General features: G+C 44.4%; 57 protein-coding genes (1 of these 57 cut by a window edge). 44 read left to right on the top strand and 13 right to left on the bottom strand.

The window, feature by feature from the left end; genetic code table 11:
- A protein-coding gene (locus HMPREF1139_RS09795) for a hypothetical protein (RefSeq protein ID WP_009651432.1) crosses the window boundary here: on the bottom strand, positions 1-587 show its 5' end (the start). The gene continues 685 nt to the left of window position 1, outside the view; only the first 587 of its 1,272 coding nucleotides appear in the window; the start codon lies at positions 585-587; its stop codon lies off the left edge, out of view.
- Entirely contained in the window at positions 584-1,255 is a 672-nt protein-coding gene (locus tag HMPREF1139_RS09790; RefSeq protein ID WP_009651381.1) for a uracil-DNA glycosylase, read from the bottom strand. Before HMPREF1139_RS09790 ends, HMPREF1139_RS09795 begins: the two co-directional genes overlap by 4 nt.
- A 122-nt stretch (positions 1,256-1,377) precedes the next feature.
- Here HMPREF1139_RS09790 and rpmH point away from each other — a divergent pair, with 122 nt between their 5' ends.
- From rpmH to HMPREF1139_RS09715, 15 genes are all read left to right on the top strand, one after another.
- Complete coding sequence (gene rpmH / locus HMPREF1139_RS09785; protein ID WP_002940373.1) at positions 1,378-1,512, top strand: 50S ribosomal protein L34; 135 nt, start codon at positions 1,378-1,380, stop codon at positions 1,510-1,512.
- Positions 1,500-1,835, top strand: coding sequence for a ribonuclease P protein component (rnpA, locus tag HMPREF1139_RS09780; RefSeq protein WP_083845037.1), 336 nt, complete (start codon positions 1,500-1,502; stop codon positions 1,833-1,835). The genes rpmH and rnpA overlap by 13 nt, the downstream gene beginning before the upstream one ends.
- Positions 1,832-2,173, top strand: a complete 342-nt coding sequence (yidD, locus tag HMPREF1139_RS09775) for a membrane protein insertion efficiency factor YidD (RefSeq protein ID WP_009651334.1) — start codon at positions 1,832-1,834, stop codon at positions 2,171-2,173. Before rnpA ends, yidD begins: the two co-directional genes overlap by 4 nt.
- Before the next feature lie 2 nt (positions 2,174-2,175).
- The gene (yidC, locus tag HMPREF1139_RS09770; protein WP_009651251.1) at positions 2,176-3,732 is read left to right on the top strand and encodes a membrane protein insertase YidC; all 1,557 of its coding nucleotides are present in this window, start codon (positions 2,176-2,178) and stop codon (positions 3,730-3,732) included.
- A complete protein-coding gene (locus HMPREF1139_RS09765) occupies positions 3,732-4,856 on the top strand; it encodes a Jag N-terminal domain-containing protein (RefSeq protein ID WP_009651466.1) in 1,125 nt (374 codons plus the stop codon). Before yidC ends, HMPREF1139_RS09765 begins: the two co-directional genes overlap by 1 nt.
- Positions 4,837-6,171 carry a tRNA uridine-5-carboxymethylaminomethyl(34) synthesis GTPase MnmE gene (mnmE, locus tag HMPREF1139_RS09760; RefSeq protein ID WP_009651172.1) on the top strand — a complete coding sequence of 445 codons (1,335 nt, stop codon included), beginning with the start codon at positions 4,837-4,839 and terminating at the stop codon, positions 6,169-6,171. Before HMPREF1139_RS09765 ends, mnmE begins: the two co-directional genes overlap by 20 nt.
- Complete coding sequence (locus tag HMPREF1139_RS09755) at positions 6,137-6,889, top strand: hypothetical protein (protein WP_009651311.1); 753 nt, start codon at positions 6,137-6,139, stop codon at positions 6,887-6,889. Before mnmE ends, HMPREF1139_RS09755 begins: the two co-directional genes overlap by 35 nt.
- A 227-nt stretch (positions 6,890-7,116) precedes the next feature.
- Positions 7,117-9,306: a phosphoribosylformylglycinamidine synthase subunit PurL gene (gene purL / locus HMPREF1139_RS09750; protein WP_009651135.1), complete on the top strand. Its 2,190-nt coding sequence runs from the start codon at positions 7,117-7,119 to the stop codon at positions 9,304-9,306.
- 17 nt (positions 9,307-9,323) lie between these two features.
- The gene (locus tag HMPREF1139_RS09745; RefSeq protein ID WP_009651230.1) at positions 9,324-10,388 is read left to right on the top strand and encodes an SDH family Clp fold serine proteinase; all 1,065 of its coding nucleotides are present in this window, start codon (positions 9,324-9,326) and stop codon (positions 10,386-10,388) included.
- Positions 10,382-11,176: a DnaJ domain-containing protein gene (locus HMPREF1139_RS09740; protein ID WP_009651476.1), complete on the top strand. Its 795-nt coding sequence runs from the start codon at positions 10,382-10,384 to the stop codon at positions 11,174-11,176. The genes HMPREF1139_RS09745 and HMPREF1139_RS09740 overlap by 7 nt, the downstream gene beginning before the upstream one ends.
- Before the next feature lie 80 nt (positions 11,177-11,256).
- Positions 11,257-12,789, top strand: a complete 1,533-nt coding sequence (gene purH, locus HMPREF1139_RS09735; RefSeq protein ID WP_009651242.1) for a bifunctional phosphoribosylaminoimidazolecarboxamide formyltransferase/IMP cyclohydrolase — start codon at positions 11,257-11,259, stop codon at positions 12,787-12,789.
- A 144-nt stretch (positions 12,790-12,933) separates the two neighbouring features.
- On the top strand, positions 12,934-13,980 hold the full coding sequence (gene msrB, locus HMPREF1139_RS09730; protein ID WP_009651149.1) for a peptide-methionine (R)-S-oxide reductase MsrB: 1,047 nt from the start codon (positions 12,934-12,936) through the stop codon (positions 13,978-13,980).
- Between the two features lie 84 nt (positions 13,981-14,064).
- The gene (locus HMPREF1139_RS09725) at positions 14,065-14,403 is read left to right on the top strand and encodes a hypothetical protein (protein WP_009651473.1); all 339 of its coding nucleotides are present in this window, start codon (positions 14,065-14,067) and stop codon (positions 14,401-14,403) included.
- An 8-nt stretch (positions 14,404-14,411) separates the two neighbouring features.
- On the top strand, positions 14,412-15,593 hold the full coding sequence (locus HMPREF1139_RS09720) for a hypothetical protein (protein WP_009651387.1): 1,182 nt from the start codon (positions 14,412-14,414) through the stop codon (positions 15,591-15,593).
- A complete protein-coding gene (locus tag HMPREF1139_RS09715; protein ID WP_009651116.1) occupies positions 15,583-15,873 on the top strand; it encodes a metal-sulfur cluster assembly factor in 291 nt (96 codons plus the stop codon). The genes HMPREF1139_RS09720 and HMPREF1139_RS09715 overlap by 11 nt, the downstream gene beginning before the upstream one ends.
- 416 nt (positions 15,874-16,289) lie before the next feature.
- Here HMPREF1139_RS09715 and ftsZ read toward each other — a convergent pair whose 3' ends face one another.
- The 4 genes from ftsZ to HMPREF1139_RS09695 all read right to left on the bottom strand — a co-directional run bounded on the left by ftsZ (position 16,290) and on the right by HMPREF1139_RS09695 (position 21,060).
- Complete coding sequence (gene ftsZ, locus HMPREF1139_RS09710; RefSeq protein WP_009651442.1) at positions 16,290-17,429, bottom strand: cell division protein FtsZ; 1,140 nt, start codon at positions 17,427-17,429, stop codon at positions 16,290-16,292.
- 14 nt (positions 17,430-17,443) lie between these two features.
- Positions 17,444-18,874: a cell division protein FtsA gene (gene ftsA, locus HMPREF1139_RS09705; protein WP_009651489.1), complete on the bottom strand. Its 1,431-nt coding sequence runs from the start codon at positions 18,872-18,874 to the stop codon at positions 17,444-17,446.
- Between the two features lie 5 nt (positions 18,875-18,879).
- Entirely contained in the window at positions 18,880-20,337 is a 1,458-nt protein-coding gene (locus HMPREF1139_RS09700; RefSeq protein WP_009651184.1) for a peptidylprolyl isomerase, read from the bottom strand.
- Between the two features lie 135 nt (positions 20,338-20,472).
- Positions 20,473-21,060: a class II aldolase and adducin N-terminal domain-containing protein gene (locus HMPREF1139_RS09695; protein ID WP_009651374.1), complete on the bottom strand. Its 588-nt coding sequence runs from the start codon at positions 21,058-21,060 to the stop codon at positions 20,473-20,475.
- Between the two features lie 122 nt (positions 21,061-21,182).
- Here HMPREF1139_RS09695 and rsmH point away from each other — a divergent pair, with 122 nt between their 5' ends.
- From rsmH to HMPREF1139_RS09680, 3 genes are read left to right on the top strand one after another with little or no spacing between them, the layout of a single operon-like run.
- Entirely contained in the window at positions 21,183-22,109 is a 927-nt protein-coding gene (rsmH, locus tag HMPREF1139_RS09690; RefSeq protein WP_009651498.1) for a 16S rRNA (cytosine(1402)-N(4))-methyltransferase RsmH, read from the top strand.
- Complete coding sequence (locus HMPREF1139_RS09685; protein WP_009651400.1) at positions 22,109-22,402, top strand: hypothetical protein; 294 nt, start codon at positions 22,109-22,111, stop codon at positions 22,400-22,402. Before rsmH ends, HMPREF1139_RS09685 begins: the two co-directional genes overlap by 1 nt.
- The gene (locus tag HMPREF1139_RS09680) at positions 22,393-24,351 is read left to right on the top strand and encodes an FUSC family protein (protein ID WP_009651428.1); all 1,959 of its coding nucleotides are present in this window, start codon (positions 22,393-22,395) and stop codon (positions 24,349-24,351) included. Before HMPREF1139_RS09685 ends, HMPREF1139_RS09680 begins: the two co-directional genes overlap by 10 nt.
- Here HMPREF1139_RS09680 and HMPREF1139_RS09675 read toward each other — a convergent pair.
- On the bottom strand, positions 24,330-24,836 hold the full coding sequence (locus tag HMPREF1139_RS09675; protein WP_009651270.1) for a hypothetical protein: 507 nt from the start codon (positions 24,834-24,836) through the stop codon (positions 24,330-24,332). The genes HMPREF1139_RS09680 and HMPREF1139_RS09675 overlap by 22 nt on opposite strands.
- Positions 24,837-24,936: 100 nt before the next feature.
- On the opposite strand from HMPREF1139_RS09675, the gene HMPREF1139_RS09670 reads away from it, so the two are divergent.
- The 6 genes from HMPREF1139_RS09670 to HMPREF1139_RS09645 are packed head-to-tail and all read left to right on the top strand — an operon-like array spanning position 24,937 to position 30,587.
- The gene (locus tag HMPREF1139_RS09670; RefSeq protein ID WP_009651216.1) at positions 24,937-25,803 is read left to right on the top strand and encodes a D-amino-acid transaminase; all 867 of its coding nucleotides are present in this window, start codon (positions 24,937-24,939) and stop codon (positions 25,801-25,803) included.
- Positions 25,800-26,264 (top strand): DUF523 domain-containing protein, encoded by a 465-nt coding sequence (locus HMPREF1139_RS09665; RefSeq protein ID WP_009651137.1) that lies wholly within the window; start codon positions 25,800-25,802, stop codon positions 26,262-26,264. Before HMPREF1139_RS09670 ends, HMPREF1139_RS09665 begins: the two co-directional genes overlap by 4 nt.
- Positions 26,257-26,760: a hypothetical protein gene (locus tag HMPREF1139_RS09660; protein ID WP_009651320.1), complete on the top strand. Its 504-nt coding sequence runs from the start codon at positions 26,257-26,259 to the stop codon at positions 26,758-26,760. The genes HMPREF1139_RS09665 and HMPREF1139_RS09660 overlap by 8 nt, the downstream gene beginning before the upstream one ends.
- Entirely contained in the window at positions 26,757-28,730 is a 1,974-nt protein-coding gene (locus HMPREF1139_RS09655) for a bifunctional C40 family peptidase/M15 family metallopeptidase (protein WP_009651212.1), read from the top strand. Before HMPREF1139_RS09660 ends, HMPREF1139_RS09655 begins: the two co-directional genes overlap by 4 nt.
- A gap of 3 nt (positions 28,731-28,733) precedes the next feature.
- Positions 28,734-30,050 (top strand): ATP-dependent DNA helicase, encoded by a 1,317-nt coding sequence (locus tag HMPREF1139_RS09650; RefSeq protein WP_009651268.1) that lies wholly within the window; start codon positions 28,734-28,736, stop codon positions 30,048-30,050.
- Positions 30,051-30,587: a flagellar basal body-associated FliL family protein gene (locus HMPREF1139_RS09645; RefSeq protein WP_009651145.1), complete on the top strand. Its 537-nt coding sequence runs from the start codon at positions 30,051-30,053 to the stop codon at positions 30,585-30,587.
- A 16-nt stretch (positions 30,588-30,603) separates the two neighbouring features.
- Here the strand turns inward: HMPREF1139_RS09645 and lolA are convergent, their stop codons facing one another.
- A complete protein-coding gene (lolA, locus tag HMPREF1139_RS09640) occupies positions 30,604-31,116 on the bottom strand; it encodes a LolA-like outer membrane lipoprotein chaperone (RefSeq protein WP_009651231.1) in 513 nt (170 codons plus the stop codon).
- Between the two features lie 96 nt (positions 31,117-31,212).
- On the opposite strand from lolA, the gene secA reads away from it, so the two are divergent.
- Positions 31,213-33,822 (top strand): preprotein translocase subunit SecA, encoded by a 2,610-nt coding sequence (gene secA / locus HMPREF1139_RS09635; protein ID WP_009651109.1) that lies wholly within the window; start codon positions 31,213-31,215, stop codon positions 33,820-33,822.
- A gap of 131 nt (positions 33,823-33,953) precedes the next feature.
- Positions 33,954-35,153: an ABC transporter permease gene (locus tag HMPREF1139_RS09630; RefSeq protein ID WP_009651144.1), complete on the top strand. Its 1,200-nt coding sequence runs from the start codon at positions 33,954-33,956 to the stop codon at positions 35,151-35,153.
- Between the two features lie 125 nt (positions 35,154-35,278).
- Here the strand turns inward: HMPREF1139_RS09630 and HMPREF1139_RS09625 are convergent, their stop codons facing one another.
- The 3 genes from HMPREF1139_RS09625 to HMPREF1139_RS09615 are packed head-to-tail and all read right to left on the bottom strand — an operon-like array spanning position 35,279 to position 38,178.
- The gene (locus tag HMPREF1139_RS09625) at positions 35,279-36,901 is read right to left on the bottom strand and encodes a cation:proton antiporter (RefSeq protein ID WP_009651468.1); all 1,623 of its coding nucleotides are present in this window, start codon (positions 36,899-36,901) and stop codon (positions 35,279-35,281) included.
- Between the two features lie 4 nt (positions 36,902-36,905).
- Positions 36,906-37,283 (bottom strand): heat shock protein transcriptional repressor HspR, encoded by a 378-nt coding sequence (locus HMPREF1139_RS09620; RefSeq protein ID WP_009651322.1) that lies wholly within the window; start codon positions 37,281-37,283, stop codon positions 36,906-36,908.
- 4 nt (positions 37,284-37,287) lie between these two features.
- Entirely contained in the window at positions 37,288-38,178 is an 891-nt protein-coding gene (locus tag HMPREF1139_RS09615) for a DnaJ family protein (protein ID WP_009651269.1), read from the bottom strand.
- A gap of 160 nt (positions 38,179-38,338) precedes the next feature.
- Here HMPREF1139_RS09615 and HMPREF1139_RS09610 point away from each other — a divergent pair, with 160 nt between their 5' ends.
- The 5 genes from HMPREF1139_RS09610 (at position 38,339) to HMPREF1139_RS09590 (ending at position 44,077) form a co-directional block, all read left to right on the top strand.
- A complete protein-coding gene (locus tag HMPREF1139_RS09610; protein ID WP_009651481.1) occupies positions 38,339-39,745 on the top strand; it encodes a Do family serine endopeptidase in 1,407 nt (468 codons plus the stop codon).
- A gap of 243 nt (positions 39,746-39,988) precedes the next feature.
- Positions 39,989-40,669 (top strand): response regulator transcription factor, encoded by a 681-nt coding sequence (locus HMPREF1139_RS09605; RefSeq protein ID WP_009651419.1) that lies wholly within the window; start codon positions 39,989-39,991, stop codon positions 40,667-40,669.
- Positions 40,669-41,946: an ArsS family sensor histidine kinase gene (locus HMPREF1139_RS09600; RefSeq protein ID WP_009651315.1), complete on the top strand. Its 1,278-nt coding sequence runs from the start codon at positions 40,669-40,671 to the stop codon at positions 41,944-41,946. Before HMPREF1139_RS09605 ends, HMPREF1139_RS09600 begins: the two co-directional genes overlap by 1 nt.
- Positions 41,936-42,373 (top strand): pyridoxal-5'-phosphate-dependent protein, encoded by a 438-nt coding sequence (locus HMPREF1139_RS09595; RefSeq protein WP_009651416.1) that lies wholly within the window; start codon positions 41,936-41,938, stop codon positions 42,371-42,373. Before HMPREF1139_RS09600 ends, HMPREF1139_RS09595 begins: the two co-directional genes overlap by 11 nt.
- Positions 42,374-42,631: 258 nt before the next feature.
- Positions 42,632-44,077, top strand: coding sequence for a potassium/proton antiporter (locus HMPREF1139_RS09590; RefSeq protein WP_009651143.1), 1,446 nt, complete (start codon positions 42,632-42,634; stop codon positions 44,075-44,077).
- 40 nt (positions 44,078-44,117) lie between these two features.
- Here the strand turns inward: HMPREF1139_RS09590 and HMPREF1139_RS09585 are convergent, their stop codons facing one another.
- Positions 44,118-45,392 carry an O-acetylhomoserine aminocarboxypropyltransferase/cysteine synthase family protein gene (locus tag HMPREF1139_RS09585; RefSeq protein WP_009651259.1) on the bottom strand — a complete coding sequence of 425 codons (1,275 nt, stop codon included), beginning with the start codon at positions 45,390-45,392 and terminating at the stop codon, positions 44,118-44,120.
- Positions 45,393-45,477: 85 nt separating this feature from the next.
- Between HMPREF1139_RS09585 and HMPREF1139_RS09580 the strand changes: the two genes are divergently transcribed.
- From HMPREF1139_RS09580 to HMPREF1139_RS11755, 11 genes are all read left to right on the top strand, one after another.
- Positions 45,478-45,810 (top strand): hypothetical protein, encoded by a 333-nt coding sequence (locus HMPREF1139_RS09580; protein ID WP_009651424.1) that lies wholly within the window; start codon positions 45,478-45,480, stop codon positions 45,808-45,810.
- On the top strand, positions 45,807-46,430 hold the full coding sequence (locus tag HMPREF1139_RS09575; protein WP_009651119.1) for an HAD family hydrolase: 624 nt from the start codon (positions 45,807-45,809) through the stop codon (positions 46,428-46,430). The genes HMPREF1139_RS09580 and HMPREF1139_RS09575 overlap by 4 nt, the downstream gene beginning before the upstream one ends.
- Before the next feature lie 68 nt (positions 46,431-46,498).
- Positions 46,499-46,753: a DUF2018 family protein gene (locus HMPREF1139_RS09570; protein ID WP_009651113.1), complete on the top strand. Its 255-nt coding sequence runs from the start codon at positions 46,499-46,501 to the stop codon at positions 46,751-46,753.
- Complete coding sequence (locus HMPREF1139_RS09565; protein ID WP_009651443.1) at positions 46,746-47,171, top strand: hypothetical protein; 426 nt, start codon at positions 46,746-46,748, stop codon at positions 47,169-47,171. The genes HMPREF1139_RS09570 and HMPREF1139_RS09565 overlap by 8 nt, the downstream gene beginning before the upstream one ends.
- 12 nt (positions 47,172-47,183) lie before the next feature.
- Positions 47,184-48,077, top strand: coding sequence for a polyprenyl synthetase family protein (locus HMPREF1139_RS09560; RefSeq protein ID WP_009651453.1), 894 nt, complete (start codon positions 47,184-47,186; stop codon positions 48,075-48,077).
- Positions 48,077-49,363 carry a glutamyl-tRNA reductase gene (hemA, locus tag HMPREF1139_RS09555; RefSeq protein WP_009651284.1) on the top strand — a complete coding sequence of 429 codons (1,287 nt, stop codon included), beginning with the start codon at positions 48,077-48,079 and terminating at the stop codon, positions 49,361-49,363. Before HMPREF1139_RS09560 ends, hemA begins: the two co-directional genes overlap by 1 nt.
- Positions 49,353-51,056: a proline--tRNA ligase gene (locus HMPREF1139_RS09550; RefSeq protein ID WP_009651386.1), complete on the top strand. Its 1,704-nt coding sequence runs from the start codon at positions 49,353-49,355 to the stop codon at positions 51,054-51,056. Before hemA ends, HMPREF1139_RS09550 begins: the two co-directional genes overlap by 11 nt.
- Complete coding sequence (locus HMPREF1139_RS09545) at positions 51,050-51,484, top strand: FxsA family protein (protein WP_009651459.1); 435 nt, start codon at positions 51,050-51,052, stop codon at positions 51,482-51,484. The genes HMPREF1139_RS09550 and HMPREF1139_RS09545 overlap by 7 nt, the downstream gene beginning before the upstream one ends.
- Positions 51,481-52,416 carry a hydroxymethylbilane synthase gene (gene hemC / locus HMPREF1139_RS09540; protein ID WP_009651199.1) on the top strand — a complete coding sequence of 312 codons (936 nt, stop codon included), beginning with the start codon at positions 51,481-51,483 and terminating at the stop codon, positions 52,414-52,416. The genes HMPREF1139_RS09545 and hemC overlap by 4 nt, the downstream gene beginning before the upstream one ends.
- On the top strand, positions 52,413-52,544 hold the full coding sequence (locus HMPREF1139_RS12000) for a hypothetical protein (RefSeq protein ID WP_009651208.1): 132 nt from the start codon (positions 52,413-52,415) through the stop codon (positions 52,542-52,544). The genes hemC and HMPREF1139_RS12000 overlap by 4 nt, the downstream gene beginning before the upstream one ends.
- 144 nt (positions 52,545-52,688) lie before the next feature.
- Positions 52,689-53,120 (top strand): hypothetical protein, encoded by a 432-nt coding sequence (locus tag HMPREF1139_RS11755; protein ID WP_009651493.1) that lies wholly within the window; start codon positions 52,689-52,691, stop codon positions 53,118-53,120.
- A gap of 2 nt (positions 53,121-53,122) precedes the next feature.
- Here the strand turns inward: HMPREF1139_RS11755 and HMPREF1139_RS09530 are convergent, their stop codons facing one another.
- Entirely contained in the window at positions 53,123-54,784 is a 1,662-nt protein-coding gene (locus tag HMPREF1139_RS09530) for a sulfatase-like hydrolase/transferase (protein ID WP_009651175.1), read from the bottom strand.
- Between the two features lie 61 nt (positions 54,785-54,845).
- Here HMPREF1139_RS09530 and HMPREF1139_RS09525 point away from each other — a divergent pair, with 61 nt between their 5' ends.
- Together HMPREF1139_RS09525 and HMPREF1139_RS11995 are read left to right on the top strand one after the other, a co-directional pair.
- The gene (locus HMPREF1139_RS09525; RefSeq protein ID WP_009651375.1) at positions 54,846-56,654 is read left to right on the top strand and encodes a menaquinone biosynthesis decarboxylase; all 1,809 of its coding nucleotides are present in this window, start codon (positions 54,846-54,848) and stop codon (positions 56,652-56,654) included.
- 6 nt (positions 56,655-56,660) lie between these two features.
- On the top strand, positions 56,661-56,789 hold the full coding sequence (locus HMPREF1139_RS11995; protein ID WP_009651237.1) for a hypothetical protein: 129 nt from the start codon (positions 56,661-56,663) through the stop codon (positions 56,787-56,789).
- Positions 56,790-56,995: the final 206 nt, after the last annotated feature.

The following is a 56,995-nucleotide window of genomic DNA, read 5'->3' as shown; positions in this document are numbered from 1 at the left end:
CCAAATATGATATTTGGCTTTGCATAGCTTACGAGCGAGGCGTGCACGCTAGGGACGTAAGCTAGTTCGTTACCTGCTATGTTTTGATCTAGCACTCTCACGCCGCTTGGCGTAAATGGCGCGATAAAGTAGCTGATATTTTGATCGCGCGCCGTATTTATGGCGTTTGTGATGTTTTGCGCGCTCTCGTCGCCACTCATTATAAATTTGAGCTCTACCTTGGCATTCGTGCTCGCTACATAAGATATCAGCGAATTCGTAACGACAGACGTGTATGATTTTATGGTTTTTTGCGGGATTATCACGGCGATTTTGTTCGCACCTTGTGGCGTTTGAGGCGTAAATTTACCGTTAAGCTCGTTATAAAGGCTCAAAAGTTCGCTATTTGTGGTCTTAGTAGGCTCGAAGCGCGCCATGAAGCTAGCCAGCAAATTTTCGCTTACCAGCTCTTTTAAGCATGCTTCATCGCAAAATTCAGGCTCTAAATTTATATATTCGATGCTTGCAGGAGGTATATTTGATAGGGTTTGCTCCTTTGCGTACAGGCAGATAAAAAACGTAAAAAATATAATAAAAATTTTTCTCATATCACTCCTTTGATCTTTCTTAGATCGTCTAAAAACACGGACTCAAAGCTCGGATTTTTCATCAGCCACGCATGCGAATACGTCGGCATCACCGATATATCGCCAAATTTCAAGACACTACCGCGTATACTCTCGAAGCTGTTTTTTAAAAGGCTCTCGGGGTATAAATTTAAAAAAACCTGCTCGCCTAAGGCCACGATGACTTTTGGCTTAAGCAGTCTTATTTCTTCGAGCAGATACGGCCTGCAAAGCTCGAAGCATTCGTTTATGGCCGCATTTTGAGTCTCACTTGGTAAAAATTTACAGCGTAGGATCGAACTGATGTAAAATTCTCCCTTTCTAAGCCCCAAAGAATTATATATCATCTCGCAAAGCTTCACTCCCGCCATACCGCAAAGATGCTCGCCCTCTTGATCCTCGCTTATGCTGGGCGCTAAAGATACGAACATCACTTTGCTGCTTTTGTCTCCTAATCCCAAAATAGTGCGATTTGCCGTTTTTCTAAGAGTGCAAAGCGCGCAGTGTGAAATTTGTTTATTTAGCTCGTTTAGATCGCTAAATTCGCCACTTTGATATAAATTTATGAAATTTTCATTTATAAATTTATACCCTACGGCTTTTAAGAAATATAGCTTTTTTAATGCTTCTTGTCGCTGCGAAATTTTCATTTTGTATTATAGTTGAATTTGCTTAAAATTTAAATTATGTTTCTCGTGTCCGTCAGCTATTCAAAGGAATTTAAGTATAGCTTTGCTAAAATCACAACTTTACATTAACTTTAAGGAAAGAGATGAAAAGGACTTATCAGCCTCATAAAACACCTAAAAAACGAACCCATGGTTTTCGCTTAAGGATGAAAACTAAAAACGGTCGCAAGGTCATAAACGCTAGACGTGCAAAAGGTAGAAAAAGATTGGCGGCTTAGCCCGTTTTGAGCCTTTAAAAGACTCAAGGGAATTCTCATCGGTTTATAAAGAGGCGAAAAAATGGCATTGTGACGCCTGCGTGCTTTTTTATAAACCTTCAAGTGAAAATAAGTTAGCGGTAGTAGCTAGTAAAAAAGTAGGGAAAGCGGTCGTAAGAAATAGGGCCAAAAGGCTCTTAAGAGCCGCTTTTTTAGAGGTTTGCGATGAGCTTGAAGACGGTATATATATCATGGTAGCCAAGTACGGACTTATCGAAATTTCTTTTGACAAAATTCATAAAAATCTGCGTTGGTCGCTCAAAAAACTGGGATGTCTAAAATGAAGAATTTTGCGCTTTCTTGTATAAAATTTTATCAAAACTACATCTCCAAAATTTTACCGAAATCTTGTCGTTACTATCCTACTTGCTCCGAGTATGCAGTTTGGGAATTTAAAAATAACGATATTTTTTCCGCCCTTTTGGCTACGCTCGCGAGAATTCTAAGGTGCAATCAACTGTTCAAAGGCGGTATAGACTACCCGGTGATCCGCAAGAGATTCGGCTCTTTTTCTATATTTAAACGGATGGAATTTTCAAATATAGATTTTTGGTTCGTTCCTTGTAAAAATAGCAAATTTTATGTCATAAAAGTTTTAGATTCATTAAAGGAAAAACGTTAAAAATGGATAAATTATCAACTCAAAAAAGAGTTCTAATCGCAACTCTTTTATCATTTTTATTTTTTATAGCTTACGATTATTTTTTTATCCCAAAGAGTATGCCTATCGAGCAAAACCGCAGCGTAAATGTCGCACAAAATAGCTCAAACGCCACTCCCTCTTCACAAAGCGCAAATGTCACCGCAAACACCGATCCTAGCCAAAATACTAAAATTTTAGCCAAAATAAAAGGCCAAAACTACGAGGCGCAGATAGATGAGCTGGGGCGCATCAGTAAATTTTATTTGACCGAGAAGAAATACGAGACCGCAGACGGAAACAAAACCGAACTTACCGGCATTTCGCCTTTGCCGCTTGAAATGAGATTTAGCGATGCGGCGATAAACGATCAAGCCTTTAGGGTGAGCTATACTGCCGATATTAGCGAGCTTGACGCATCTAGCGGCGCAAAGACTATAAATTTGACACAAAATTTAGACGGGCTTAGCGTAACAAAAAAGATAACTTTTTACCCTGATGGCAGATACGAAGTCGAGGTAAATTTAAGCAAAAATGTCGAATATTTCATCACTCCAGGCTTTAGACCAAATATTTCGGTAGACAACTACACTATCCACGGCGCGCTTTTGATGCACGCAGACGATAAACTCAGCATACTTGAAGATGACGATCTAGATGGAACCGAGAAATTCAGCGATATAACGGTCGCCGCGGCTTCAGATAGATACTATACGGCGCTTTTTTATTCCTTTGGCAAACCTCTTGATGTCGTCATGAGCACTGACGCAAAGAAAAACGCTATCATCTTTGTAAAGCAAAATGGAAATTTCAAAACGAGCGGCTATATCGGGCCTAAAGATCATAAAATTTTAAGCAGCATGGATCCTCGTCTGACCGATATCATCGAATACGGCTGGTTTACTTTTATCGCTAAACCGATGTTTGCCTTTCTCGACTTTTTACATAAATACATAGGCAACTGGGGCTGGGCGATCGTGGTTTTGACGCTTGTGATAAGGATCATTTTATTCCCGCTCACATATAAGGGCATGCTATCGATGAACAAACTCAAAGAGCTTGCGCCTAAGGTCAAGGAGATCCAGGCCAAATACAAAGGCGATCCGCAAAAGCTTAACACCCACATGATGGAGCTTTATAAGAAAAACGGTGCGAATCCTATGGGCGGATGTTTACCGATACTGCTTCAAATCCCCGTATTTTTCGCGATCTACCGCGTTTTACTAAACGCTATCGAGCTTAAAGGCGCTCCTTGGATACTTTGGATACATGATCTTTCGGCGATGGATCCTTTCTTTATCCTGCCTATCTTGATGGGTGCGACCATGTTTTTACAGCAAAGGCTCACGCCGACGACGTTTACAGATCCTATGCAAGAAAAGATCATGAAGTATCTGCCGCTTATTTTTACATTTTTCTTCGTGACTTTCCCGGCAGGTCTTACACTTTATTGGTTTGTAAATAACGTCTGCTCCGTCATCCAACAAATTTTTGTAAATAAGCTTTTTGAAAAACATAAAAAAGTGGAGGTAAAGGCCTGATGCGTATCGAAGCGGAAAATTTACAAGAGGCTTTTCAAAAGGCTGCAAGCGAGCTAAAATGCTCGGTTACCGAGCTTGATATAAAGGTCATCCAGCATCCAAGCGGTGGGATATTCGGCTTTTTCAAAAAGAGCGCCATTATAGAGGCCGTGCCTGAAAAGCAGACTCAAAAGTTACAGGAAAAATTTAAAAACAAGCATGAGCAAAAGCAAAACAATCACAAAAACAATACCGACAATAAAAATGAAAGTAGACATACTAACGGAAATAACTCTTCCAAGCACGACGAACAGGAAGCAAAGTCTGTAAATTCCGGCGTAAAACGCGAGCATACGGAGAAAAAGCGCAATCGTCATAAGAAAAATCGCGAAGACAAAGAATTTAAAACCGAAAAAGCAGGGCCTAGTCTAAGCGAAAAAAATTCGACCTTGGCGCATGCCGCGTTTGCAGATAAGACGGAAGATGAAAATTTAGTTACCGAGTTTGAAGTAGCAAAGCCAGAGTATGTCATCAAACGTATAGACGATGAAAAAAATGACACAAGCTCACATAAAAAGCCTAGCAAGGATATCTTGGACACGTCGATCTTAGAAAATTTCAATCAAGAAAGCACCGTACCGGAGAGTAGAAACGAACCTAAAAAAGCCCCGAAAGAGCCGATAGACTTTGATAAAATTTTACCCGAGATAAAAGATGGCTTAAATAAGCTTTTTACCGCCAGTTGCTTTGATATCACGAAGATAGAGGCGTCAAAATTTAACGACGATACCGTCCTCATAGAGCTTGACGGGGGCGATGCAGCGCTGCTTATAGGCAAAGAAGGCTACCGATACAAGGCGATATCATATTTGCTTTATAATTGGCTAAATGTAAAATACAACCTTGCCATACGCCTTGAGATAGCTGAATTTTTGAAAAATCAAGAGGCGATGATAGAGCAGTATCTAAACGGCGTGATAGAACGCGTGCAAAATACGGGTAGAGCGCAAACAAAGCCACTTGACGGCGTTTTGGTAAAGATAGCTCTTGAAAAGCTACGCGAGAAATTCCCGCAAAAATATGTCGGGATAAAGTCGGGCAACGACGGGAAATTCGTCGTGGTAAATGATTTCTTCAAAAAATGACGATATCGCAGCCATTGCCACGGCGCATGGCATTGGCTCGATCTGCATCATCAGGCTGAGCGGCTCGACCGCTCTGCAAAGCGCCTTAAAGCTCACTAAAATTTCAAACCTCTCTCCACGCCTCGCCACACTTACTAAAATTTACTCGCTCGATAAAGAATTTTTGGACGAAGCGATAATGATTTATTTCAAAGCGCCAGCCAGCTTCACGGGCGAAGATGTGGTAGAATTTCACACTCACGGTGGATTTGTCGTGGCTGATATGATATTAAACGAGCTCGTAAAACTTGGCGTGCGGCTAGCCGAGCCTGGAGAATTCAGCAAAAGAGCGTTTTTAAACGACAAGCTCGATCTTGCTAAGGCTGAGGCGATACAAGGGCTCATAAACTCAAGGAGCGAGGCTGCGGCTAAAATTTTAGCCCGTCAGATGCGAGGCGATCTGAGCCGATATGTCGAGCAGATGCGAAATGAACTCGTAAAGACGCTTGCCTTTGTGGAGACTAGTATCGACTATGCGGATGATGATTTGCCCGGCGATTTGCTAGAGCAGATAAAGGCCATGCTCGAAGCAAATGCCGCAAAGCTTGATAAAATAGTGCAAATAAGCGAGCAAAGGCGCGGGCTGATCGATGGCTTCAAGGTCGCGATAGTCGGCAAACCAAATGTCGGCAAAAGCTCTATTTTAAACTCGCTTTTATCCTACGAGCGCGCGATCATCAGCGACGAGGCGGGCACCACACGCGACAGGATAGAGGAAAATTTCAAGGTCGGAACGCACCTGGTGCGCATCATCGATACGGCAGGGATCCGTAAAAACGCAGGCAAGATTGAGGAGATCGGCATCCGCTACTCACTAGCGGCGATCGAGGAGGCCGATATCGTTTTGGCCGTTTTTGACAGCTCTAACGCCAGTGACGAGCAAGACGAACACATCGTCGAGCTGGTCAAAAATTCCGGCAAGAAGGTATTTTTTGTCCTAAACAAAAGCGATCTAGCTTTTAAATTTGACCTTGATTTAAGCCCTAGCATCAAAATTTCGGCGAAAAAAGGAGCTAGCGAGATAGTAAAGCAGCTACGGGATTATCTTGACTCCCAGGATAGTAGCGAGATGATGCTAAGCTCGAATCACCAAATCAAACAATGTAAAGACGCAAGTGTAGCGATAAAAAGAGCGTTAAATTTGCTCGGTGACGAGCTTGAGCTCTTTGCCTACGAGATAAATACCGCGATAGCTGCGATAGCCGCGATCACAAGACCATTTGAACGGAGTGAAATTTTAGATGAGATGTTCAGCCATTTTTGCCTTGGTAAATAGATTTTACGCGCTCGCTCTCGCGGCGGTTTTGCTCGGTGGCTGCGCGCCAAAAAGTGACTTCATGGATAGCGAGGCGGTCAAACAAGCACTAAAAGAAGAGTGGGAAAAATATCTCGAAAATGACGGCAGTATCGCTCAAGTCGCACTTTTCTCACAAGATGCGCCCAATCAGCCGCAAGACGGCGATAAGGTCGGCTTTGCTCTGGCTAGAACGGACGGCTCAAAACCTCTAAAAATCGGCGATATGTTTATGAGTGGCGGGCAATTTGCAATTGTGCGTGATTTAGAGCGAGACCGCGAGGTAAATTTAAACGACGAAGATGAAATGATGAGCCTTGGCGGAGCAAAAAGCGTCAAATTTTACGAATTTGGAAACGGCATCTTTGAGACGATAGTTTATAGCGCGGATAAGCCCTTGTGCATAGCTTTTTACGTCGGCGAGAGTATCGGCGCAAGAGCCGTGACAAACTATAACATCGGACAAAACGGCGAATTTTTCGCGACATTGATACAAAGCGAGGTCAAATTTAAGAGCGAGAGCAAGCTTGTAAATTTAGAATTTAAATTTTTCGTGAAAGATGAGAATTTAGCCAAGGTCAGAGCCCAGGCGATGTCGGAAGATTTCAGACGAAGGGTCATCAACAATGATCTAAAAAAGCAAGAGCGAGTGCTGAGAAATATCGTCTGCGCAGCGTTTGAAACATACGAGCCTTATTAGCGAGCTTATTGCCGCCGATTTTATTGCTCGCGTTTTCCCTTTTTCAAGACGCTTCACGCTACGCACTTTGTGAAGCCTTTGTTTTGGAGTATCGAAAAGCATAGAGCCATAAAACGTTTTAAATTATCTTGTCATACCCATTTTTTAAGCCGCAAATTCAGCTCGCGGTTTATCAACTTTTTATGCTGATTAAAGTAAAATAAAGCAAAATTTTACAAAGGCGAAAAATGGACAAAGCGACGATAAAAGCGCACAAGATCAACGAGCAAGAGTATGAAGAAATTTTAAAAATTTTAGGGCGCGAGCCAAATTTGCTCGAGCTTGGCATATTTTCAGCGATGTGGAGCGAGCATTGCAGCTACAAATCGAGCAAAAAATACCTAAACGGCTTCCCAACCAAAGCGCCGTGGGTGATCCAAGGACCAGGCGAGAACGCCGGTGTCATCGATGTTGGCGGCGGAGTCGCGGCGGTGTTTAAGATGGAGAGTCACAATCACCCAAGCTTCATCGAGCCGTTTCAAGGTGCCGCCACAGGCGTGGGCGGTATACTGCGCGACGTTTTCACGATGGGGGCGCGTGTGGTGGCAAATATGAACTCGCTACGCTTTGGCGAGGTGCGCGGAGATAGCGAGAATGCGCGCAAACAGCGATATTTGCTAAAAGGCGCAGTCGCTGGTATCGGGCACTACGGCAACTGCATGGGTATCCCGACCGTGGGCGGCGAGACGACCTTTGACGCGAGCTTTAACGGCAACATCTTGGTAAATGCCTTTGCGCTAGGTCTTGTTAAAAGCGATGAAATTTTCTACGGCAAGGCCGAAGGTATCGGTAATCCCGTGATATACGTAGGCTCAAAGACCGGTCGCGACGGGCTTGGCGGGGCTGTGATGGCGAGCGATAGTTTTAGCGACGCGAACAAATCCTTGCGTCCGACCGTGCAAGTGGGCGATCCATTTGCCGAAAAGCTGCTGATGGAGGCGTGCTTGGAGCTATTTAAAAAAGACTACATCGTCGGTATCCAGGACATGGGCGCGGCGGGGCTAACGAGCTCGAGCTTCGAGATGGCGGGGCGTAGCGGCAGCGGCATGAAGATGCAGCTTGACCGCGTCCCGATGCGCGAGGAGGGGATGAGCCCGTATGAGCTCATGCTAAGCGAGAGTCAGGAGCGCATGCTCATCTGCGCTAAAAAGGGCTGCGAGCAAAAGGTGCTTGAAATCTTTAAAAAATGGGATCTTGACGCCGAGGTCATCGGCGAGGTTACGGACAGCGGGCAGATGCAGCTTTATTGGCATGGCGAGCTGGTGGGGCAGATCCCTATAAAGCCGCTCTCCGAGGCCGCTCCCGTGCTAGACCGCCCTACCGCGCGACCAAAATATCTTGATGAAATCAAAAATCTGCAAATTCCAAAAGACATCGACAACAAAACGGCGTTTTTAAAGCTACTACGTGAGTCTGAAATTTTAAATAAAGCCCTCATCTACGATCAATACGACGCAAATATCCAGACAAATACAATCAAGCAGCCGGGGTATCTGGGCGCAGCGGTCATCCGTATCAAAGAGACAGGCAAAGCCCTAGCCATGGCGGCTCAGTGCGACCCGCGCGCAAATTTCGTGGGTCCAAAGATCGGTGCGGCTCGTGCGGTCGCGGCTGCCGGGCGCAAGGTCGCGATGAGCGGTGCGATGCCACTAGCGATCACCGACTGCCTAAACTACGGCAACCCGCAAAATCCCGAGGTCATGTGGCAGTTCGCGCAGGGCTGCGAGGGCATCAAAGAAGCCTGCCGCGAGCTAAATACACCTGTCGTGAGCGGCAACGTGAGCCTTTACAATGACACGGACGGCGTGAGCGTCTATCCGACCCCGGCGATCGTGAGCGTGGGCGTAAATGACGATGCGCGCGCAAATTTAAAGAGTGTCTTTGGCAGCGCGGGCACGGCGATATATCTGCTGGGCGAGACGAAGGGCGAATTTGCCGCCTCACTTTACGTCAAAGCCCTTTTTGACGTGGTCGGCGGCACTCTTAGCGAGATAGACTACAAAAAAGAGCGTGCGCTTTGGGAGCTCGTCATCGCGGCAAATAAAGCGGGCGTTTTGGAGTTTGCAAACTCGGTCGGCGTGGGCGGCGTGGCGATGAGCCTAGCCAAAATGGCGTGCATAAGCGGCATCGGTGCGGAGTGCAAATTTGACGTAGCGCAGGCAAATTTTATCTTTGACGAGAGCTTTTCACGTGCGCTCGTGGGCGTTACGAGCGAGGCTAAATTTAGCGAGCTGGCGGCAAAATTTGGCGTGAAATTTGAAAAGATCGGCGTGACGGGCGGGGATAAATTTAGACTAAACGAGATCGATGAAAATTTAAAAGAGATCAGCGAGATTTATTTTAACGAATTTGCAAACATAATCAAACAAGAAGACTGAAATTTAAAGGAGATTTTATGAGTCTGCTCGATGCATTGAGTAAGAAAACGGATGAAGGCAAAGATGGCGAACACCGCACGAACCAGCAAAAAGGCGTCGCGAAGCCGCCTATACTATTTGACGAGACGCAAGCGCTCATAAAAAAGGTGCAGCAAAAGCTGGGCGGCACGTTCATCACTTACTATAACTCAAACGCAGGCAGCGTCTGCGGGAACGACGCAAGCGCGATGTATGAAATTTTAAAGGGTAAAAAGATAGACAACGCGTTTTTATTTATCAAAAGTGATGGCGGCAGTGGTATAGCCAGCCTTCGTATCATCTCGACCTTGAGAAATTATTGTAAAAATCTGACCGCTTTGGTGCCGGCAAACTGCGCTTCTGCGGCGACGATGATGGCTTTGGGGGCAAACGAGATCGTGATGGGGCCGCTCGCGTATCTAACGCCAGTGGATACATCGCTAAAACATGAGCTAAGCCCGACGAACAAAGGTAACGAGCTAGTGAGCGTCTCGATGGACGAGCTAAGTCGCGTTGTGAAGCTCTGGAAGGAGCAGGACAAGGACAGACCGCGCGACACGAACCCTTATAACTCGCTTTACGAATACATCCATCCGCTCGTATTTGGTGCGGTCGATCGCGCCAGCTCGCTTTCGCTTAAAATTTGCCGTGAGCTTTTGCGCTATCACATAAGCGACGATGAGAAGATCCAAGAAATTTCAGAGAGATTAAACGGTGACTATCCTGCGCACGAGTATCCGATACTCTTTCGCGAGGCCGAGGAGATCGGGCTTCATGTCAAAAAGATGGATGACGATCTAAACGAGATGCTTCAAGAGCTCACACTCCTTTACTCCGAGATGGGGCAGCGCGCGTTCACAGACTACGACGAGAACAGCTACCATGATAACAACATCGCAAACATCATCGAAACTGACGGCAAGCAGATTTATTATCAGATCGATAAAGACTGGTTTTATCGCCCTGACGAGCGCCGCTGGAACGTGATGAACGACGAGAGCTCATGGCGCAAAAATGAGCTCGTCGGTGGCAGGATCAAAAATACGATATATCATTTGTGGTAAAAATGGGTTCATTTTTATTTTATATCATCATTTTTTTAGCGATTTATTTGTTTTTTAACTCGTTTAAAGGCGGTGTAAATTTTGGCAGGCAAAGGACGCTGGGCTTTGAGGAGGCTAAATTTTTAGTCGCGCTTCTAGCCAAGGTCGCAAAGGGTGACGGGCGCGTGAACGAGCTTGAAGCAAGGCTGATTAGTGAGACGCTCGATGATCTTACGCTCAAGATACAAGGCTCAAGGGATCAGCGCGACGAGCTAAAGAGAATTTACAATATAGAAAAAGAAAATATCTCAAACGCCTACGAGCTTGCGAGAAATTACCGAATAGCACTAAATTTAGACGCTCAAATTTCAGCCGCTCGTATCACGTTTTTTCTAAATTTAGCTTATATAGACGGTAGTTTCAGTGCCGCTGAGCGTAAGGTCATCGAGGATATCTCGGACGGGCTTGGGCTTAGTAGGCAGATGCTAAATCAAATAATAATGCAGTTTGAGATTTTTTACGGTGCGAGGCAGAGATTCTCAAGTGGCTACGGACGACAAAGCTATCAGGGACAAAGTGGTGCAAACTCTGGCTTTGAAGCCAAAAAAGATCCTTACGAAGTTTTGGGCTTACCTAAAACGGCTAAATTCAGCGAGGTCAAGAAAAGATACCGCGAGCTGGTGCGTCAGTATCATCCGGATATACTCATGGGACGCGGCGAGAGCGAAGAGGTCATAGAAAAATCGACTAAAAAACTGCAAGAGATAAACGAGGCTTACGAGAGTATAAAGGAGCGTGAAAACGCATAGGAGTTTAAACTTTCGAAGTTAAATTTCATGAAACGATACTATATTTTGATATGGGCTAAGTAAAATTTAAAGGAGCTAAAATGAGAGCGTTGATCAGCGTGAGCGACAAAGAGGGCGTGGTAGAGTTTGCCAAGGGGCTAGAACAGCTAGGTTGGCAGATCGTCTCGACTGGCGGGACGTATAAAATTTTAAATGAAAACGGCGTGAAAGCGGTCGAAGTAGCCCAGATCACGCAAAGCCCGGAGATGTTTGAGGGTAGGGTAAAGACCCTGCATCCAAAGATCCACGGCGGGATCTTATATAAACGAGACGACGCGAGCCACGTCGCACAGGCAAAAGAGTTTGGCATAGAGGGCATAGATCTTGTCTGCGTAAATTTATATCCTTTCAAAGAGACTACGATCCGCACGGATGATTTTGACGAGATCATCGAGAACATCGACATCGGCGGTCCTGCGATGGTACGCTCTGCAGCTAAAAATTTCAAAGACGTTTTGATAGTTACCAGCGTGCTTGATTATGATGAAATTTTGCAGCGTTTAAAAGAGGGGACCGACGATCTTGAATTTCGCAGAAATTTGATGATAAAGGCCTATGAGCACACGGCAAGCTACGATGCGACGATCGCAAACTATATGAACGAGCGATTTAAAGGCGGATTTGGCGATGCTAGATTTATCTTTGGAAATAAAGTCTTTGATACGAGATATGGCGAAAATCCGCACCAAAAAGGCGCGCTTTATGAATTCGAATATTTTTTCACGAACAACTTTAGAGCGCTCAAAGGCGAGGCCAGCTTTAACAACATGACCGACATAAACGGAGCCGTGATGCTGGCTACCAGCTTTGAAAACGCCCCGGTCGTGGCTATCGTAAAGCACTCCAACCCTTGCGGCCTGGCCGTAAAAGACAGCCTGCTTGAGAGCTACGTGGAGGCGCTAAAATGCGATCCTATCTCGGCCTACGGCGGAGTGGTCGCTATAAACGGCACGCTAGATAGGGCATTAGCACGTAAGATAAATGAAATTTACGTCGAGGTCATAATCGCTGCAAACGTAGACGACGATGCTTTGGCGGTATTTGAAAATAAAAAACGCATCAAAATTTTCACTCAGGATAATAAATTTTTAGTGCGCGCAGGGGATAAATTTGACTTCAAGCACATTGACGGCGGTTTCGTTTTTCAAGAGCGAGATGTGGTAAGCGATGATGAGCTTAAAAATATGAAGCAAATGAGTAAAAAGCATGCGAACGAAAATCAGCTAAAAGACGCACAGATCGCTTGGAAGGTCGCCGCCCTTACGAAGAGCAACTGCGTCGTTTATGTAAAAGATGGCGCGATGGTGGCTATCGGCATGGGTATGACATCTCGCGTCGATGCGGCGCGTGCGGCCGTGGCGAAGGCAAAAGAGCTTGATCTCGACCTACATGGCTGCGTGCTTGCTAGCGAGGCGTTCTTTCCGTTTAGAGACAGCATCGATATCGCAAGCAAAGTGGGCGTGAAATGCGTGATAGAGCCGGGCGGTAGTATCCGTGACGATGAGGTCATAGAGGCGGCGAACGAACACGGCATGTCGCTTTATTTCACAGGCGTTCGCCACTTTTTACACTAAAATTTCACTTGGCAAAGTGTCTTTGCTTTGCCAAATTTTACTATTAAAGGCGTGAAAATTTGGGAGTGAATTTCGCCTTGGCTCACTTCACACTGGCTAACTTTAAATTTATTATAATTCTTGGAAATTTAAAAAGGAGCTAAAATGACAAGAACGCTTAAGATATTTTTGGGATTTGCTGCGGCTATAATGCTGGCAGTCGGATTTGCGAACGCACAAAACGAGATAAAAGGACCTTTGATGGCACAAAAAAATTTAAAAGATATTTATTTGGCGGGCGGTTGCTTTTGGGGTATGGAGGGCTATTTTAAAAAGATCGCCGGCATCGAGCAAACGAGCGTAGGATACGCAAACGGAAAGAGCGACAAGACCAGCTATCACGAGATAGACGCGACGGATCACGCTGAGACGCTACATATAAAATATGACGCTAATCGCATAGATCTGGCTGAAATTTTGGCGCATTATTTTCGCGTTATAGACCCAACTTCGGTCAATAAGCAAGGCAATGACATCGGGCGCCAGTATAGGACCGGGATATACTATGTCGATGCGCAGGATCTACCTGTGATAGAGGCGTTTATCAGGTTTGAGCAGAGTAAATTTAAAGACAAGATCGCAGTCGAGGTCGCTCCGCTTAAAAATTTCGTATTGGCCGAGGAGTATCATCAAGACTACCTTGATAAAAATCCATTTGGATACTGCCATATCGATCTAAATTTAGCCAAAAAGCCGCTTTATGACGATGAGAAATTTAAAATGCCAAGCAAAAGCGAACTAAAAGAGAAGCTAACGGCCGAGCAGTATGCCGTGACTCAGGAAAAGGCTACCGAGCGTCCGTTTAGTAGTAAGTATGATAAATTTGAGGAGCGCGGTATCTATGTCGATGTCGTGAGCGGAAAGCCGCTATTTTCGAGCTCTGATAAATATGATGCGGGATGCGGCTGGCCGAGCTTCACAAAGCCGATAACCGCCGATGCGCTAAAATACGAGCAGGATAACAGCCATGGCATGTCAAGAGTCGAGGTCACTTCAAAGATAAGCGATTCGCACTTGGGGCATGTATTTGACGACGGTCCGAGCGAACGTGGCGGTCTTAGATACTGCATAAACGGCGCGAGCCTTAAATTTATCCCGCTTGAGGATATGCAAAAGCTAGGATACGGCGAATATATCCCGTATGTGAAGTAAAATTTAGGCTTTGTTGAGTCAAATCAAGGATAACATATATATCTAAGAGTATAATCCTCCTAATTAAATTTTAAAGGAGAGAGTATGAATATGTTTGAAGGTTGGCAGAGCTTTGATGCTGAGGGCGCTACGGTGCCGTTTTATAAAAAGAACGAGGGCGGAATCTCTTATATCGGTTTTGATTCGCGCCCTTGCGTTCCGCCCGAGCCGATGGTAAATGCGATGGTGGCGCTGAAATTTGCCGATAAAAATACCAAAATCATCATGGTAAATCACAAATACCCGGTCGGTCTGATCCCAAAAATAGAGCCAAATTTCAATATCGAACGAGAAAATTTAGACGGCGAGCAAGTGCGTCTCACGTTTAGCCTAAAAGATGGCGCGAGCCTTGACGGGTTTAACTTCGATAAGACCTGCCATTAAGATAAAACATGCTTTTAAACACCTTTGCGCCGCCGTTTAGGCTGGTGGGCGGATATTTTATCGTCGGGATCTTATTTTTGATCCTTAGCCTTTTTGCATTTTTAAAGGCCGATTTTAGTGCCGTCACTTCGTTTCAAACGGCCGGATTTTTACATATTTATTTCGTGGGCTTCGTGATGAGCATCATCATCGGTGCGCTCTATCAGCTCACGTCAGTCATCCTTGAAAAGTCATTTTCTACGATACGAGGCGCATTTACTAATCTTTTTGTCTATGCACTTGGAATTTTACTGATGAGTGCGGGTATGATCTTTGATAAAGTAGGGCTGCTGCATGCTGGCGGCTCGCTTTTGTTTTTATCTTTGCTGCTTTTTGCCGTTACTTATTTTGCGAGCTTCGTCAAAAACGAAAAAAAGAGTTTTGCAGCGTTTGCTTTGCTGATCTCGTCGGTATTTTTGATCGTTGGAATTTCGCTTGGGTTTTGCCTTTTGATGATATTTTCCGGTGCATTTAGTATGGATTTTGAGCTCACGCTTCATTATCATATCTATTTCGTGCTTGGGTTTGTGTTTTTTATCGTCGTTGGAGTCGCAAGCGTGCTTTTACCGATGTTTGCACTGGCTCACGATCTAAAATTTACCCTCAGCAAGGCCTCTTTGGCGTTTTATCTTTTGGGTGGGGTGTTGCTATATTTTGGGCTAAATTTTGCTTTGGCGGCGTTTTTAGTGGCGATCTTATGCTTTGTGGTGGAGGCCTTTTTGATACTCAAAAAGCGTGTGCGAAAGGCTTATGATTATTGGAATTTAAATATATTTTTATCGCTGGCTTCATTCGTAGCGTTTTGCGTCTTTAGCGGCCTTGGCTTAAATGACGTCGCGGTATTTTTTCTGATGTTTGGCTTTTTATACGCTTTTATCACGGCTCATCTTTATAAGATAGTGCCGTTTTTGATCTGGTATCACTATGTAGCACCGTTTGTAGGCAAGACTAAGGTACCGCTGCTTGATGATATGATAGTTAAAAGACCTACTTATATAGCCCTTAGCCTCAATGCTTTGGCGTTGGCGGCTTATGCTTTTGGCTTTGCTTACGGTGCGCTGGCGCTACTTTTTACCAGTGTTTTACTTGTGGCCTTTAATATGGTGCATGTATTTAAATTTATAAATTTTGGAGTAAAAAATGAAGGATAAAATTTACAAAGAGCTTTCGACTATCGTCGATCCTGAGGTTGGATTTGATATCGTATCTTTGGGGCTCATATATGACGTCAAAGTAGATGGTGAGAAGGCTATGGTCACTATGACTCTGTCGACACGCTCATGCCCACTTCACGAGCTTATACTTAGCTGGGTAAATGATGCTGTGCTTAGAGTGGACGGCATAAAAGAGTGCGATATAGAGCTGGTTTGGGAGCCTGCGTGGAATATCGAGATGGCAAACGACGAAGTCAAAAAGGCGCTTGGAGCTTAGATATCGAGGCTTTATCGCTAAAATTTTAATAGCGTCGTTTCTCTAATGATAAGCGCCGATGTTTCTTGATGAATGCTTGTATCATTCGTTGCAAGATTGGCTATAAGTAATATCTGTTTGTAAAGGACTAGCAGTATTTTCCTTTGTACTAGATCGTAAAAGATTCGAATAGCAACCAGTAAGTGAATTTTATCTTGGCAGTTTTTGGAAACGCTTTTTCACTACTTAAACGTTGTATTCGCGTTTTCCTGTGAGCAGATTGCGGTTAGCTTTTATAGCTTTCCTAAAATTAAGGACTTCTTTGCTCTGTCTCACTACGTTTGCGGCTTTATAAAGAAGCAAATTACAAGCGTTAAGGATTTAGATGATTTTAGAGGGCTGCAGCTACCCTCTAAATTTTAAGGAGATATTGTTTTTTAGTCCATTTGATGGCGCATATAAGAAGGAACATCAAGCTGAGTCATATAGTCCTCGCTATTGTATCCGCCACTTACTTTTTGAAGCCTTAGAATTCTCTCTTTTTTGACTACCTCATTTGCCGCCATATCAGCCTCTTTTTTTTCTTCGGCCTCTTTGTCCGAGCCTTTGAAGCCGGTTGCGATGATGGTTATTTGGACCTTGTTGTTTTCCATATTGTCATCAGTCGTAGTTCCAAAGATCACCTCCGCATCCTCATCGGCAGCGCTATAAACTATCTCCATAGCGTCATTGATATCGCTAAGCGGGCATGACGGGTGGATCCTGAAGTGAACTAGCACGCCAAACGCTCCGTTTATCGTCATATTGTCTAGTAATGGAGACTGGATGGCGTTTTTCATAGCCTCTTGAGCGGCGTCCTCTCCTTGAGCCTCACCCACACCCATCAACGCTAAACCTCTATGGCTCATGATGGTTCTAACATCGGCAAAGTCGAGATTTATATCACTTTTACCAGAGTCAAGAACGATAGTACTCATGCCATTGACCGCACGAGCCAAGACGTCATCGACCATCTCGAAGCTCTCTTTGATGCCGGCTTTTTTGTCTATGAGTGTCAGTAGTTTATCGTTTGGTATGACAACGATAGAGTCGCTCTCTTTACGAAGCTCTTCAAGGCCCAGATCGGCTAGCTTACGACGCTTTTTGCCTTCAAATACAAATGGTATGGTTACGACCGCAACTGTCAAGGCGCCGACATCTTTAGCGGCCTGAGCCACTATCGGAGCTGCTCCGGTTCCGGTACCTCCGCCAAGTCCTGATGCGATGAAAACGATATCTGACGTCTCAAGGGCGCTTTTTATCTCGTCGTAGCTCTCCTCTGCAGCCTCTTTGCCGACCTCCGGTCTCATACCTGCGCCAAGACCTTTTGTCTTTTTTTCACCAAGCTGAATTTTCGTATGTGCTGGAGAATTTTCAAGCGCTTGAGCGTCGGTATTCGCAACTATGAGATCGATATTTAAAATAGCATTTTCTCGGATCATATGATTTATCATATTTCCGCCGCCACCGCCTACGCCTACGACCTTGATCTTTGCGCCGTAGATACTTTTGTTTTCTTCTACTGTGAAGCTGCTCATCTTTTTAATTCTCCTTAAAATAATTGTGTGATTCTATGCCAAAATTTAGTTATGGCACTAGGTTGCTTCTCTTGTTTGCTTATGTCAGCGATATTCGCAAGCTCTTCTTTGCTGCTTGGCTTTTGGATATCGAGCCTCAAATCATCATGGACTAGCTCTATTCCTTCCTCTTCAAAAGGATTGCTCTCTTGCCTTTTAAAATTTAAATTTTCTCTTTTTTCTTCTTCAAATACATTTTTAAAGCTAGGTTTTGGCTTGGATATAGCCTCACCGTGGTATCTCATCTTTTTTTCGGAGTCTATCTCGTAAGCCGTAAATTCTCCTGCACCATACATACAAAGGCCAATAGCGCAAGAATTTGCCGGGTCTCTCATTATCTCGTAAAGTCCGTCGGTCTCTTTTGGCTTTGCTATGCGCACGGACATCTTGTCAAATATCGCCGAAGCAAGATCTCGCAAGCCCTCAAGCTTCGTCATACCGCCTGTCAAAACTACTCCTGCGCCTATCATATCTTTATAACCGCTATCTTCAAAAATTTTAGCGAGTATCATCAGCGTCTCTTCGGCTCTTGCATATATCACATTTGATATGATGTCAAGTGAAACTTCATGAGTTTTTGCTTCGTCACCTAGTATCGGAAGCTCGATCAGATCTACTGATTTGTTTATCAATGCTCCATAGTTTATCTTTATATCCTCGGCTTTTGGTAGCGGAGTATGAAGTGCCATAGAGAGGTCGTTTGTTATATTGGCTGATCCTACGCCTAGAAATTCATTAAATCTGATGGAATTTCCGGAATGAACGACCATATTGCAAGTCGCACCACCCATATCTATAAGGACGGCTCCGAGCTCTTTTTCATCTTTTGTTAGTGTGGCTATGGCAGAGGCGTAGCCTGAAAGGACTATATTATCTATCTGAATCCCAGCGGAATTTATAGCTTTTCTTAGGTTGCTCAGTGATGACTTTTGAACGGTTACGATATGAGTTTGCACTTCAAGTCTGGTACCGTTCATACCGATAGGATCTTCTATATGCTCTTGTCCGTCTACTTTGAAGTTGTATGGCAGGACGTGTAGTTTTTCGTATTCATGAGGGATATCTGCGGTGTGATCGGCCATCTGCATGGCTCTCTCGATCTCGCGTATGCCGATCTCGTGGTTAGGAATATTGACGACGCCACTACTATTTACGCTCTTTGTATAGGCTCCCGATATCGAGACTACGACCTTTTCATAGTGAGTCCCGGCAACTCTTTGAGCTTCAAGTAGAGCATTTTTTATAGATTTGGAGGCTAGCTCTATATTTGTTATGACGCCTTTTTTGATGCCTTGTGTCTTCTCTGTGCCGATGCCTATTATTTTTATGCCGTTTTCATCATGTTGCGCTATAACGGCGCAGATCTGAAACGACCCGACATCTATGCCTAAAATTTTAGTACTCAAAATAATTACCTTTTGACGTATTCTTTGATCTCATAACGTTTTTGAAGCTCTTTTATCAAATCCTTAATGAGCTCATTGTTTTTTAACAGCATAACGTTTTGTTCGGTTAGCTGTTTGTAATTGTCATTTACGCTGTTAGTAAGCAATTTTTGTTCCAAAATGTCGTATATTACGGCCTTATTTCCTAAAATAACATAACCTTTTTTGTTAGGGGATTCAAACATTTGATCTACAAAGGCACGAGTTTCGTCGCGATCTAAACCATCTATGGTGTTATTCATATCTCGGCTGACAAACCCTATATCTTTGCCGTGAAAGTCTTTCATTGTAGTTTTTGCTTTGTTCTCTACTAGTTCTTTTAGCTTTTGCTCTTTATAAATTTCTAAAATTTGCTCTTTTGCCTGCTCGTAGCTCATAGGTTGAGGCGGTGTTGTGCTTTTGATCTTTACTATCAGATAGCCGTTGTCATAAACAAAAGGCTTTATGACATCTCCAACCTTTGCACCTCTTATCTCGTCTATCGAGAAAGTAGCATTGTCTTCGTTTAGGCTCATGCTACCGTTGGTCGCTAGTTCGCCTTTTTTAACGGCTATATATTTTTCTAACGCATTCGTTTTGCTTTGTTCTATATTGTAGTCTTTGGCGACTTCTTCTTTGACCTCGTCAAACGGCATGATCTTGTCGTCGGAATTTTTATATTTTTCTTTATTCTCGTTATAGTAGGCGCTTAGTGCGGTTTGATTGATGTCATCTTTTTTTGACTCTATATATAGGGTGTCTATTACGTAAAGAGTCTTGGTCATATAATTATTTTTGTTGCTTTCCCAAAGTTCTTTTATCTCGTCTTCGTTAAATTTTATCTCATTTTCGTTAGCTTCGATCATCTCTATAGATAGTTTATCTTGCATAAAAAGGCTAGCCATCATCATTTCCACATCTTTTTTGGTAGCCGGTAAATTTAGTGCGTAGTAAAGCTTATCAAGAAGTATGGCGGTTTTTAAATTTTTTTCATAATCATTTGGGTTGATCCTAGCGCGTCTCAAAACGTCATAATATAAATTTTTACTAAAAACACCGTCGTTTTGGAAATTTTTGTCGGCTATGATGTATTTTAAGATATCATCGTCACTAACGCTAAGGCCTATATCGTCTGCAAAATTTAGCAGTAAATTCTCCTGGAGCACGGCTTGAAAGGCTTCATTTTCTATGCCTAGCTCGTCAGCTTTTTCTTGAGTTAGTTTGCCGTCTGATATATTATTGTGGTATTCATATATTTGGTTATATTTTTGTTGAAATTCTTGAACGCTGATACTTCTGTGTCCCACCGTTGCAACCGAGGTGGCTTTGTTGTTGTTTAGATCGTATGCTCCCCAGCCGACAAATCCCGCTCCGACAAAGGCTATGACGCTGATCCAGATCGTTACGACGAGGTATTTTTTATTTCTTTGCATCCAAGTTATCATTAAAATTTCCTTTAAAACACTAACAAAAATATGTAGTATTTTACAAAATATAGACTTAAATAACCTTAAAATCGGGCTTCAAAAACAAAATTTTGATACGCTTTACTAACAAAATTTTAGCCTATGTTAGTAAATTTATATGCTAAAGTCACTATAATAATTTTCAAAATGCAAAAGCCTGCAGCTGTTTTCAAGTATGGCTATCTCTTTTGCCAGCTGCTGAGGAGTGCGACTAAATGCGTATACTCCGTATCCTTTTATGACTACGATATTTGTGCTTTTTTCGATCATATAGCGGTAAATTTCAGTCTCGGCACGCTCATACCAGTCCTCAAACTGCTTTGGATCATAAACTGAAATTTCATTAAATCTCATATATCCAAAATAATCTTTAGGCGTGATCTTATCTTGCCTCATAGCATATGCGGTCGTATACGGCGGCATCGCGTAACATACGAATTTCGCCTCGTTTATATTTTTGTATATGTTTAAATGAATGTCCGCATCGAGGCTGGCTTCATTCCAGCGGTAGTCTTTTTTTGAAAAAAGCAAGGTCAGATCGTCGTCTCTAAGATCGTCAAATATTGCATTTTGCTTATTTATGAGAAATTGATTTCGTTCTATCCTGGCCGAAATAGAGCCGTGAAATACACCGAAAAAATTCTTACGGAACATCGAAAGGGATATTTTTTTAAGTTCGTTTATCGAGTGTCTTAGCTCCATTTTAGCTCCTTTGAAACCATCATTATACTTGAGTTTTCTAAAATTTATGTAAAATTTTATGTAATGATGGGTTTTTAAGTAAAATTTTGATAAATTTCACCTAAATTTATAAAGAGAGAAAAGTGCAAAGCCCTCATATCAGCGTTTTATTGGATGAAGTTTTAGATGCATTTCATGGACTAAGCGGCACTTTCATAGACTGCACCTTGGGATATGGCGGACATTCTGGCGCGCTTTTAGAACAAAATAAAAATTTACGCCTCATCGCATGCGACAAAGATGACGAGGCGATAGAATTTTCAAAAAAAAGGCTTGAAAATTTTGGTGACAGGGTCAAAATTTATAAAAGTGATTTTTCGCAGTTGATCAAAGTTTTAAGCACAGATGAGCTCAAAAACGTTCGCGGTATCTTAGCCGATATCGGCGTCAGCTCGCTTCAGCTTGATAAAAATGAGCGCGGATTTAGCATAAATTCAGATACGCTTGACATGAGGATGGACAGGGCATGTGAATTTAGCGCGGCTGATGTGATAAACAGCTACTCGCAGCAAAATTTAGCCGAAATTTTCAGCAAATACGGCGAGCTTTCCAATGCAAAAGCGCTTGCGGCTAAAATCGTATCGGCTAGAAATTTAAAAAAGATCACGAGCGCCAAGGAGCTTGCCTCTATAATCGGCACCGGGCGCGTAAATGGCAGGTCTGTTAGTCCTGCGATACTTGCCTTTCAGGCGATCAGGGTAGAGGTAAATGACGAGCTTGGCGAGCTAAATCGCTTGCTCGAGAGCATAAAAAGCGCAAATTTAAAGGAATGTAAAGTGGCTATCATCAGCTTTCACTCGCTAGAGGATAGGATCGTGAAAAATACTTTCAAAAGCTGGGCGCAAAGCTGCATCTGCCCGCCAAATGCCATGCGATGCAAATGCGGAAACGATCATGCCATAGGTAAAATTTTGACCAAAAAGGCTATCGTCGCCAGTCAAAAAGAGATAGCTGCGAATCCTCGTAGTAGCAGCGCAAAGATGCGAGTTTTCGAGATAAAGGGAAGGTGATGTTAGAAAAAGAGGAGTTGCTTGAGCTTCATGACGACGAGCAAAAACGCGAGATAAATTTAAGCTTCAAGACGCTTGTAATGGTCTATCTGGCGATGTTTATCGCACTTGCTATATTTTTGCCTAAAATTTACATCGCAAACCAGATCTACTACATCAGCCGCGACATAGCCGACATCAGCGGCAAGCGAGATATGCTTTTGGAGGAAAATAGAGCCCTTAGCATAAAGCTGGAAAATCTACGTTATAAAAACCAAATTTTAAATTCCTTGCAAGAAAAGCAGTGGAAATAGCTAAATTTATAGGGTTTGCGCGCTCTTACGACCCGGCGAATTTTCAGCTTATTTACGCACTTAAAGCTACCTTTGCCATCACACTAAACGGCTTTTTAGGATTTTATTTTTTTAACCTCAGCGGAGCTATCTTTGCCGTAAATATCACTATGGGCATATTTTTCTTAAGCGCTCTTGAATGTCCCGATCTTAAAAAATTTGGCTTTTTGTCGCTTTATATCACGATGTCGTGCGCTTTCATGCCGTTTGTAACGCCTCTTATCGAGATCGGGATCTGGCTGTCTGCTTTGGTTTTTGTGTGGGCATTTTTTGTCGCTATCAGCACTCTTTACAGCGAAAATTTAAATAAAATTTTACTGGCTGTGAATATGACCGGGCTGGTTGGCTTTATAGTTCAAACGACGGCCGGACTGAATGTAAAAGATGGCATCGGTGGGCTTATTTTGGGCGGAGTGCTCGCTATTTTCATGAAGCTTGGCAGATTTGCTAAATACGGGGATTTTACGAAAAAGAGCATAAATATCTTGCTTGATGACGCTATCATCGCCGCAAGCGACCTTGGCTCGGCAAAATTTGAAAGCTCCAGTAGGCAAATGCTGGGCCACATCAAAAATTTCAAATCGATATTTGCAAACGAAAGCGTGAATTTAAAGGATGTCAGGCTTATTAGAAACCACTCTCGCGCCGTATTTTATCTGTATAAGATAGAAGAGATCGCTTATTTGCTTATCTCGCTAGACTCATCTTTTAGACATATCCAAGATGCTAAACTGCTTACAGTGCTGAGAGCTGAAATTTTAGAAAATTTATCGCAGCTTAAGGGGCTTTTTAAGGGTCTAAGCCCGCAGCTTAGATATGAAGCGCTAAATTTAGCCAAAGCCTCTGAGTATAAAATTTTTGCAAGCTCGCTTGACGTGCTTTATACGAGATTTGCGCTCATCAAAGATAGCGGCGAGGATAGGCTCATACTAAATAAAGCCAAAAAAATAAGCCTGAAGTCCGCCATATCGATGATAAGTCTAAAAGATGCTACTACGCTTTCGGCGCTCAGACTGGCGTTTTGTCTGGCTGCTGCGATATTCATATCTCAGATCACGCATATAGATCATGGCATCTGGATAGCTATCGCAGTCATGAGCATGAGTAAAAACAGCAGATATATGGTAAAAACTGCCGGCAAAGATAACGTTTTGGGCGGGCTTTTTGGCTTTTTCATAGCTCTTGGGCTGATCTATGTCTTTGGTGCAAATTTTATGATATATATAGCCTGTGTCGTCGGTATGTTTTGCGTATATTATTTTAGAGCTTACAGTCAGTTTGCGTTCGCCACGTCGTTCATGGTGGAATTTACGATGATTTTTTATCTTATTAAAAATGATTTCTTGGAGCTCATGCTACATCGTCTGATCGACGTCGTCATAGGCTTTTCGCTCGTTTTTGTAGTATCGTTTCTAGGTACTGCCAGCGATGACGAGGAGCTACGCACGAAGCTGAAAGCCGCTTTGAAAAATTTCATAGACTTCATACAATCAACACTGATAAAAAACGAGAAACACTCCTTTGCCTTGGGCGAGCAAAGTATAATAGACGCCCTCAGTGGCTATGAGCAAATGCTAAAGCAAGACGGAAATTTAAGCAAGGCTAAGCTAGAGAGTGCGGGCAAAATTTGCGATAGGTTAAACGAGCTCAATATCGAATTTATAAAGCTTAGAAACTACTTAAAAACTATGAGTGAAGATGAACGCGAGGCGATACGAAGTCCGCTTTCAAGCGATATAAAAATGCTTTGCGACAGGTTTGAGATGCTGGATAAAAAGATAGATAGCTTGCCATATTATTTTTTAGAAAATGCCGAAGAAAAGCTGCTTTGCAAAGATGAGAAGATAGTCAAGCTGCTTGGGCGCATCATCTTAAAGCAAAACGATATTTATTCGCTTACATCTTTATAGGAGATCAGCTTTTCAAGGACGTATTGCTCCAGGTCTTTTTTGGAGATGTCGTTTTTCAGCGCTTCGTTATAAATTTCTTCCACGCGAGTCGAGTATTTTTCATAGGCGAAATAAGGAAAATGAACGCTCCAAGCGCGCTTTATCAGCTCACTGCTCATCTCTTTTCTGGCCCAAATTTTAAACATATCAAACCCGATAAAGACCATCGATGTCACAAAAGCCGTTACTAAAATAGAAACGTGAGCGTCTGACTTGGCTAGGAAATGGTGCGTTATCATCAGTAGCGGAAGCAGTATCACAAGACAGATCGCAGCGTAAATTTGATAGGTTTTTGAGTGTCTGAATCTAAAATTTAGCTTTGCGCCGTCGATGAGCATACCCTCGTTGAAAAGGCAGTTAGCCTCAAGCAGATCCCTAAAAAGCACCGGTTGCTTTGAAACGACGAACATGTTTTTTAGTATTATTTTTTTTAGATTTTCTTGCATTTATACAAACTTTTTGGGGTTGGATTTGCGCCAATTATAGCAAAAATCTATAAATTCAAGCAAAATTCGCTACAATTTCACAAAAAAGCAAGGAGCGAAAATGGCGGCTGAAAATTTAGATACAGTCTTTATCAATGGCGAGTTTTTACCGAGCAAAGAGGCGAAAGTGAGCGCATTTGACCGCGGTTTTATATTTGGTGACGGGATCTATGAGGTCGTGCCCGTCATAAACTCGAGACTAGTAGATAGGGAGGGATTTTGGCACAGATTTGAGCGAAGCCTGGATCAAATCGAGCTAAAGCTTCCTTACGATAAGGAAAAATTCGAGGAAATTTTATACGAGATCATCTCGCGAAACGCCCTAAAAGAGGGTGGAATTTACATGCAGATCACAAGAGGCGCAGCACCTAGGGATTTTTATTTTATAGAAAATTTGACCCCTAGCGTCTTTATCTTTTGCTATGAAGCCAGCGTGATAGACAATCCGCTCGCAAAAAGTGGGATCGCGATCGTGAGCGTGCCAGACATCCGCTGGAAACGTCGCGATATAAAGTCCGTTTCTTTGTTGGCTCAGTGCTATGCCAAAAACGAAGCGCACAAAAAGGGCGCATACGAGGGCTTTATGGTGGAGGACGGCTACGTTACCGAGGGCTGCAGCTCGAGTGCGTTCATCATAAAAGACAAAACTCTCATCACAAAGCCGCTCTCAAATGAAATTTTGCCCGGTATCCGCCGCAAGAAGCTTCTAAATTTAGCCCGCGAGGTCGGACTCAAGGTCGAGCAAAGAAAATTTAGCATGCAAGAGGTATATGACGCAGACGAGGCCTTCATCTCGGCAGCTACGCTCATTTTGCTGCCCGTCATAAAGGCTGACGGTAAGCTCATAAATGGCGGCAGGATCGGGGAATTTGCACCAAAGCTTCGTGAGCTTTACGCTAAAGATATGCTAAAAGAAGCTGGGCTTTGAAAGAGAAAATTTTGATAAGCGCGTGCTTGCTGGGCGAAAACTGCAAGTATGACGGCGGCAATAACCTAAACCAAACGATCGGCAAAGATATCGTTAGGCTAGCGCAGATTTACGATCTCGTGGCTATTTGTCCAGAGGTGTTAGGAGGCCTTGAGACTCCGCGCGAACCGGCTGAAATTTTAAACGACAGGGTCGTTACTAAAATTTCTCGCACCGATGTTACTGAAAATTTCGAGTTTGGAGCGAAGGTTTGCTGCCAGATTGCCCTTAAAGAGGGCTGCAGGGTCGCTGTTTTAAAGGAGCGAAGCCCAAGCTGCGCAAATAAAGAAATTTACGACGGAAGCTTTACTAAGCGGCTCATAAAGGGCGAGGGCATAACGGCAAAGAGTCTGAAACGAATCGGCGTTAAAATATTTGGCGAGAGTGAGCTTGGCACGCTCGTGGAGGCTAAGAGTGTTTGAAAACAACAATACGCTTGAAGTCGTGTTCAAATACGTCATTTTAGTGCTGCTTATCGCCTCTGTCACGATCTTGTTTGTTAGCGGTATGATGTTCTTGCAGGGAGATTTCGGCGAGACTAGCATGGATGCGCATATGGTCGCCGGCATCATGCTCGTGGCGTTAGCGATCGTTCATACCTATATAAAAAGGCGAAAGCTAAAAAAGCTAACGCGTGAGCTAAAAAATATCATCAAAGGCGAGCCGGTGCAGCTAGACTGCAACACGGCGCGCTTTATAAACGCGCTAAAAGACGTTAGCGTTAGCGAGCTTTCAGACAGACTGGGCGCTGATGTGGCTGAAATTTTAAATCGTAACGGCATCAAGGTCGGCTCTAAAAGCGAAAATTTAGGTCAAGTGTGTGAAAACAACGACGAAAAGATGTTTTATATCTTTGTCGTGTTAGTCGAGGAAATTTTTGCCAAAGAGGGTTCGAATTTAAAAAAGGAAGAGGATTGAAAATAAAAATTTTATCGGTTTTCGTGGCTGCATTTTTCGTAGGCTGCGCGAACAACGTCCAAAACATCGACGCTTCCAAGCAACGTATAAGCCTGCTTGAGCTAAATATAAAACAAGACGCGAGCTCGCTGCCATCAAACGCGATGAACGCAAATTTCAGCGAAGAGGAAATTTTAAAAAAGCGCTTTGGCGTTTTTGAGCTAAAGGGCAAAAGGCTCGAGCCAAACGAGGTATTTTGGGCGTTTAGGACGTATTGGCCAAATGAGAAAAAGACGTATTACAGCTCAAATTTCCGCCCGATACCGCAAAGCTGGTTCGATGCGCAAAAAGATAATGCAAATTTCGCCGCACTTGGCGGGATATCGATGTTTGCTCTAACAGCTGCAAATACGGCGCTACGAAATTTCCCTACCGACGAGCCGATATTTTTAAACCCACAAACCCCGGGCGAGGGCTATCCGTTTGATTATCTGCAAGAATCGACTCTGAGCATCGCCCATCCGCTCTTTGTCTCGCATTTTTCAAAGGACCGCGCATGGGCGTTTGTGAGCGATGATGCGGTGTGGGGCTGGGTCAAGGTCGAGGACATAAAATTTATAAACGACGAGACGGCAAAAAGCTACGCGAAACAAAAATTTATATCGGTCAAGGTCGATAAGACGCCGGTTTATGATAAATACGGTGGCTTTTTGTTTTACGCCAGAGTGGGCGGGATATTGCCGTTTTTAAGCGAGGACAATGAAAATTTTTACGGGCAGGTTTTTACTAGAGCGGGGCTTAGGGATTATAAAATTTCAAAGCAGGCCGCCTCGAATTTCCCGCTTAAATTTAACGACGGTAACGTCAAGACCTTGATAAATTCGCTGCTAAATCAGCCTTATGGCTGGGGCGGGGTGGATAAGCTTCGCGATTGTTCGCTCTTTACTAAAGATATGCTGGCTAGCTTTGGGGTTTGGCTACCTAGAAATTCGCGCGCGCAGGCAAGTGTGGGCAAAAAGATCGAGCTAAAAGGTCTAAGCGACGAGATCAAGGCTCAGATCATAAAAGAGCAGGGTGTACCGTATCTGACGCTCATACATCTGCCCGGTCACATCATGCTTTACGCGGGATTTAAGGACGCAGATATCTTTGTCGTGCATGACGCCTGGGGGCTAAAGACCGCTAGCAACGGCCGTGCTCTCATCGGACAAACGGCGATCACTACGCTTGAGATAGGCAAGGATAGAGGCGACATCGAAAGATCGAACTTGCTGATAGCCAAGATAGACTCCATGAATATCATAAAGCCATCGTTTGATGCCAATCAAAGCGCTAAAATTTCAGCTTTAAAGCGCGCTTACGGCGTGGATATCAGACAAAATTTAGTGATTTTTAAAGATGGCAGCACGATAGTTTTCGACGACTTTAAACAAAAAGACGACGAATGCACGCAAGGAGCGGACGTGCAGGATATGAATGCGCTTGATTACGCGGCGTTCGCGCCTCTTGGCACGACACTTAGCGATGCCGGTAGATGCCGAAACTACGAGCTTTTAGGTAAAATTTACGGCTCTAGCGAAAACGAAGTGAGGGCGAATCTAGTCGATATCGTTTGGCTAAAAGACAGTCTAAATTTAAAGCTGAAATTTAACTCTAAAAATGGCGCCGCACAGGCCCTGCAAGCAGTCAGCGACGAGCTTGACGAGCTGGCTAAAAGCGATCCTGTATTGTTTGAATATTTAAAAAATCCCGGCGGGACGTTTAAATGGCGCATCATCGCAGGCACGAACCGCCTGAGTGCTCACAGCTACGGCATCGCGATCGATATAAACGTGGCTAAAAGCCACTACTGGCAGTGGAGCAGCGGCTATCAAAATTTGATCCCTGAAAAGATCGTTCGTGTTTTTGAAAAGCATAAATTTATCTGGGGCGGCCGCTGGAGGCACTTTGATACGATGCACTTTGAATATCGCCCTGAAATGTTCGAGTGAGACATGCTTGAGCAAATTTTAGAAATTTTAAAGCACTCGAACCTCTTTTTGACCGGTGGCGGCGGGGTCGGCAAGACCTATCTCACGCAAGCCGTGATCAAGCACTACCGAAGCGAGCTGAAAAACGTCGTGATATTAGGCTCTACGGGCATCAGCGCGGTCGGACTTGGCGGCGTGAGTGTGCATAGCTTTTTTAAATTCGGTATCTGTAAAAACTACGAGGAGCTAAGGCTGTTTGACAGAAGGCAAAGAGGCAAGCTAAGCAGCGTCAGATCGATGCTAGATAGCTGCGATCTGCTCGTGATAGATGAGATCTCGATGGTGAGTGCTGATCTAATGGAAATGATACGTTACCGCCTAAATACCTCAAAATTCAAAGGGCGCGTGCTGTTAGTGGGCGATTTTTATCAGCTGCCTCCCGTGCAAAAGCAAGACTCTGCACAGCTGTTTAAATTTACCTACGCCTTTAGCTCGAGTGCATGGAGCGATATGGGGCTTAAAAACGTCGAGCTACTCGTGTCAAAGCGCACACAGGATATGAAATTTTACGAAATTTTATCGCGGCTTAGAGTAGGTGAGCTAGATGACGAGGTCGTTGGCTACATCTCATCTTTAAAGGTCGATAAATTTATCTTAAACGACGATACTAGCGTGCTTTTTGGCAGAAACTACGAAGCTGATATGCTAAATCAAGAGAGACTAAATGCTATCGACAGCCCGCTTGAAATTTCGACTGCCGAGGTCAAAGTCTTTGATGAAAATTTAAACGAAAAAATGCTTGCAAACTGGATAAACGCGCTAAATAGCCCGGTAAATTTAGGTATGAAGATCGGTGCAAAGATAATCTTTACTGCGAACAAATGGGGCGAATACTACAATGGCGAGCAGGGTAAGATCGTGCAGATCATCAAAGAAGGCGGCGTCTGCTCTAGCGTCATTGTGCAAAAAGATAGTGGCGAGATAGCCGAAATTTCAAGAAACTGCTTCGAGCTTAGCGAATTTGCCTCTGATGATGACGAGATCGTGCAAAATACGCTGGCAACGTTTTTGCAGTTTCCGTTTAAGCTGGCATACGCGCTCACCATCCACAAATCGCAAGGCATGAGCATAAATTCTCTCGTCTGCGATCTAAATCACATCTTTGCCAACGGGCAGCTTTATGTGGCGCTTTCTCGCGCGATAAATCCCGAGAGGCTGAGCCTTTTTTACAACAAAGACGGCGATTTTAGGCAGTATTTAAGAAAAGTGGTTAAAATTGACGAGGAAGTTAGGAAATTTTATACGAGCAATACTTTTGAAAATATCAAGGAGAATTTATAGATGAAAAAGCTGTTTTTTATGCTGATTTTAGGCGTTTTGGCCTTTGGCGACGTGCTAAAGATAAGCGATTTTCAAACGGACATCTACTCAAAAGCCGGGCAAAATTTGACTAAAAAGATAAGCGTCAGCCTAGAAGTCGTAGGGCGCGACGTGAACGACAACGAGTCATACGTACTAGACGCGCTAAACGTCGTCATCGGAAGCTTTTACGTAGAAGATATCTTGACCTCGCTTGGCAAAGAAAAGCTAAAGGACACATTTATAAAATACGCCGCTAAAAAGCATGCTCTTGATATCGATGACGTGCTTATTTTAAACATAAGAGTGATAAACAACCTCGAGCTAAACGAGATAATAAAAGCCATAAAAACTCAAAATTTATGCGGTGAGGGCGCACCCTTGGATACTTCGGCGCAAACTCCCGTCAAAAAAAAGAAGTCAAACGATATCGTGATATCTCCCGACTCATCTACTATAAATCAGCGCCCGATCGATCTAAACAGCGTGCAGGAATTTGGCAAAGATTTTGGCGAGTAAAATTTACGCCTTAAATTTATTGATTTACTATGTCATATCCTTGTGGGATGACGGGAGTTAGCGTCTCTTGGGGGATGATAGCGTCTTTTAGCGTGTTATTTAGCGTGATTTTTATTTTGTTAGAAAGCTTATCTTTATAGTCTATCATCACGGGCAGGCCGTTTTTCATTGTGATGAGATAGTCCACTCCGTCGTAGATCGCCTTATATAAAGTAGGCTGGATCTGCTCGGCGTGAGCTAGGATCTGAGTCAAATTCGGCGTATCGTCAAGGCGTGAGATGATGGCTTGCTCAAGCTCGTCCTCTATCACGACGACGCGCTGTTTATCAAAATATATCCTCTTTGGCGTCGGGCTTTCGTATATCCAAAGCGCAGTATTGTCGTTTTTAGCGTAAAATCTACCCTTGTAAGTGACGCTTGAGCCCTCGCTAAAAACGATCTGGGTGAAGTCGCTTTGCAAGCTTTTGAAATTTAGCCCCGCGCCAAAGCTAGCAACGGCTAAGAGGGCGGCTATCAAAAATTTTCTCATTTCATATCCTTTTTTGCGGTATTCTAGCTTAGTTTAATTAAATAAATAGTTAAAGTGTGCTAAGATAAAAACTTTAAAATTTTAGGAAGGCAAAATATGGTTTCAGCGATATTTCGAAAAATTTTCGGCACGAAAAACGATAGAGAGATCAAAAAATATGTAAAAAGAGTGAAATTTATAAATACACTCGAACCAAAATACGAAGCTATGAACGATGAGGAGCTAAAGGCGGCGTTTAACGAGCTAAGAGCGAAGGTAAAAGAAGGCGTGCTTGGACTTGAAGAGGTGCTAAACGATGTCTTTGCTGTCGTTAGAGAGGCTAGTAAGAGAGTGCTTAAAATGCGCCACTTTGACGTGCAATTAATCGGCGGTATGGTGCTTCACGAGGGCAGGATAGCCGAGATGAAAACGGGCGAGGGTAAGACACTGGTTGCTACTTTGCCTGTCGTGCTAAACGCGATGAGTGGCAAGGGTGTGCATGTAGTGACCGTAAATGACTACCTCGCAAAGCGCGACGCTACGCAGATGGGCGAGCTTTATAACTTTCTGGGACTAAGCGTCGATGTCGTTCTAAGCGGCGTTTATGATGATAGCGTCAGACAAGCGGCCTATAACGCGGACATCACATACGGTACGAACTCGGAATTTGGCTTTGACTACCTGCGCGATAATATGAAATTTGACGCCAAAGACAAGGTGCAAAGAGAACATAATTTCGTTATCGTCGATGAGGTCGACAGTATCTTGATCGACGAGGCTAGAACGCCGCTCATCATTTCAGGCCCTACAAATCGCACGCTTGATGGATACATCAAAGCCGATGAAGTCGCGCAAAAGCTCACCAGAGGCGAAGCGGCTGATCCGAACGTGCCAAATTCCAAAGCTACGGGCGATTTCGTAGTCGATGAGAAAAACCGCACGATAATGATAACTGAGGCTGGCATCAGCAAGGCCGAAAAGCTATTTGGCGTTGAAAATTTATATAATCTTGAAAATGCGATCCTCAGCCATCATCTGGATCAAGCCCTAAAAGCGCACAATCTTTTCGAGCGTGACGTGCATTATGTCGTTAAAAACAACGAAGTGGTGATAGTCGATGAATTTACCGGACGTCTAAGCGAGGGCAGGCGCTTTAGCGAGGGGCTACACCAAGCGCTTGAGGCTAAGGAAAAGGTCAAAATTCAAGAAGAGAGCCAAACCCTGGCCGATACGACATATCAAAATTACTTTAGGATGTATAAAAAACTAGCGGGCATGACCGGTACGGCGCAGACCGAGGCGACTGAATTTTCTCAAATTTATAAGCTTGATGTCATTTCGATACCTACAAACGTGCCTGTGATGCGTATCGATAAAAACGATCTCATTTACAAAACTCAGGCTGAGAAATTTAAAGCCGTGATAGACGAGATAAAGCGCTCCCACGAAAAAGGACAGCCCGTACTCGTGGGAACTGCTAGCATCGAGCGAAGCGAAGTGCTCCACGAGATGCTGGTAAAAGCAAAGATCCCCCACTCTGTGCTAAATGCCAAAAACCACGAAAAAGAGGCGCAGATCATCGCTGACGCCGGTGCAAAAGGTGCGGTCACCATAGCTACAAATATGGCGGGACGTGGCGTGGATATCCGCATAGACGATGAGGTGCGCGCACTTGGCGGACTTTACATCATCGGCACAGAACGCCATGAGAGCAGACGTATAGACAATCAATTGCGCGGTCGTGCCGGTCGTCAGGGCGATCCTGGTATGAGTAGATTTTATCTAAGCCTCGAAGACAACCTGCTTAGAATTTTTGGTAGCGACCGCATAAAAGCGATAATGGATAGGCTGGGCATCGACGAGGGCGAGAGTATCGAAAGTCGCATGGTGACACGTGCAGTCGAAAACGCACAAAAGAAGGTCGAGAGTCTGCATTTTGAGGCTAGAAAGCACCTGCTAGAATACGACGATGTAGCGAACGAACAGCGAAAAACGATCTATAAATACCGCGACGAACTACTGGACAAAGAGTATGACATGAGCGAGAAAATAGCTCAAAACCGCGGCGAATACGTCGCGCTTTTACTTGATCAGGCTGAAATTTTTCACGGCGGGCTAAAAGATGACTACGATATCAAAAATTTATGCGCGCTCATCTTTAACGACTGTGGCGAGGAGATAAACGAGAGCGAGCTAAAAGGGCTTGAATACGATGAAATTTTAGCCAAGCTCACTGAAATTTTAGCCAAACGATATGATGAAAAGATGAGCGTTTTAGAGCCGACTCAAAAGCGCGATATCGAAAAAGTGCTGTATCTGCAAGTGCTGGATAACGCTTGGAGAGAGCATCTTTATCAAATGGATATCCTAAAGACGGGCATCGGGCTTCGCGGCTACAACCAAAAAGATCCGCTCATCGAGTATAAAAAAGAGAGCTACAACCTTTTTGTGGAGCTCGTTTCAAGGCTAAAAAGCGAGAGCGTGAAGATGCTTCAAATGGTGCGCCTAAGAAGCCGCGAGGAGCAGGAGCGTGAGACTGCGGCTATGCTTGAGAGGATGCAAGAGCAGCAAGACGAGGGGCTGAAATTTAATCAAAGAGAGGGCGAGGACGCACCTGCCGTGCGCGAGAAAAAGATACCTCGCAACTCCCCTTGCCCTTGCGGGAGCGGGAAAAAATATAAGGACTGCTGCGGTAAAAGCGGCCCTAAAAAGGGCATCCTGGCTTAAATATCATCTCAAAAGCGCAAGTAGCGACGCGCCTTTGAGCTAATCAAATTTCGCTAAAATCGATCTTGATACGTTTTGGTGCGGGCTAGAGCCATAGCTTCGCGCCTTGATGTAAATTTCAAAGGCCAAAAATGACTAGCTTGCCAAAATATCTGCTATTTAAGTATCTGCGTTTTGATAAAACACAGCCTTTTATCACGCTTAGTGCGATGCTTGCATTTTTGGGCGTGAGTATCGGACTCATGGTGCTTATCGTCGCGATGGCGATAATGAACGGCTTTGATAAGGAATTTGAGCGCAAGCTTTTTACCATGAACTACCCGATATCCGTTATGAGCGCTTTTAAAGGCGAGATAAACGACGAGCTGACAGCAGAGCTCAAGGCTAAATTCCCGGAGCTTAAATTTAGCCCTTATATCAGCACGCAAGTCATTTACCGAGGCGCAAATACACTTGAAGGAGGCCTACTTTTTGGCGTAAATTCAGCCGATGAAAAGCAGATAAACTCGGTCGTAAAAGAGGCTTTAAAGGATAAGGAGCTAGACGGATATGAAATTTTGATCGGAAGCGGGATAAAAAGCGAATTTGGCTTGAAGCAAAACGACAAGCTCACTTTGATCTTTACCAAGGCCGATCCGGGCGGCTTTTCGCTGATACCAAAGATGAAGCGCTTTGATGTGGCGGCCGGATTTAGCTCCGGGCTGATCGCTTACGATAAGACATATTCATACACTTCCGTGCAGGCGCTGCGTAAAATTTTAGACTATCCTGAGGGCGTTTATGACGGCATACATGTTTATTCGCCAAAGCCGTTTGACGATCTTGCCCGTGTGCAAGAGGCCCTACCTATGGGACTAAAGGCGATAGGCTGGTGGCAGCAAAACGGCAACTTCTTTTCAGCCCTTGCTCTTGAAAAGCGCGCCCTTTTTATCGTCCTGATGCTCATCATTTTGGTAGCGTCATTAAACATCATAAGCTCGCTTCTCATGACCGTGATGAACCGCCGTCAAGAGATCGCATTGTTACTTGCACTAGGAGCCAGTAAAAACGAGATAAAACAAAGCTTTTTTTACCAAGGGCTCGTTATCGGCGGAAGCGGTATAGTTTTTGGCCTGGTCTTGGGCTTTGTGGGTATGTGGCTACTTGGGAATTTTAATATCATAAATCTACCTGCCGATGTTTACGGCACGTCAAAGCTTCCTATGGAGCTAAGCTTGCTTGATTTTGCCATGATCGTTGCCGGAGCTGTGCTGATAGTGGCGGTATCGTCGTATTATCCGGCTAAAAAGGCAACGCAAATAGATGTGCTTCAAACGCTTAGAAACGAATAGCTAAAATTTTACGACATTTCAGCGAAGCTAAATTTACGGGGTGCTCTATCGCCATTTTTTGTTTTAGCTGTGTTTGGCGCTATATAGGCAACCAAGCACCGCTTTAAGCCAAAAGATATAAAATTTCACCTACCGATGTCCTTATCTATCTTGCATTGTAGGGCTTCATGCACCAAAGACCTAGCGATAGAGCGCTCTTCGCTGATAAGGTGAAAGCTGCTGCCCAGGTCGCGGAAAAGCTCCTTCTCCTCGCGTCCGTTGAATCTTATGATCGTTTGGATATCCGCTGCGTAGTCTTTTATCTTTTTAGCGATCAGCTCGAGGCGTTGTTCGTTATCGACGGTTATTATGACCGCTGCAGCGTTTTGCAAGCAAGCGTTTTCAAGAGTTTGGGTTTGCAGTGCGTTTCCTAAAAATACATTTTCGCCGCGGCTCCTGCCAAGCTCGACGAGGCTTATATCGTTTTCAAGCACGAGATATAAGATCTTTTGCTCTTTTAGGCGTAGCACGACCTCTTGCCCGAGCTGCCCGTAGCCAAAGACTACGATATGGTTTTTTATCTTTTGCGGTTTTATCATCTCGTTTGGCTCTATCGCGATCTCTTTTTCGATAAAATCTGCCAAGCGGTTTAAATTTTTAAGTATGAAAGGCGTTATAAACATCGACACTACCGATGTCGCGATAAAAATTTGAGCTATTTTGGGCTCTAGTAGGTCTCTTGTGCTCATTAGGCCAAAAACCGCGAGTGCGAATTCTCCGACCTGACAAATGCTAAGAGCCGTTTTCGCCGCTACTCTGCGACTTAGATATACTTTCAATATACCAAAAACGACTAGGGCTTTTATCGCCATCACGGCGATCACTAATGCAGCGATGACTAGGATATTTTGCATGACGACGCCAAAATTTATCTGCATGCCGATCATGATAAAAAACATTCCCAGCAAAATGTCTCTAAACGGGATGAGGTCAGCTTCGATTTGGTGTTTATACTGCGTCTCGGCCATCATCATACCCGCCAAAAACGCTCCCAATGAGTATGAAAAGCCAAATTTGTGCGCCAGCTCGCTACCGCCCACGACTAGCAGCATTATCGTAGTGATGAAAACCTCTTGCGAATTGGTCTGCACGACCTTGTAAAATATCCAGTTGATGACGTATTTGCCTATGATGTAAAGCACGACGATCAAAATGAGCGCACTCACCAAGGTCTTTAGCAAAAGCTCGTTTATAGAGCTTCCTTGTTGGCTAAAGATATCCACCATCAAAAGGATAGGGATGACCGCGATGTCTTGAAAAAGCAAAATTCCAAGCGCCTTACGACCGAAATTTTGCGAGATATCTCCGCTATCGTTTAGCGTCTTTAGCACTATGGCTGTCGATGAGAGTGCAAAGGCCAGACCTGCTATGAGCGAGGATCTATCGGGTATCTTCATCACGTAAAAAAGCAAAATCCCGATCGCAAAACCGCTTATGCAAACCTGCAAAGTACCGTTTAAAAAGACCTCTTTTTTCATCGCCATCAGGTGTTTGAAGCTAAATTCAAGACCTATGGTAAACATCAAAAACACTATGCCAAATTCTGCTATATGCGCGACGTCATCGGTGCTTTTAAAGTCCAGCACCTCCGAGATCAAGACGCCTGTTACGATGTAGCCGATGATGGTCGGTATGGAAAATTTGTTAAATATTACGTTTAATGCGACGGATATGGCTATCGTGATCAAAAGCCCGAGCAAGAAGTCCATTTGTTTATTTTTTTCCTTCGTAGAATATCAGATCGAAGCTATTTTTATGTTTGACGAGCGATTTTTTAGCAGGTATCGCACTTTGCTTGCTTTTGTTTAGCTGCTCTTTGAGCTCGTCTATCGTAGCTTCAAATTCGTCCATTTTTTCCTTTAGCTGAAGTATGACGTCTACGCCGGCTAAATTCACGCCAAGATCACGCGTTAGACGCAGTATCATCTTGACACGATCGACATCTTTTTGCGAGTAAAGCCGCATGCGCCCGTCCGTGCGAGAAGGCTCGATGAGCCCTTCGCGTTCGTATTGGCGCAGGGTTTGAGGGTGTATGCTAAGCACCTTTGCCACAACGCTGATGAGATATACTGGTTCTTCATAGTTTTGCATCGTTTCACTCCGGTAGTTTTTCTCTTAAAATTTCGACTAATTTCGGGTCTAGCTCGTGTATGTCCGGCAACTTTATGCGCGCTTTTAGATAAAGGTCTCCGTAAATTCCGCTCTTTCTGTTTTGCACGCCGTATCCTTTGAGTCTGATCTTAGTTCCGGTCTTAGAATTTTCAGCTATCTTTATCGTTACGTCTTTTTTAAACGTATGTATGGCTACCTTGCCGCCAAACATCATCGTTTTTAGCGGGATCTCGACATCTTTATAAAGATCGTCGCCGTCGCGTTCGTATTCGTCACTAGGCTCGATACTGACGCTTAGGATGAGGTCTCCCGTCCTGCCGCCCGCACTATTTCCTTTGCCTTTTATGCGAAGCTTTTCGCCGTCGTTTATGCCGCTTGGGATCTTGATCTTCAGGCTCTCGCCGTTAAAATTTATCCTATGTTCGCCGCCTGTTATCGCTACGTCAAAAGGTATGCTGACTTTGGCATTTATATCAAGATCCATCGCTCCAAACCCGCCAAATCCCGCACTGCTAAAGCCTTCGAATCCTCCGCCAAATCCGCTGCTAAATTTCGCTCCGCCACCGCCAAAGCCGCCTGAAAATATATTGCGTAAAATTTCGTTTAGATCGCCCATGTCCGCCGAGCCTTGCGCAAAATCATGGAAATTTTGTCCGCCGAACATACTATCGCCGTATTGATCGTATTGCGCGCGCTTTTTTTCGTCGCTTAAGATTTCGTAGGCTGCGTTTATCTCTTTAAATTTATCTTCGGCACCTGGGTCTTTGTTTATATCAGGGTGGTATTTTCTGGCTAGTCTTCTGTATGCTTTTTTTATTTCATCGCTTGTCGCGCCTTTTGAGACACCTAAGGTCTCGTATAAGCTCTCACTCATATATTCTCCTTTTGTCTATTTTTTGATGCGTATTGTAGCATAAAACTTTAGTCTAAGTCAATCAAGTTTATAGTCATTTACTTAGCACGAAATTTATTAAAACTTTATTATGATGATGGTCTTATAATCACTGCGAAATTTTTAAAACCAGAGGTCAAAAATGAAAAAAGTTATGCTTATTTCAGTTGTTGCCGCAAGTCTTCTTTTTGCGGCCGATATAAATTTTAACGAGGCGAATTCGGACATTACACGCGTTTCACCAGTTCAAAATGATAAAAACGTGATACTTTCATATCACAGCTCGATCTCCGAGGCCAAAAAATCAGTAGTAAATATCTCCACCACAAAGACCATAAACACTCAAGGCGTGGATCAGATGTTTAACGATCCTTTTTTCAAAGAATTTTTTGGCTTTAACTTTGGAGTGCCAAAAGAGCGCGAAAAGAGCACATCGCTTGGCTCTGGCGTCATCGCTTCAAAGGACGGATATATCATCACGAATAATCATGTCATCGAGGATAGCGATCAGATATTAGTCACCTTGGCAAAGGGCGGTAAAGAGTATAAAGCCAAAGTCATCGGAAGCGATCCTAAAACCGATCTGGCCGTCATAAAAATAGAAGCGAACGATCTTGACGCGATAACTTTCGCCGACTCTTCAAAGCTGCTTGACGGCGATGTCGTATTTGCCATCGGCAACCCATTTGGCGTGGGCGAGAGCGTGACTCAAGGCATCGTCTCCGGGCTAAACAAAGACAACATCGGACTAAATCAATACGAGAATTTCATCCAGACCGATGCCTCTATAAATCCCGGAAATTCAGGTGGTGCGCTGGTAGATAGCAGAGGATATTTAGTAGGTATAAATTCCGCCATACTCTCACGTAGCGGCGATAATAACGGCATCGGCTTTGCCATACCTTCAAGCATGGTAAAGGATATCGCCAAAAAGCTGATATCTGACGGTAAGATCGAGCGCGGATACATCGGCGTCACGATAGCAAATTTGACCGACGAACAAAAAGAGCTTTATACAAACAAAGAAGGCGCGCTCATAAGCAGCGTAGAAAAGGGCTTGCCTGCTGATGAAGCCGGACTAAAACGCGGTGACTTGGTCATCTCGGCAAACGACAAACCTATCAAAAACGCGAACGATCTTAAGAATTTCATAGGTTCGTTGTCTCCAAATAGCAGCGTTGATCTCACATACGAGCGCTCCGGCAAGATCATGAACGCTAAATTTAAGCTCGCAAATATGGAAACGAGCGCAAAAGCCAGCAAAGAAAGCGCTATCATCGACGGACTAAGCGTCACGACATTGACTGACGATACTCGCTTTAAATTTAAGCTAAATCCCGACACCGTGGGCGTTTTAGTCACTGATGTAAAGACCGGTTCAAAGGCTGAGGATTTTGGCTTTGAGCGCGGAGATATCATCGTCCAAGTAGGCGAAGAGATCGTCAAAGACGTGCAAAGCTTTTCAAAAATGATAAAACAATCAAACGGCAAAAAGACACTAGTCTGGGTCAATCGCAGAGGTATAATGCAAGGTCTTGTCGTAAAATAAAATTTGACGGGCAGCTTCGCCCGTCTTTAAATCCTGCTTGGTTAGTTTTTTGAATAATCTTGGCGTTGATTTGCTACGTAGCCATAAAGCAGAAGCGAAGCTTTTAAATTTTCATTAGCATTTTATCGTTTAAATTTTGAGTGTTATTTCGATACGCTAAATTTAGCGTTCGTGTTTCGTCTTTTTCTTGGCTAAATTTAAAAGAGATGATATAATTTTTCAAATAATTTTTTAGGACGAGCTATGATAAAAATTTTAATGATAGAAGACGATATGGAACTAGCCGAAATTTTGACCGAATATCTGGAAAACTACGATATCAAAGTAACTACCGCAGAGGAGCCTTATATCGGGCTATCCACGCTAAATACAGGAGAATTCGACCTTGTCATACTAGATCTCACGCTACCGGGGATCGATGGGCTCGAGGTTTGCAAAGAGATAAGAAAAAATCACAACATCCCTATCATCATATCAAGCGCCAGACACGATATAACCGATAAAGTAAATGCACTTGACAACGGAGCGGACGACTATCTGCCAAAGCCTTATGACCCGCAGGAGCTCTTAGCTCGTATCAAAAGCCATTTGCGCCGTCAAAGCGTGAGCGCGAGCGATGAGAGCGTGCAAAATCAGCAAAAAGATATCGTTTTAAAAGACTACGAGCATGAGATATATTTCAAGGGTGCACCGCTAAATTTAACGGCTGCCGAGTATGACATACTAAAATATCTCTTACAAAAAGAAAGCGGCGCCGTCACGCGTGAGGAGCTCATCTATAACTGTGAGAGCATAAACGAGGACAGCTCGAACAAAAGTATCGACGTCATCATCGGCAGGATCCGCTCAAAACTCGGGGAAAACCCAAAAGAGCCGCGTTACATCCACGCTATACGCGGTATCGGCTATAAGTTAGTATTATAATGCCGCGCTCATCAGTATTCATCACGATAACCTTTATCTTCGCCTTGGCGCTAGTTTCGATATTTTTGGCGTTTTTGTGGTTGATGGGATATGACAAACAAAACTACACCAGAGAGCTTAATACGAAGTACTCCAACGTCGCACGGACAAATCTTTTTTACATGGGCGGCATAATCGACAAAGACGAATACGACAGGCAGCTTAAAAATATCGATATGCCTGAAATTTCAAACGAAGCCAAAAAAGATGAAATTTTAGCCAAGGCCAGCGTCATAGAGGAGGTCTCGGACGACATAGGCTCGAGCGCGATACTGCTTTATAACAAGCATCATTACCTCAAAATACAGCATCTTGACGAGATCAAGCTGCTTATGGATAAGGAATTCCAGCCTTATCGCTATGAGGTCATAAAGGCCGTATTTATCGTAGTTGCGATCATTTTGCTGGGCGCGTATATATTTGTGATCTATAAGATAAAGCCGCTTCGCAGGCTAAAGCGCCAGATAGATAAATTTGCAAACGGAGAGCTTGACGCGGTGAGGAACGTGAGCCGAGGAAACGATGAAATTTCAGAGGTCTCGCAGGCATTTTATGACGCTGTTTCCCAGATAAAGGCGCTCAATGACTCGCGTCATCTTTTCTTACGAAATATCATGCACGAGCTAAAAACGCCTATCACAAAGGGACTCATCGCCGCGCAGATGATAGAGCGGGGCAAGAACCAGGAGCGGCTCATATCGGTATTTCACAAGCTAGAAAGCCTGATAAACGAGCTCGCGGCTATCGAGCAGACTACATCCAAGATCGCTCTTAGCAACAAAACCTCTTGCCTGGTGCAAGACCTCATAGACGAAGCGCTTGATATAGCGATGATAGAAAAAGGTCAGGTAAATGTGAGCGAGATCGATGAGGTCAAGCTGATGGTTGATTTTAAACTTTTTGCTATCGCGATAAAAAATATGATAGATAACGGCATCAAATACTCTACCGACAAGCACGTAAATATCGTCGTTTCAAACGAGCATATAAAATTTATCACAAACGGCGAACGGCTGAAAAATGACCTTAGCTTTTACATCCAGCCGTTCATCAAAGGTGAGAACGCTCAAAAGAGCTTCGGACTTGGGCTTTATATCGTTAGCAACATCCTTGAGTCGCACGGGCTAAAGCTAGGATACGAATACAAAAACGGGCTTAATATATTCATGTTTGAGAATTTAAAAGATATAATAGTTACACAAAATCACGATGCAAAAAGGGAACAAAATGGCGGCTAAAATTTTTTCACAGGCGGACATTTTGCCGCTTTTAGAGCTTGAAATTTCTATGATCGAGCGTTTTGGCGGCGATAAAAGCGGCGCGAAAAGCATCTCTTTAATATATTTTTGCCTCCCAAATAGCAACGAATACGGCGAAATTTTCGAGAAAATTTTAAGACAAACCGATGTCGTGATAAGAGAAGGCGAGCATTACATCGCCGTGCTTTACGGCACCGATAAAGAGGGCGCGTCGGTGCTTTTAGGCGGGATACAGGAGTTTTTAGGCGCTAAGCCGATCGATCTTGTGGTGAGCTATCCGCAAGATGCAAAGGACGCCAGGGCGCTTCTTACGAGGTTTCAAGACGAGATCAAAGATAGCTACGAAATTTTACTCGACACCTTGCTTGCAAACGATAAATTCGAGGCGTTCGAGGACATTATTTGAAAATTTTAGGCTCTGTTCCAACAAAGCATCGTTTTAACTTTTACAAAAGCGAAGTCAAACCTTGCTAGCGAGCTTATCGCCGCCGATTTTTAGGGAAGTCGTAAGACTGACCGCAAAAATCGTGCTACATGTTCGGCGCTTTGCGGAGCGAGCAAGGTTTTTGCTTCACTTCGTTTGCGACTGCATAGCAGAAGCGAAGCAGATATCAATACTTTACTATAACAGAGCCAAATTTTATAGACACAAAAGGGAGGGCGGATGGAAAATTTTCTTTTATTTTTTGCGATCTTGCTGATAACTAGCATCTTGCTAAGTAAAATTTCCGATAAATTCGGTATCCCTTCTCTCATAGTGTTTCTCGGCGTGGGTATGCTGGCAGGCTCTGACGGGCTGCTTGGTGTAAATTTCGACAATCAATTCATCGCTCAAAACGTCGGTATGCTGGCGCTTATTTTTATCCTTTATGCGGGCGGGTTGGATACTGATTTTGCCGCGATAAAGCCGATATTTGGGCGAGGGCTCATGCTGGCTACCGTGGGCGTGGTGCTCACTGCACTAGCCATCGCACCGATAGCTAAAATTTTACTAGGCTTTGGCTGGCTGGAGGCACTTTTGCTGGGTGCTATCATCTCATCTACCGACGCTGCGGCGGTGTTTGCCATACTCCGTGCAAAGAAAATTTCGCTTAAAAATAACATCGCTCCGCTTTTGGAGCTGGAGTCTGGCTCGAACGATCCTATGGCGATCTTTTTAACGATGAGTATCATCCAGATGATCTCGCTAAGCACGGTCCCGTCGGCTTATGAGTGGTTTAGCTCGCTTATAATGCAGTTTGGCGTGGGTATCGCTATGGGCTATGTTTTTGGCGTGATGCTGCCGGCTATCTTTAATAGGCTCAGGCTAAAGAGCTGGGGTTTGTATCCGGTCTTTTCCATGGCTTGGATACTGCTTTTATACACGCTTTGTTTCAAGATCGGCGGTAACGGCTACTTGGCCGTGTATATAGCGGGAATTTTCATCAATAAAAAAGAATTCGTGCATAAAAAGAATTTGATCGGCTTTCACGACGGCATAGCGTGGGCGATGCAAATAGTCGTATTTTTGACGCTTGGGCTGCTGGTTTTCCCGTCACAGCTGCCTAGCATAGCGCTCATGGCTTTCGTGCTCGCACTTTGGCTGATGTTTATAGCAAGGCCTCTTGGCGTATTCGCCTCCTTGCTTTTTTCTAAATTTAGCCTAAACGACAAGCTTTTCATCTCGTGGGTCGGGCTTCGAGGAGTCGTACCTATCGTGCTTGCGACCTATACTTATGTGGACCAGATCCCAAATGCAAACATCATTTTCAACATCGTGTTTTTCATGGTCATGATTTCTATTTTCACGCAGGGCATGTCGCTTAGCTATGCGGCGGATAAATTTAAGGTCAAGGACGAGGAGGAGGCCCAGGAGCCGGCAAAGGTGAAAAATTCCCCGATACTCACGTATGCTTTGCGTCAGCATACCATTCATTTTGGCTCGAAGCTCATAGGTAAAAACCTGGCCGAGCTGGAGCTGCCGGCTGATTTTTTGATACTTCTTGTAAAACGCAAAAACGAATACATCAAGCCGACCGGCTCTACCGTGTTTGACGACGGAGATCTGCTGCTCGTGCAGTGTGAAAATCACGCCTTGTATCAAGAGACGATAAAAAGCTTCATGGCGTAGGCGGGTCGGGTGAAATTTAAGGGAGCGCCGTCCCCAAATTTCAATCCTCTAAAGCTTGAGCTAGATCGGCTATGAGATCCTCCGTGTCCTCGAGCCCGACACTGATTCTTATCAGCTCTTTGCTGATGCCGGCCTTTTTTAGCTCCTCGGCTGTGAGCTGATGGTGAGTGGTGCTGGCCGGATGTGTGATAAGCGACTTCGTATCGCCTATATTCACGACGATCTTAAATAACTTCACCTTGCTTAGTAGCTTTTGAGCGCGCTCGAAGCTATCGGTCTCAAAGCAAAACAGCCCGCTTGACATGGCGTTTTTGAAGTATTTTTGCGCCTTTTTGTGATCTACGTTGCTTGGCAGTCCAGGATACGCCACGCTTTTTATAAATTTATGCGAATCTAAAAATTTAGCGATCTCAAGGGCGTTTTGCGAATGCTTTTGCATGCGTATGCTAAGCGTCTCGAGCCCTTGTATGAGCTGCCACGAGTTAAAGGGCGATATCACCGCACCGATGTCTCTGACGACCGCTAGCCTCATCCTTAGCGTGTAGATGTCAAATTTATCCGCCATATCAGTGTAAAGGATATCGTGGTAGCTGGGATCGGGGACGTTAAAATGCTCATATCTAGCGTTGCCTTTTATCTTGTCGTTTAGGTGTTTGGCTGCGACCACGACGCCACCGAGGCTGAGTCCCTGACCGCTCATATATTTGCTCGCGCTATGCACCACGACGTCTACGCCGTGCTTAAAAGGCTGTATGAGTATCGGCGTTGGCACTGTGTTGTCAGCTATCGTTATGACACCGTGCTTGTTGGCTATGGAGACGATCTTTTCGATATTTGGGATGGAAATTTGCGGATTTGAGAGCGTCTCGAAAAATATCGCCCTCGTGCGTTCGTTTATCAAATTTTCAAGATCGTCCGCCGTATCGCTGTCAAATATTTTAGCCTCTATGCCAAAGCGCTTTAGACTGTGAGTAAAAAGCACCGTCGTGCCGCCGTAAATTTTCTTTGCGATGATGATGTTATCGCCCGCACTGGCGATATTTACGATGCTGTAAAAAAGCGCCGCCTGGCCGCTGGCAGTGGCGATCGCCGCCGCCCCGTCCTCAAGGGCCGCCACGCGAGTTTCAAACACATCGGTCGTCGGATTGCCAAGCCTTGTGTAGATGTGTCCGCTATCTGTTAGATTAAACCTCGCTGCGGCAGTCTGCGCGCTGCCAAAGTCGTAAGCCGTACTCTGAAATATCGGCACGGCCATCGTGCCAAAGCCTGAATTCGTATCGTATCCCGCGTGGATCGCCAGCGTCTCTTGCTTCATTTTCGCTCCTTATGAAATTTGATAATGCGAATTATACATTTAAAATTTTGAAATTTGATATAATTTCACAAAAAACGGAGCTAAAATGAGCGCAGCGGACGATAAATTTAAGCGCGTGAGATATTTAAGGGCGCTTGAAAAATTTGCAAAATCAGCCATAAACGGCCTAAAGCGCGATGATTTTGATGAGGCGGCTTTTGCGGATAGGGTGGCTAAAAACGCTCAGATCATCGCCAAGATAGAGCCCGTGTATCTTGATCAGCCATATACCAAAGCGCTTGAAAATTTTATAAATTTACTGATCGCAAACACGCCGCGAGATGAGCTTTTGCGTAGCGCAAACGCCCTTGACAAGCTTAAAAATTCTAAAAACTACAAAAAAGAAAAGCATAAAAATAAATTTAAGGACGAGCATTGAAAACGATAATCTTTGACATGGACGGCACGATCATAAATAGCGGCGTGGCGATAGAAAAAACTGTGAACGACATCAGGGCAAATATGGGCCTAGAGCCGCTGCAGACGGACTTTATAGTAAAAGCGATAAACGAGCCGGGCAGGAATTTATCGCTTGATTTTTATAATATCGATAAGCCCTTTGCCGGGCTAAAAGAGGGCTTTGAGGAGAAATTTAAGGCTTATTACGATCTTTATGCCGTTTGCTACGATGGCGTGAGCGAGCTTTTGGGCCGATGTAAAGATGAAAATTTCAAGGTCGTTCTAGCCAGCAACGCTCCGCAAAATACGCTCGAAGCTATCTTAAAGAAAAATGAAATTTTACATTTTTTCGACGAGGTCATCGGCGCTGGTAAGGACATCCCGCAAAAGCCAGATCCTACGATGCTTCATATCGCTTGTGAGCGCACGAACGCCAAAAAAGCGATGTTCGTGGGCGATAGCATGAAAGACGAGCTTGCCGCAAAAAATGCCAAAATGGCGTATCTGCAGGTAAGCTGGGGCTTTGGAAAGCCAAGCCCGAGCGCGACTTTCAACGCTCAGGATATGAAGCGAGCGTGGGAGATAATCTCGAAATTTTAGCCGGTATGGATTAAATTTTATTTAGCTTTATTTAGTTATAATTAAAAAATTTTGTATAAGGCGGCCGAATGGACGGGATTTTCGAGGGAAGCGCAAGAGATAAATTTTACGATATTTTGTTTCATGCCGATAGAGCGGTCGTGTCAAACGAGCTTGATAAAATTTTTGAGATTTTCGTCGCTATGCGTGAGATTTGCGATGAAAACGGCTTTGATGAGGCTTATTTACAAAATTTTATGGCTAGAGAAGCGGATAAAATTTATAACGGACTAAATGACGTCTATATTGGGCTTAGCGGGGAAATTTTGAGTCAAAATGAGTAAAATTTCAGCTATTTTTTTTCTTTTTGCGGCTTTGGCTTTTGGTGCGGCGCCAAATTTCGATCCGAGCCAAACTCACACATTTGAGCTTAAAAAAGACGAGTGGGGCAGGGTTTTCATAACAGAAAAGGCGACACAAAAAAGAGATGTTTTCGACTTTCGCTGGACGCTGTTTGACAGCACCAATATCACGGTGCAAAGCTTTTTCAGGCGCTATCCAAGACAAATGGTGATGTCGCTAAGACACGGGCAAGATACCTATATGCAACGCGTTTTGCCCGACTTTACGATGCCGCCTAATGAAAGCGTGACGCTTTATCTCTCGTTTGTGAAATTTGAAAACCGCACGGCATTTTTTAGCGTGAATATCCTTGATGAAAGCAAACGTATAGACGTGGAATTCGTAGATCCGAAAAAATAGATGAGGTAAGATATGGACAAGATCAATGAAATAATGATGGAATTTATAAAAGAGCTTGGCTATGAGCCGGCTTTAAAGATGTTTTTAAGCGTAAATTCCGGTAAAAAGCTACGCTCAAAGCTGCTTTTAAAGATAGCCGGCACCAGTGACGAGACGCTCAGGCTTTGTGCGATCATCGAGCTCATACACCTTGCCAGCTTGCTGCATGATGACGTGATAGACGATGCTGACACGAGACGCGGTAAGCCTAGCATAAACGCGCTTTTTGGCACTAAAAATTCCATCATGCTAGGAGATATCTTTTACTCCAAGGGCTTTTTCGAGCTTGCAAAATTCTCACCTAATATCGCGCGCCTAGTCTCTGAGGCCGTCAGTAAGCTAAGCATAGGCGAGCTGATGGATGTGGATCTAAGCGAAAATTTCAACGACGATAAACAAAAATATATGGATATGATCTACTATAAAACAGCTGTTTTGATCGAGGCGACCGCTGCTTGCGGCGCTATTTTGGCAGGGCTAGACGAGACGAAATTTAGAATTTACGGTAAAAATTTAGGTCTAGCCTTTCAGATAATAGACGATGTGCTAGACATCACGCAAAGCGCCGATACGCTTGGAAAGCCCGCTATGAACGACTTTAAAGAGGGCAAGACGACGCTTCCTTATATTTATCTTTATGAAGCCTTGGACGAGAAGGGCAAAAAGCGTCTAAGATCGCTTCATGCAAGGGACATGAGCGAGGAGCAAAGCTCGTGGCTGACGCGGAATTTCGCTAAATTTGACTGCGTGCAAAGATCTATAAACGAGGCCAAAGCTCTTTGCGAGGATGCCCTCGTCGCGATAAAAGGATACAAAAACAAAGAGCTTGAAGAGATCATAAAAAGCATGATAGACAGGGAATTTTGATGCATTATTTAAATATCAGCTTTACTTATAAAAATACCGATATCTCCGTTCGTGAGAAGCTCGCCTTTGATAGCGACGAGAAAAAAGATCAGATATTAAGACTGCTAAAATCAAGCAAAAATATCATAGAGTGCATGGTGCTTAGTACTTGTAACCGCGTCGAGGTGCTGGCGTATACAAACGATATAAAAAGCGCGATGACGCACATCATAAGGTGTCTGACGGTATATTCTGGCGTTTTTGAGGACGAGCTTTTCGAGCGTGCAGACATCTACGAGGATAGCGGTGCGGTGCATCACCTTTTTGCGGTAGCCAGCTCGCTTGATAGCCTGGTCGTGGGTGAGACACAGATCGTAGGACAGCTAAAGAACGCATTTAAATTTGCCTTTGATAACGCTTCAAGCGGCGAGCATATCAGCCGTTTGGTGCATTACGCTTGTAAATGCGCGGCCAGGGTACGAAACGAAACGCAAATTTCAAAAAATCCTATCTCCGTTTCAAGCGTCGCGGTCGCGAAGGCAAAGGAAATTTTCGGCACTCTTGAAAACAAGACCGCCGTCGTCATAGGCGCTGGCGAGATGGGCGAGCTGGCTGCAAAGCACCTCATAACAAGCGGCGCTAACGTCATCATCATCAATAGAAGTAGCGACCACGTCGAGGAGCTGGTCGAAAATTTAGGCGACAAGGCTAGCTGGGACAGCATCCTAAAACTAAAAGAATACATCAACAAATACGACCTCATATTTTCCAGCACCTCCGCGCCGCACGCGATCATCACGGGCGAGCTCATAGAGCCACAGGAATTTCGCCGTTACTTTTTTGACATCGCCGTGCCTAGGGACATCGATCTGGTAAATACCGATAAGATCAGTGTTTATTCGGTCGATAGCCTGGAGGAGATGGTGCGTAGGAACCTCGCTCTTAGAGAGGAGCAGGCGCAGACGGCATACTCGATCGTAGGACAAAGCACGAATGAATTTTTGAAATTTTTAAAAGACAACATCAGCATACCGCTCATAAAAACGATACGCAAAAAGGCTGAAATTTGCGCTGAGGCGGAGCTAGAAAAGGCGCTTAAAAAGGGATATTTGAAACACAGCGACAAAGAAGAGGCCGCAAAGCTCATACATCAAGTTTTCAAGGCGTTCTTGCACTCGCCTACGATAAATTTAAAGAGCCTCGCGAGCAAGAACGACGCCGAGCAGATCGCCGGCGGGATAAAATTTTTATTTGATATAAAAGAGGAAAATTTAGAAAATTTAACGAAGGATATAGATGAGATTTAGCAAATTTTACGCACCGACGACCAAGGAAGCCCCCAAAGACGCGAGCCTACCAAGCCATATATTTTTAGTGCGTGGCGGCTTCGTAGAACAGATCGGCTCGGGGCTTTACAACTTCTTGCCGCTTGGCAAGATGATGCTTGATAAGATAACAAAGGTCGTAAAAGAGGAGATGGACGCGGCTGGAGCGCTTGAGGTGAGCTTTAGTGTGGTGACTTCGGGCGAGCTTTGGAAGCAAAGCGGGCGCTTTAACGTCTTTGGTAAGGAGCTTTTGCGTTTTAAAGACAGAAAAGAAAACGACTTCGTGCTAAGCCCGACGAACGAAGAGGCCGCAGTCGCGCTCGTGCAGGGCAAGGTCACTAGCTACAAGCAGCTTCCGCTAAATATCTATCAGATAAATACGAAATTTAGAGATGAGGCCAGGCCGCGCTTCGGGCTGCTTAGAGGGCGCGAATTTACGATGAAAGACGCATATAGCTTTCATGCGAACGAAGCTGATATGAAGCGAGAATTCGACCTGATGGAGGCGACGTATTCTAAAATTTTCACTCGTTTGGGGCTAAATTTTAGAGCCGTTGAGGCTGACAGCGGAGCGATCGGTGGCAGCGGGAGCAAGGAATTTATGGTGCTTGCCAAAAACGGCGAGGACGATATACTTTGCTGCGATAGCTGTAAATACGCCGCAAATGTCGAGGCTGCAAAACGTGCGAAAAAGACTAGCGACGCTCCTGCGCCTCAAGCCGACGCGGCTAAATTTTACACTCCGGACGCCAAAACGATAAAGGCGGTGGCGGAATTTTTCAAGGTCGATGAGTTTTATACGATAAAGGCCGTCATCAAAAAGGCGATCTACGAGGATACGCAAAAGATCGTGGCATTTTTCGTTCGCGGCAACGACGAGCTGCAAGAGACCAAGGCGCAAAATGCTTGCGGGGCGCTCGAGCTTGTAGATGCGAGCGAGGACGAGGTCGCCGCGGCCGGGCTGGTGGCAGGCTTTTGCGGGCCTGTGGGGCTTAGCGGCGTCGATTTTTACATAGATAACGAGCTAAAGGGCCAGACGCAGATGATATGCGGCGCGAACGAAAAAGACTATCACTTCGTCGGCGTGAGCGTCTCGAGCTTTAACGACGAGCGCTTTAAGGATCTAGTCAGCGTCCAAGCGGGCGATATCTGCCCTAAATGCGGCGGCAAACTGGAGCTTAGCAAGGGTATCGAGGTCGGGCACATCTTTCAGCTGGGATATAAGTACTCAAGCGCGATGGGCGCGACATTTTTAGACGAGAACGGCAAGGCCATGCCGTTTTTGATGGGCTGCTACGGCATCGGTGTGAGCCGCCTCATAGCCGTGATGGTAGAGGCTAGCCACGATGATCGAGGCTGTGTGTGGAAAAAGGAGTGCACGCCATTTGAGTGCGAGATCGTCATCTCAAATTTAAAGGATGAGGCGGGCGTCAAATTTGCGACTAAGCTTTATGAAAATTTACGAAATTTAGGGCTTTGCGTGCTACTTGATGACAGGAACGAACGCTTTGGCGTGAAGATGAATGATTTCGAGCTATTGGGCTTTCCGTATGCCATCATCGTCGGCAAAGGTCTGGAAAACGGCGAAGTAGAGCTGATCACGCGGGACGGACTCGTAAAAGAAGTCGTCAAAAAAGATGAAATTTTGAGCGTTTTAAAAGAAAAGCTATGCTAAAGCTACTTTGGACACCTTACGTCATCGCCGAGCTCATCTGCCTTTACTTTTTCGTGCATCGATACGGCTTCTTAGGCTTTGTCTCGGAGGTCATCATAAGCGGGATCTTGGGGTTATTTTTGATGTTTCGTGTGGGATTTTTCGAAATAACCTCGAGGATGGCTTTTGTAAAGCCAAGCGATATCTTCGGTGCGCTCGGGATGGCGATAGGCGGATTTTTTCTATTTTTACCGGGTGTTTTGACGGATTTTATCGGAGCGATCGTCGTAGTTTTGGCGCTTTTTGCTAAATTTAGAGGCGGTGAGGATAGAGCTGGCGAGAATTTTAACTCGTATAGGTATTATCAAAGCGCAAATAGCAGCGAAAATAGCGATATCATCGACGTTGAAGTCATCGAAGAGAAGCAAGATATAGAGGATAAAAGATGAAAATTTTAAAAATCGCAACGAGAAAAAGCGTGCTCGCACTCTGGCAAAGCGAGCATATCAAGGCACGGCTGATGGCGCAGCATAGCGGGCTGGAAGTCGAGCTGGTAGGGATGAAAACCAAAGGCGACGTGATCCTTGACACGCCGCTTGCAAAGATCGGCGGCAAGGGGCTTTTCACAAAAGAGCTCGAAGATAGCATGCTAAGCGGGCAGACGCACATCGCAGTACATAGCCTAAAAGACGTGCCGGTCGCATTTCCTGACGGGCTCGTGTTGGCAGCGATCTGCTCGCGCGAAGACGTGCGAGACGCGATGATCAGCGAGCGTTACACCAAATTTGACGATCTGCCACAGGGCGCAAAGGTCGGCACGACGAGCCTGCGTCGCAAGATGCAGCTTCTAAGGATGCGTCCTGATCTAAACATCATCTCGCTTCGCGGTAACGTGCAAACAAGGCTACGCAAGCTAAAAGAGGGCGAATTTGATGCGATCATCCTTGCAATGGCGGGCATAAATCGCTTAAATTTAGCTGACGAGGTTGCGCATATTTATCCGTTTGACATCGCGCAGATGACGCCGGCGATGGGGCAGGGGGCGCTTGGGGTCGAGGCGGTAGATGACGCCCAAATCCTAGAAAAGATCAAATTTTTAAACGATGAAAGATCGGTTATCGAAACGCGTGTGGAGCGCGATTTCGTCACGCTTTTAGAGGGCGGATGTCAAGTGCCTATCGGCATAAACGCAAGGCTAGCGGGTGAAGAGATCGAGATAAATGCGATCGTGGGGCTGCCTGACGGGAGCGAAGTCATCACTGAGAATTTAACCGCCAAAAAGAGCGAGTTTGAGAGCGTTGGCAAGGAGCTTGCGCGCGAATTTATCGCTCGCGGGGCAAAAGAGCTTTTAAAACGCGCCGAGGAAATGGCGAATTTATGAAATTTTTGCTCGCGCTTTTTGCGGCGCTAAATTTTGCCTTCGCCGGCTCAAACACCGAGCTTATTAAACAGCTTTTTACAGATCCAAATTTTAATAAAACTGCTCATTTTGCAGGCGAGATGAAATAGCGAAAATTTTCAGTTGGCAAGGATGTCACGCTTAAAGGCGTATCCTCGCTAGGCATCGGCGAGAGCCAAGATGAAAGCGACGAATACAAAGTCATCCGCGCTAGCATTGAGCAGAAAGACGACTGGTTCGATCTTTATTTTTTCGTGAGAGATGAGAAAATTTACGCCGTTAGAGTGCTGGCGCTCATGCAAATCCCAAAGCAAATCGCGCGTAGCTACGACAGGGCAAGCGAGGTGGATAGGCGGATTATTGATATAGGGCAGATCAGACTGATGATAGCAAGGGATAGCGAGCTGGTCGCGTTTGGGAGGCAAAATTTGGATAAATTTGAAACCATTTTTCAGGCAAAAAGTGCAGGCGAGGGGGCGAAAGCGGAGCAAATTTTAAGCGAGCTGCATTTTACGAGTGCTGAATTTCAAAATGAAATTTTTATCCTGACGATCGGCGGCGTGGCTGATAATACTGTGGGTTTCATGCGTGCGGACGAGCCATCCAAACTGCCTAAAATGAGCCCGCACGAATACATAATGATCGAGCAGATCTCGCCGAAGTGGTATCTTTTTAAGACGACTTAATTTTATTTATTTTCTAAATTTTCGCTAGCATCTTTTAAATAATCATAAAGATAACTTTTGTAGCTTTTTACGAGCTCTTTATCTTTACAGTCATCGACATTGCCACAAATTTTCCTCATTGCATAATGTGCTTTAAAAAATTCATTCGGTCTTATTTGCATGAGTTCTAATAACACACTAGGCATTAAAGATAACTCGCCAAGCTCGTTGAAGTCACTCTTTATAGACTCTATGTCAGGACTACCTTTTACATAAAATCCAGTTATTACAAGTGGATCGTTAAAATTTAATCTTACATCATTTTCGCTAAGACCCATATTTCCTTGGTGATCGCCAAAATAAGCGAATATATAAGGTCTATCGGTACTTTGCATAAAGCTATCAAAATCCGTCGTTGCTTTACTAAGCTCAAGTTGCCTTTTGTAATAATCGGTTAATTTTAAAGCCTGAGGTTTTTTGTAAAATTTATCAAGATTAAACTCGATTTTATCAGCTCTATCGTATGGTGCGTGCTCGTTTATCGTAAGCATATATATAAAAAGCGGCTGTTTATCTTTATATTTTTCAAAGACTTTTTGTGCACATTTCCCCATTTGCAAAGACGTGATGTGTTTTAGTTTTTTTATCTTATTGCCAGCACCTTCGCATTGTAGTTCGCTTGGATGGACATATTCGTCTATACCGAAATTTTTATAAGCATTTTTTGAGTTATACGCACTTCCAGGATAAGGGTTTAAGGCAATAGTGTAATAGCCTTGCTCTTTTAGAATTTTAGGCAAAGAATATTTAATGTGCGGTGCGGCATATTGGAATATCAAAGACGAATTTTCATTAAACTCATCCGGGCTTAGCCCTGTGAGTACTTCAAATTCTGACTTCCATGTTCTGCCGCCAAAAGTATGCACTCTATTTAAAGTTTTAAATTTAAAATCCCCCTTAAACATATCCGGTTGCGCCAGCTCACCTTTGTAAAAAGACGCGTCTATGGTACTTTCTTGAAGCCATAAAACTAAATTTGGCTTTAAATTTGAACCATTGTAGTCAGAGATTAAATTTAGCTTATCTTGAAATAGTTGATAAGAGTTTGCAAATGATGGACTATTATATTTAAGGCTGGCGCTATCTCCTATCGTCATAGAAAGATTCATATATGTAGCCTTTAGTTCTGGAAATGTTTTAATCCAAGCGTTTTTTACGCTATCTGTATTTGCTAGTTTTGTATTTATCAAGACTAGAGCTATTGCTATAAATAGACCGGTCAGCCTAAATTTAAAATTTGATCTTTTGTGTCTTGAATATGCAAAAACTCCAAAGCCAATCATGATCAACATTGCAAAAACGGCTAGAAATATCTCTTTGAAATCAGTCAAAATGTCCCAATTTTCATAATTGAAATATACTAAAAAATCATTTGCAAATAGAGTTTTCCTGTAAAAATACAAACTAAGCCTATTTATCATAAATAAAATAAACATTACTATGGATGCAAAATTTAGACTTCTTAACCACTGTCCACTTATAAAAAACATTAAAAAAAAGAAAAAGGCGAATTGAATGAGCCCAAAAACTAACCCGAAGTATGTTTGTTTGTAGTTAAATATAAATATCATAGATACTATGAAAAATATTGCGGTAAATGCGTAAGAAACGTATCCTTTTTTCATAAATTACCCCCAAGAAGCCGTAAAAATTTTTGCTATAATAGCACAAATTTAAGGAAAATTAATGGACTACATCAAGCTTTTAAAAGATAACGGGCTACTTCGCGAGGTAAAAGAGGAGATCGACATCGACCTTGAAATCGCGCATGCCAGCTACATCGAGGTCAAGCGCGCGAATTCGCAGGCGCTGCTTTTTACAAATGCCATCAGCCGCGAAACGGGGCGAAAATTCCCGCCGGTGCTGACAAACATCTACGGCTCAAAGCGCGCATTAGAGCTCATCTTTGGCACTACGCCGGATGCTGTAGCGAGCGAAATTTCAGCTCTTTTAAAGCCTAAAAAGCCAAAAAATTTCACCGAAAAGCTAAATTTTCTAAACTATCTTTTCTCGATGCGTAAAATTTTCGTCCGCCGTCTAAAAGAGCGCGGCGAGTGCCAGCAGGTCTCGCACTTTGGCGAAAATGTCGATCTACGCGACCTTCCCGCGCTAAAAACGTGGGAAAAGGACGGCGGGGCGTTCATCACGATGGGGCAGGTCTATACGCAGAGCCTGGACGGTGAGCTTCAAAATCTCGGCATGTATCGCTTGCAAATTTACGGCAAAAACCGCCTTGGCATGCACTGGCAGATCCACAAGGACGGGGCGAATTTCTTCGGCGAATACAAGCGTGCCGGACGCAAGATGCCCGTATCAGTCGCGATCGGCGGCGATCCGCTCTATATCTGGTGCGCTCAAGCACCGCTGCCAAAGGGCGTATTTGAGCTGCTACTTTACGGCTTTGTGCGCAAAAGCCCCGCCCCCCTAGTGAAGTCGCTGACGAATGAAATTTACGTCCCGCACGACGCCGACTACGTGATAGAGGGCTTCGTGGATACCGAGCGGCTCGAGCTTGAAGGGCCTTTTGGCGATCATACGGGCTTTTACACGCCTATTGAGCCCTTTCCGGTGATGGAGGTGACTGCGATCACGCACAAGCAAAGCCCGATTTTCCACGCCACGGTCGTTGGCAAACCGCCGCTTGAAGACAAATACATGGGCTGGGCGACCGAGCGCATTTTCCTGCCGCTTTTGCAAACGACAGTGCCAGAGCTAATCGACTACAACATGCCTGAAAACGGCGTTTTTCACAACCTCATCCTTGCTAAAATTAGCGCGCTTTACCCCGCGCACGCAAAGCAGGCGATGCACGCATTTTGGGGCGTGGGGCAGATGAGCTTTGTCAAGCATGCCGTTTTTGTCGGCTCTGACGCGCCAAAGCTCACAGACTATGGGACGCTCGCAAAATTCGTGCTTGACCGCTTGGGGGCGAGATCGCTTTTAATAAGTGAAGGCGTGTGCGATCAGCTCGATCACGCTAGCCCAAATTCGTGCTTTGGTGGCAAGCTTGGCGTGGATGCGACACAGGATTTTAGCGTGGGCGAGATCGAAAGGCTGGATGACGCCGCGCTGCTGGCTAAATTTAAAAGCGTAAATGGCGGCGTGAGCGAGCTGGCGCAGTTTGCGCGCGCGAGCAAATGCCCTATTTGCGTGGTTAAATTTGATAAAAATGTCGTGGTGCGCGAGCTTTTTGAGAGCCTGCTTAAATTTAAAGCGCACTTTAAACTGCTCGTCGTCCTTGGGCTGGAAAATCGCCTCGAAAACCCGTATATGCTGCTTTGGCGCGTGGCAAATAACATCGACGCGCTGCGCGACATCTACATAAACGGCGAGCAAATCTGCATCGACGCCACGAGCAAGGACGCGCGCGACGGCTACACGCGCGAGTGGCCGCAGCAAACCGACTGCACCCGCGAAGTCGTGGAAAGCCTCGTTAGGCGCGGTATCGTAGCGGACGAGCCTAGCATTTTTGAAAAATTTGAGATTTTTGGATGAGCGAGCATGAAAGTAAATGCGAACAGCATTTTCGATGCGAGCGAAAAATGGCGGACGCGAATAGCGTTTGATGTGTGGGCGAAAAATGCGAACAGAAGTAAATGTGGTCAGCATTACAATGCGAGCGAAAAGTAAAAAATGAGTGGCACTTGCGATGTGTGCGAAAGATGGCAGATGCGAACAGTGTTTGCACGGAGCGAATAGCCGAACATATAGCATGATTTTTTCTGCTTCGTGTTGCTCGCAGCTTTTCAAGACGCTTCGTTGTGCTCGCAACTACAAGCAGACCGCACTCACAGCCTACGGTTTCTCTGAAAATCGGCGGCAATAAGCTCGCCAGC

The sequence above is a fragment of the Campylobacter sp. FOBRC14 genome (assembly GCF_000287855.1).
GTDB classification, from domain to species: Bacteria; Campylobacterota; Campylobacteria; order Campylobacterales; family Campylobacteraceae; genus Campylobacter_A; species Campylobacter_A curvus.
The sequence above is the reverse complement of the archived record's forward strand: the minus strand, read 5'-3'. Positions and strand labels throughout refer to the sequence as shown.

Bases quoted from the DNA above. Each gene is read 5' to 3' on its own strand.
- HMPREF1139_RS09695 (WP_009651374.1), bottom strand. From the start codon at position 21,060: ATGGAGCTAAGACACTCGATAAACGAACTTAAAAAAATATCCCTTTCG.
- HMPREF1139_RS09790 (WP_009651381.1), bottom strand. From the start codon at position 1,255: ATGAAAATTTCGCAGCGACAAGAAGCATTAAAAAAGCTATATTTCTTA.
- purL (WP_009651135.1), top strand. From the start codon at position 7,117: ATGGACAAAGCGACGATAAAAGCGCACAAGATCAACGAGCAAGAGTAT.
- mnmE (WP_009651172.1), top strand. From the start codon at position 4,837: ATGATTTCTTCAAAAAATGACGATATCGCAGCCATTGCCACGGCGCAT.
- HMPREF1139_RS09580 (WP_009651424.1), top strand. From the start codon at position 45,478: ATGAGCGCAGCGGACGATAAATTTAAGCGCGTGAGATATTTAAGGGCG.
- msrB (WP_009651149.1), top strand. From the start codon at position 12,934: ATGACAAGAACGCTTAAGATATTTTTGGGATTTGCTGCGGCTATAATG.
- HMPREF1139_RS09620 (WP_009651322.1), bottom strand. From the start codon at position 37,283: ATGCAAAACTATGAAGAACCAGTATATCTCATCAGCGTTGTGGCAAAG.
- HMPREF1139_RS09545 (WP_009651459.1), top strand. From the start codon at position 51,050: ATGCTAAAGCTACTTTGGACACCTTACGTCATCGCCGAGCTCATCTGC.
- yidD (WP_009651334.1), top strand. From the start codon at position 1,832: ATGAAGAATTTTGCGCTTTCTTGTATAAAATTTTATCAAAACTACATC.
- HMPREF1139_RS09700 (WP_009651184.1), bottom strand. From the start codon at position 20,337: ATGATAACTTGGATGCAAAGAAATAAAAAATACCTCGTCGTAACGATC.
- HMPREF1139_RS09610 (WP_009651481.1), top strand. From the start codon at position 38,339: ATGAAAAAAGTTATGCTTATTTCAGTTGTTGCCGCAAGTCTTCTTTTT.
- HMPREF1139_RS09525 (WP_009651375.1), top strand. From the start codon at position 54,846: ATGGACTACATCAAGCTTTTAAAAGATAACGGGCTACTTCGCGAGGTA.
- HMPREF1139_RS09645 (WP_009651145.1), top strand. From the start codon at position 30,051: ATGAAAAAGCTGTTTTTTATGCTGATTTTAGGCGTTTTGGCCTTTGGC.
- HMPREF1139_RS09595 (WP_009651416.1), top strand. From the start codon at position 41,936: ATGGCGGCTAAAATTTTTTCACAGGCGGACATTTTGCCGCTTTTAGAG.
- HMPREF1139_RS09720 (WP_009651387.1), top strand. From the start codon at position 14,412: ATGCTTTTAAACACCTTTGCGCCGCCGTTTAGGCTGGTGGGCGGATAT.
- HMPREF1139_RS09605 (WP_009651419.1), top strand. From the start codon at position 39,989: ATGATAAAAATTTTAATGATAGAAGACGATATGGAACTAGCCGAAATT.
- hemC (WP_009651199.1), top strand. From the start codon at position 51,481: ATGAAAATTTTAAAAATCGCAACGAGAAAAAGCGTGCTCGCACTCTGG.
- HMPREF1139_RS09625 (WP_009651468.1), bottom strand. From the start codon at position 36,901: ATGGACTTCTTGCTCGGGCTTTTGATCACGATAGCCATATCCGTCGCA.
- HMPREF1139_RS09650 (WP_009651268.1), top strand. From the start codon at position 28,734: ATGCTTGAGCAAATTTTAGAAATTTTAAAGCACTCGAACCTCTTTTTG.
- HMPREF1139_RS09585 (WP_009651259.1), bottom strand. From the start codon at position 45,392: ATGAAGCAAGAGACGCTGGCGATCCACGCGGGATACGATACGAATTCA.
- hemA (WP_009651284.1), top strand. From the start codon at position 48,077: ATGCATTATTTAAATATCAGCTTTACTTATAAAAATACCGATATCTCC.
- ftsZ (WP_009651442.1), bottom strand. From the start codon at position 17,429: ATGAGCAGCTTCACAGTAGAAGAAAACAAAAGTATCTACGGCGCAAAG.
- HMPREF1139_RS09565 (WP_009651443.1), top strand. From the start codon at position 46,746: ATGAGTAAAATTTCAGCTATTTTTTTTCTTTTTGCGGCTTTGGCTTTT.
- HMPREF1139_RS09590 (WP_009651143.1), top strand. From the start codon at position 42,632: ATGGAAAATTTTCTTTTATTTTTTGCGATCTTGCTGATAACTAGCATC.
- lolA (WP_009651231.1), bottom strand. From the start codon at position 31,116: ATGAGAAAATTTTTGATAGCCGCCCTCTTAGCCGTTGCTAGCTTTGGC.
- HMPREF1139_RS09570 (WP_009651113.1), top strand. From the start codon at position 46,499: ATGGACGGGATTTTCGAGGGAAGCGCAAGAGATAAATTTTACGATATT.
- HMPREF1139_RS11995 (WP_009651237.1), top strand. From the start codon at position 56,661: ATGAAAGTAAATGCGAACAGCATTTTCGATGCGAGCGAAAAATGGCGG.
- HMPREF1139_RS09550 (WP_009651386.1), top strand. From the start codon at position 49,353: ATGAGATTTAGCAAATTTTACGCACCGACGACCAAGGAAGCCCCCAAA.
- yidC (WP_009651251.1), top strand. From the start codon at position 2,176: ATGGATAAATTATCAACTCAAAAAAGAGTTCTAATCGCAACTCTTTTA.
- HMPREF1139_RS09745 (WP_009651230.1), top strand. From the start codon at position 9,324: ATGAGTCTGCTCGATGCATTGAGTAAGAAAACGGATGAAGGCAAAGAT.
- purH (WP_009651242.1), top strand. From the start codon at position 11,257: ATGAGAGCGTTGATCAGCGTGAGCGACAAAGAGGGCGTGGTAGAGTTT.
- HMPREF1139_RS09765 (WP_009651466.1), top strand. From the start codon at position 3,732: ATGCGTATCGAAGCGGAAAATTTACAAGAGGCTTTTCAAAAGGCTGCA.
- HMPREF1139_RS09530 (WP_009651175.1), bottom strand. From the start codon at position 54,784: ATGAAAAAAGGATACGTTTCTTACGCATTTACCGCAATATTTTTCATA.
- secA (WP_009651109.1), top strand. From the start codon at position 31,213: ATGGTTTCAGCGATATTTCGAAAAATTTTCGGCACGAAAAACGATAGA.
- HMPREF1139_RS09685 (WP_009651400.1), top strand. From the start codon at position 22,109: ATGTTAGAAAAAGAGGAGTTGCTTGAGCTTCATGACGACGAGCAAAAA.
- HMPREF1139_RS09560 (WP_009651453.1), top strand. From the start codon at position 47,184: ATGGACAAGATCAATGAAATAATGATGGAATTTATAAAAGAGCTTGGC.
- HMPREF1139_RS09630 (WP_009651144.1), top strand. From the start codon at position 33,954: ATGACTAGCTTGCCAAAATATCTGCTATTTAAGTATCTGCGTTTTGAT.
- HMPREF1139_RS12000 (WP_009651208.1), top strand. From the start codon at position 52,413: ATGAAATTTTTGCTCGCGCTTTTTGCGGCGCTAAATTTTGCCTTCGCC.
- HMPREF1139_RS09670 (WP_009651216.1), top strand. From the start codon at position 24,937: ATGGCGGCTGAAAATTTAGATACAGTCTTTATCAATGGCGAGTTTTTA.
- HMPREF1139_RS09615 (WP_009651269.1), bottom strand. From the start codon at position 38,178: ATGAGTGAGAGCTTATACGAGACCTTAGGTGTCTCAAAAGGCGCGACA.
- HMPREF1139_RS09600 (WP_009651315.1), top strand. From the start codon at position 40,669: ATGCCGCGCTCATCAGTATTCATCACGATAACCTTTATCTTCGCCTTG.
- HMPREF1139_RS09755 (WP_009651311.1), top strand. From the start codon at position 6,137: ATGAGATGTTCAGCCATTTTTGCCTTGGTAAATAGATTTTACGCGCTC.
- HMPREF1139_RS09715 (WP_009651116.1), top strand. From the start codon at position 15,583: ATGAAGGATAAAATTTACAAAGAGCTTTCGACTATCGTCGATCCTGAG.
- HMPREF1139_RS09675 (WP_009651270.1), bottom strand. From the start codon at position 24,836: ATGCAAGAAAATCTAAAAAAAATAATACTAAAAAACATGTTCGTCGTT.
- HMPREF1139_RS09725 (WP_009651473.1), top strand. From the start codon at position 14,065: ATGAATATGTTTGAAGGTTGGCAGAGCTTTGATGCTGAGGGCGCTACG.
- rpmH (WP_002940373.1), top strand. From the start codon at position 1,378: ATGAAAAGGACTTATCAGCCTCATAAAACACCTAAAAAACGAACCCAT.